General features: G+C 72.7%; 41 protein-coding genes and 1 pseudogene. 17 read left to right on the plus strand and 25 right to left on the minus strand.

The genetic code is table 11. The features are described 5' to 3' along the window. Positions 1 to 144 (plus strand): annotated as a pseudogene (locus ACFY7H_RS31880) (IS481 family transposase); the annotation flags it as partial. Here the strand turns inward: ACFY7H_RS31880 and ACFY7H_RS31885 are convergent. Continuing rightward, positions 141 to 1,235: an amidohydrolase family protein gene (locus ACFY7H_RS31885; protein ID WP_388945466.1), complete on the minus strand. Its 1,095-nt coding sequence runs from the start codon at positions 1,233 to 1,235 to the stop codon at positions 141 to 143. The pseudogene ACFY7H_RS31880 and the gene ACFY7H_RS31885 sit on opposite strands and share 4 nt — an antisense overlap. Before the next feature lie 67 nt (positions 1,236 to 1,302). Here ACFY7H_RS31885 and ACFY7H_RS31890 point away from each other — a divergent pair, with 67 nt between their 5' ends. After that, positions 1,303 to 2,376 (plus strand): aminotransferase class V-fold PLP-dependent enzyme, encoded by a 1,074-nt coding sequence (locus ACFY7H_RS31890; RefSeq protein WP_388945471.1) that lies wholly within the window; start codon positions 1,303 to 1,305, stop codon positions 2,374 to 2,376. A gap of 77 nt (positions 2,377 to 2,453) precedes the next feature. On the opposite strand, the gene ACFY7H_RS31895 is transcribed toward ACFY7H_RS31890, so the two are convergent. The 9 genes from ACFY7H_RS31895 to ACFY7H_RS31935 form a co-directional block, all read right to left on the minus strand. After that, positions 2,454 to 3,521: an aminotransferase class V-fold PLP-dependent enzyme gene (locus tag ACFY7H_RS31895; RefSeq protein WP_388945474.1), complete on the minus strand. Its 1,068-nt coding sequence runs from the start codon at positions 3,519 to 3,521 to the stop codon at positions 2,454 to 2,456. 95 nt (positions 3,522 to 3,616) lie between these two features. Continuing rightward, positions 3,617 to 5,512 carry a DNA/RNA non-specific endonuclease gene (locus ACFY7H_RS31900; RefSeq protein WP_388945476.1) on the minus strand — a complete coding sequence of 632 codons (1,896 nt, stop codon included), beginning with the start codon at positions 5,510 to 5,512 and terminating at the stop codon, positions 3,617 to 3,619. A gap of 228 nt (positions 5,513 to 5,740) precedes the next feature. Beyond that, positions 5,741 to 6,448 carry a DsbA family oxidoreductase gene (locus tag ACFY7H_RS31905; protein ID WP_388945479.1) on the minus strand — a complete coding sequence of 236 codons (708 nt, stop codon included), beginning with the start codon at positions 6,446 to 6,448 and terminating at the stop codon, positions 5,741 to 5,743. Between the two features lie 61 nt (positions 6,449 to 6,509). Then, positions 6,510 to 7,001, minus strand: coding sequence for a GNAT family N-acetyltransferase (locus ACFY7H_RS31910; RefSeq protein WP_388945483.1), 492 nt, complete (start codon positions 6,999 to 7,001; stop codon positions 6,510 to 6,512). 62 nt (positions 7,002 to 7,063) lie between these two features. Beyond that, complete coding sequence (locus ACFY7H_RS31915) at positions 7,064 to 8,512, minus strand: peptidoglycan D,D-transpeptidase FtsI family protein (RefSeq protein WP_388945485.1); 1,449 nt, start codon at positions 8,510 to 8,512, stop codon at positions 7,064 to 7,066. A 62-nt stretch (positions 8,513 to 8,574) separates the two neighbouring features. After that, on the minus strand, positions 8,575 to 9,240 hold the full coding sequence (locus tag ACFY7H_RS31920; protein WP_388945487.1) for a response regulator: 666 nt from the start codon (positions 9,238 to 9,240) through the stop codon (positions 8,575 to 8,577). Continuing rightward, positions 9,237 to 10,574, minus strand: coding sequence for a sensor histidine kinase (locus tag ACFY7H_RS31925; protein ID WP_388945490.1), 1,338 nt, complete (start codon positions 10,572 to 10,574; stop codon positions 9,237 to 9,239). The genes ACFY7H_RS31920 and ACFY7H_RS31925 overlap by 4 nt, the downstream gene beginning before the upstream one ends. Positions 10,575 to 10,681: 107 nt before the next feature. Continuing rightward, on the minus strand, positions 10,682 to 11,845 hold the full coding sequence (locus ACFY7H_RS31930) for a hypothetical protein (RefSeq protein ID WP_388945492.1): 1,164 nt from the start codon (positions 11,843 to 11,845) through the stop codon (positions 10,682 to 10,684). Between the two features lie 94 nt (positions 11,846 to 11,939). Continuing rightward, positions 11,940 to 12,740, minus strand: coding sequence for an IclR family transcriptional regulator (locus ACFY7H_RS31935; protein ID WP_388945494.1), 801 nt, complete (start codon positions 12,738 to 12,740; stop codon positions 11,940 to 11,942). 136 nt (positions 12,741 to 12,876) lie between these two features. Between ACFY7H_RS31935 and ACFY7H_RS31940 the strand changes: the two genes are divergently transcribed. From ACFY7H_RS31940 to ACFY7H_RS31955, 4 genes are all read left to right on the plus strand, one after another. Beyond that, positions 12,877 to 14,403, plus strand: coding sequence for an aldehyde dehydrogenase (NADP(+)) (locus ACFY7H_RS31940; RefSeq protein ID WP_388945496.1), 1,527 nt, complete (start codon positions 12,877 to 12,879; stop codon positions 14,401 to 14,403). 41 nt (positions 14,404 to 14,444) lie between these two features. Next, positions 14,445 to 14,666 (plus strand): hypothetical protein, encoded by a 222-nt coding sequence (locus tag ACFY7H_RS31945; RefSeq protein WP_388945499.1) that lies wholly within the window; start codon positions 14,445 to 14,447, stop codon positions 14,664 to 14,666. Positions 14,667 to 14,719: 53 nt separating this feature from the next. After that, positions 14,720 to 15,925, plus strand: coding sequence for a TerD family protein (locus tag ACFY7H_RS31950; RefSeq protein ID WP_388945502.1), 1,206 nt, complete (start codon positions 14,720 to 14,722; stop codon positions 15,923 to 15,925). A gap of 113 nt (positions 15,926 to 16,038) precedes the next feature. Beyond that, positions 16,039 to 16,215, plus strand: a complete 177-nt coding sequence (locus ACFY7H_RS31955) for a hypothetical protein (RefSeq protein ID WP_388945505.1) — start codon at positions 16,039 to 16,041, stop codon at positions 16,213 to 16,215. Between the two features lie 91 nt (positions 16,216 to 16,306). Here the strand turns inward: ACFY7H_RS31955 and ACFY7H_RS31960 are convergent, their stop codons facing one another. Both ACFY7H_RS31960 and ACFY7H_RS31965 read right to left on the minus strand, forming a co-directional pair. Beyond that, positions 16,307 to 17,764 carry an alkaline phosphatase PhoX gene (locus ACFY7H_RS31960; RefSeq protein ID WP_388945506.1) on the minus strand — a complete coding sequence of 486 codons (1,458 nt, stop codon included), beginning with the start codon at positions 17,762 to 17,764 and terminating at the stop codon, positions 16,307 to 16,309. 264 nt (positions 17,765 to 18,028) lie between these two features. Next, positions 18,029 to 19,522, minus strand: coding sequence for a hypothetical protein (locus tag ACFY7H_RS31965; protein ID WP_388945509.1), 1,494 nt, complete (start codon positions 19,520 to 19,522; stop codon positions 18,029 to 18,031). A gap of 342 nt (positions 19,523 to 19,864) precedes the next feature. Between ACFY7H_RS31965 and ACFY7H_RS31970 the strand changes: the two genes are divergently transcribed. Further along, positions 19,865 to 21,706: an endonuclease/exonuclease/phosphatase family protein gene (locus ACFY7H_RS31970; protein WP_388945512.1), complete on the plus strand. Its 1,842-nt coding sequence runs from the start codon at positions 19,865 to 19,867 to the stop codon at positions 21,704 to 21,706. A gap of 237 nt (positions 21,707 to 21,943) precedes the next feature. Then, positions 21,944 to 22,198 carry a hypothetical protein gene (locus tag ACFY7H_RS31975; RefSeq protein ID WP_388945515.1) on the plus strand — a complete coding sequence of 85 codons (255 nt, stop codon included), beginning with the start codon at positions 21,944 to 21,946 and terminating at the stop codon, positions 22,196 to 22,198. A gap of 188 nt (positions 22,199 to 22,386) precedes the next feature. On the opposite strand, the gene dapD is transcribed toward ACFY7H_RS31975, so the two are convergent. Further along, the gene (gene dapD / locus ACFY7H_RS31980) at positions 22,387 to 23,367 is read right to left on the minus strand and encodes a 2,3,4,5-tetrahydropyridine-2,6-dicarboxylate N-succinyltransferase (RefSeq protein WP_388945519.1); all 981 of its coding nucleotides are present in this window, start codon (positions 23,365 to 23,367) and stop codon (positions 22,387 to 22,389) included. 9 nt (positions 23,368 to 23,376) lie between these two features. Next, on the minus strand, positions 23,377 to 24,645 hold the full coding sequence (locus tag ACFY7H_RS31985) for an MFS transporter (protein WP_388945575.1): 1,269 nt from the start codon (positions 24,643 to 24,645) through the stop codon (positions 23,377 to 23,379). Between the two features lie 92 nt (positions 24,646 to 24,737). On the opposite strand from ACFY7H_RS31985, the gene ACFY7H_RS31990 reads away from it, so the two are divergent. Further along, a complete protein-coding gene (locus ACFY7H_RS31990) occupies positions 24,738 to 25,613 on the plus strand; it encodes a winged helix-turn-helix transcriptional regulator (RefSeq protein ID WP_388945522.1) in 876 nt (291 codons plus the stop codon). Positions 25,614 to 25,881: 268 nt separating this feature from the next. Here ACFY7H_RS31990 and ACFY7H_RS31995 read toward each other — a convergent pair whose 3' ends face one another. The 8 genes from ACFY7H_RS31995 to ACFY7H_RS32030 form a co-directional block, all read right to left on the minus strand. Then, positions 25,882 to 26,226 carry a metal-sulfur cluster assembly factor gene (locus tag ACFY7H_RS31995; RefSeq protein WP_007263433.1) on the minus strand — a complete coding sequence of 115 codons (345 nt, stop codon included), beginning with the start codon at positions 26,224 to 26,226 and terminating at the stop codon, positions 25,882 to 25,884. Further along, positions 26,223 to 26,684, minus strand: coding sequence for a Fe-S cluster assembly sulfur transfer protein SufU (sufU, locus tag ACFY7H_RS32000; RefSeq protein ID WP_388945526.1), 462 nt, complete (start codon positions 26,682 to 26,684; stop codon positions 26,223 to 26,225). Before sufU ends, ACFY7H_RS31995 begins: the two co-directional genes overlap by 4 nt. A gap of 22 nt (positions 26,685 to 26,706) precedes the next feature. Next, positions 26,707 to 27,963: a cysteine desulfurase gene (locus tag ACFY7H_RS32005; RefSeq protein ID WP_388945530.1), complete on the minus strand. Its 1,257-nt coding sequence runs from the start codon at positions 27,961 to 27,963 to the stop codon at positions 26,707 to 26,709. Continuing rightward, on the minus strand, positions 27,960 to 28,727 hold the full coding sequence (sufC, locus tag ACFY7H_RS32010; RefSeq protein ID WP_007263436.1) for a Fe-S cluster assembly ATPase SufC: 768 nt from the start codon (positions 28,725 to 28,727) through the stop codon (positions 27,960 to 27,962). Before sufC ends, ACFY7H_RS32005 begins: the two co-directional genes overlap by 4 nt. Positions 28,728 to 28,734: 7 nt before the next feature. Continuing rightward, entirely contained in the window at positions 28,735 to 29,052 is a 318-nt protein-coding gene (locus ACFY7H_RS32015) for a bifunctional 3-phenylpropionate/cinnamic acid dioxygenase ferredoxin subunit (RefSeq protein WP_388945532.1), read from the minus strand. Beyond that, entirely contained in the window at positions 29,052 to 30,230 is a 1,179-nt protein-coding gene (gene sufD / locus ACFY7H_RS32020; protein WP_388945534.1) for a Fe-S cluster assembly protein SufD, read from the minus strand. The genes ACFY7H_RS32015 and sufD overlap by 1 nt, the downstream gene beginning before the upstream one ends. 85 nt (positions 30,231 to 30,315) lie before the next feature. Continuing rightward, entirely contained in the window at positions 30,316 to 31,731 is a 1,416-nt protein-coding gene (gene sufB, locus ACFY7H_RS32025) for a Fe-S cluster assembly protein SufB (RefSeq protein WP_388945539.1), read from the minus strand. Beyond that, positions 31,728 to 32,465 carry a helix-turn-helix transcriptional regulator gene (locus tag ACFY7H_RS32030; RefSeq protein ID WP_388945542.1) on the minus strand — a complete coding sequence of 246 codons (738 nt, stop codon included), beginning with the start codon at positions 32,463 to 32,465 and terminating at the stop codon, positions 31,728 to 31,730. Before ACFY7H_RS32030 ends, sufB begins: the two co-directional genes overlap by 4 nt. Before the next feature lie 374 nt (positions 32,466 to 32,839). On the opposite strand from ACFY7H_RS32030, the gene ACFY7H_RS32035 reads away from it, so the two are divergent. The 4 genes from ACFY7H_RS32035 to ACFY7H_RS32050 all read left to right on the plus strand — a co-directional run bounded on the left by ACFY7H_RS32035 (position 32,840) and on the right by ACFY7H_RS32050 (position 36,731). Then, positions 32,840 to 33,766, plus strand: coding sequence for an ABC transporter ATP-binding protein (locus tag ACFY7H_RS32035; protein ID WP_388945545.1), 927 nt, complete (start codon positions 32,840 to 32,842; stop codon positions 33,764 to 33,766). Continuing rightward, on the plus strand, positions 33,763 to 34,530 hold the full coding sequence (locus ACFY7H_RS32040; protein WP_388945548.1) for an ABC transporter permease: 768 nt from the start codon (positions 33,763 to 33,765) through the stop codon (positions 34,528 to 34,530). The genes ACFY7H_RS32035 and ACFY7H_RS32040 overlap by 4 nt, the downstream gene beginning before the upstream one ends. A gap of 73 nt (positions 34,531 to 34,603) precedes the next feature. Next, complete coding sequence (locus ACFY7H_RS32045; RefSeq protein ID WP_388945550.1) at positions 34,604 to 35,737, plus strand: hypothetical protein; 1,134 nt, start codon at positions 34,604 to 34,606, stop codon at positions 35,735 to 35,737. Positions 35,738 to 35,741: 4 nt separating this feature from the next. Continuing rightward, positions 35,742 to 36,731, plus strand: coding sequence for a heme A synthase (locus ACFY7H_RS32050; RefSeq protein WP_388945554.1), 990 nt, complete (start codon positions 35,742 to 35,744; stop codon positions 36,729 to 36,731). Between the two features lie 68 nt (positions 36,732 to 36,799). Here the strand turns inward: ACFY7H_RS32050 and ACFY7H_RS32055 are convergent, their stop codons facing one another. From ACFY7H_RS32055 to ACFY7H_RS32065, 3 genes are all read right to left on the minus strand, one after another. Beyond that, positions 36,800 to 37,894, minus strand: a complete 1,095-nt coding sequence (locus tag ACFY7H_RS32055) for an amidohydrolase family protein (RefSeq protein WP_388945557.1) — start codon at positions 37,892 to 37,894, stop codon at positions 36,800 to 36,802. Between the two features lie 105 nt (positions 37,895 to 37,999). After that, positions 38,000 to 38,368 (minus strand): hypothetical protein, encoded by a 369-nt coding sequence (locus tag ACFY7H_RS32060; protein ID WP_388945559.1) that lies wholly within the window; start codon positions 38,366 to 38,368, stop codon positions 38,000 to 38,002. A 24-nt stretch (positions 38,369 to 38,392) separates the two neighbouring features. Beyond that, on the minus strand, positions 38,393 to 39,340 hold the full coding sequence (locus tag ACFY7H_RS32065) for a heme o synthase (protein ID WP_388945562.1): 948 nt from the start codon (positions 39,338 to 39,340) through the stop codon (positions 38,393 to 38,395). 315 nt (positions 39,341 to 39,655) lie between these two features. Here ACFY7H_RS32065 and tkt point away from each other — a divergent pair, with 315 nt between their 5' ends. From tkt to opcA, 4 genes are read left to right on the plus strand one after another with little or no spacing between them, the layout of a single operon-like run. Then, entirely contained in the window at positions 39,656 to 41,743 is a 2,088-nt protein-coding gene (tkt, locus tag ACFY7H_RS32070; protein WP_388945566.1) for a transketolase, read from the plus strand. Between the two features lie 35 nt (positions 41,744 to 41,778). Further along, complete coding sequence (gene tal, locus ACFY7H_RS32075) at positions 41,779 to 42,900, plus strand: transaldolase (protein ID WP_388945569.1); 1,122 nt, start codon at positions 41,779 to 41,781, stop codon at positions 42,898 to 42,900. 2 nt (positions 42,901 to 42,902) lie between these two features. Further along, positions 42,903 to 44,432: a glucose-6-phosphate dehydrogenase gene (gene zwf / locus ACFY7H_RS32080; RefSeq protein WP_388945578.1), complete on the plus strand. Its 1,530-nt coding sequence runs from the start codon at positions 42,903 to 42,905 to the stop codon at positions 44,430 to 44,432. Beyond that, positions 44,429 to 45,475 (plus strand): glucose-6-phosphate dehydrogenase assembly protein OpcA, encoded by a 1,047-nt coding sequence (gene opcA, locus ACFY7H_RS32085; RefSeq protein ID WP_388945572.1) that lies wholly within the window; start codon positions 44,429 to 44,431, stop codon positions 45,473 to 45,475. The genes zwf and opcA overlap by 4 nt, the downstream gene beginning before the upstream one ends. Positions 45,476 to 45,653: the final 178 nt, after the last annotated feature.

Consider the following 45,653-nt stretch of genomic DNA (forward strand, 5'->3'; position numbering starts at 1 on the left):
CTACGGCCCTACACCTCCAACGACGAACGGACAGCGGCCCTGGCAGACTTCCTCCACACCTACAACCACCACCGCAGCCACACCGCACTGGGCGGACACCCACCCATCAGCCGCGTGAACAACCCTGCGGGTCAATACACCTAGGCCCGGACCACCCCGTTCACGACGACCCGCTCCGGCTGCGCCAGGGCCCGTACGTCGGCCCGCGGGTCGGTGGCGTAGACCACGAGGTCGGCGGGGGCGCCCTCGGTCAGGCCGGGCCGGCCGAGCCAGTCGCGTGCGGCCCAGGCCGTCGCCGAGAGGGCGTCCAGCGGCGGGATCCCGGCCTTCACCAGCTCCGCGACCTCGGCGGCGACCAGGCCGTGCGGCAGGGAACCCCCCGCGTCCGTGCCGACGTACACCTGGATGCCCGCGTCCCAGGCCGCCCGGACCGTGTCGTAGCGCCGCTCGTGCAGCCGCCGCATGTGCGCCGACCAGCGGGGGAACTTCGCCTCGCCGCCCGCCGCCAGCTTCGGGAACGTCGAGATGTTCACGAGGGTCGGCACGATCGCCACGCCGCGTTCCGCGAACAGCGGGATGGTGTCCTCGGTGAGCCCCGTGGCGTGCTCGACGCAGTCGATGCCCGCCTCGGCCAGGTCCCGCAGCGAGTCCTCCGCGAAGCAGTGGGCGGTGACCCGGGCCCCGAGCCGGTGTGCCTCCGCGATGGCGGCCTCGACCTCGGCGCGGGGCCAGCAGGCCGTCAGGTCACCGGCGTCGCGGTCGATCCAGTCCCCCACCAGCTTCACCCAGCCGTCGCCGCGGCGGGCTTCCCGGGCGACGTACTCCACGAGCTCGGGCGGCTCGATCTCGTGGGCGTAATTGCGGATGTAGCGGCGGGTGCGGGCGATGTGGCGGCCCGCCCGGATGATCTTCGGGAGGTCCTCGCGGTCGTCGATCCAGCGGGTGTCGGAGGGGGATCCGGCATCGCGGATGAGGAGGGTGCCGGCGTCCCGGTCGGTGAGGGCCTGCCGTTCGGCGGTGGGGGCGTCGACCGGGCCGTGGGCGTCGAGGCCCACGTGGCAGTGGGCGTCGACCAGGCCGGGCAGGGCCCAGCCGGTGACCGTGGTGACCTCGCGGGCGGCGGCCGGCCGCTCGAAGGAGACCCGTCCGCCGACGACCCACAGCTCGTCGCGCACCTCGTGGGGCCCGACCAGTACCCGCCCCTTCACATGGAGCACACCGTTGTGATCACTCATGCCCGCACTGTACGTGCGGGCTGGGTAGGCTCGGCCGGTAACCCCGGATGACGAAGAGAGCACCGACGTGACCCACCCCCTGCTGGACCTGCCGCCGCTGACCGCCGAGCACTTCGCGTCGATCGAGCGGGGGGTCGCGCGGCTGCTGGACACCCGGAACGACGTGGTGGTCACCCAGGGCGAGGCGCTGCTCCCGCTGGAGGGGTGCATCCGCTCGGGGGCACGGCCGGGTTCGACGGCGCTGAACATCGTCACCGGGCCGTACGGGACCACGTTCGGCAACTGGCTGCGCGACGCCGGGGCGAAGGTGGTGGACCTGGCGGTGCCCTTCGACACGGCCGTCACCGGTGAACAGGTCGCCGGGGCGCTGGCCGCTCACCCGGAGATCGATTTCGTCTCGCTGGTGCACGCCGAGGCGGCCACCGGCAACACCAATCCGGTCGCGGAGATCGGCGAGGCGGTACGGGCCCACGGGGCGCTGTTCATGCTGGACGCGGTGGCGTCGGTGGGAGCCGAGCCGCTGCTGCCGGACGCGTGGGGCGTGGACCTGTGCGTGATCGGCGCGCAGAAGGCCATGGGCGGCCCGGCGGGGGTGTCGGCGGTGTCGGTGAGCGGGCGCGCCTGGGAGCGGTTCGCGGCCAACCCGGCCGCCCCGCGCCGTTCGTACCTCTCGCTGCTCGACTGGAAGGAGCGCTGGATCGACGGCGGCCGCAAGGCGCTGCTCCACGCGCCCGCGCAGCTGGAGATGCTGGCACTGGAGGCCTGCCTGAACCGGATCGCGGCCGAGGGGCCCGCGGGCGTGCTGGGGCGGCACGCGGCGGCGGCCCGGGCCACCCGGGCGGGCGCGGCGGCGCTGGGCGTCGCCCCGTGGGTCGGGGACCCGGCTCAGGCGGCGCCGGTGGCGACCACGCTGCGGGTCGCGGACGCCTCGCCGGTGGTGGCGAAGGCCCTGGCGGCGGACCCCTCGGCCCCGCTCGCGGCGGGCGGCGGGGCGCTGGCCCGGGAGATGGTGCGGGTCAACCACTACGGCCCGGCGGCCTCGCCGGAAGCGGTCGGGGCCGCGCTGGGGGCGCTTGCCCGGGCCCTCGGCGCGGATCCGGCGCCGGCCCTGGCCGCGGCTTCGGCGGCCTGGGCGGCGTAGCGGACCGGATCCGGCGCCGGTTCGGTCCGGCGCCGGATCGGTCCGGGTCCGGCGCCGCAGTCCGGGTCCGGCGCCGGTCAGCCGGACAGCACGTCCAGCAGCCGGTCGACGTCCGCCTCGGTGTTGTAGAGGTGGAAGGAGGCCCGCAGGGCGTCCTCCCGGGCGGAGGTGTGGATCCCGGCGGCCGCCAGGGCGGGCTGGCGGTGGGCCAGGCCCGGTACGGAGACGATCGCGGCGGCGCCGGGGACGGGCTGGTGCCCGAGGCGGGCGAGCCCGGCCCGGTAGCGGGCGGCGAGTGCGGTGTCGTGGGCGTGGACGGCCTCGACGCCGATGCGCTCCAGCAGTGCCAGGGAGGGCTCGGCCGCGTAGTAGGGGAGGAAGGCCGCCGACTCGTCGAAGCGGCGGGCGTCGGCGGCGAGTTGCCGCATGGGGCCGTAGACGGCCTCCCACTTGGACTCGGCCGCCACCCAGCCCGCGTGCAGCGGGGTCAGTCCGGTCTGGGCCTCCGCGGAGACCGTCAGGTACGAGGCGCCGCGGCCGCCGAGCAGCCATTTGTAGCCGCCGGTGACGGTGTACTCGTACGGCGAGGCGTCGAAGGGCAGCCAGCCCGCGGCCTGGGTGGCGTCCACGAGCATCCGGGCGCCGTGCGCGGCGGTCGCGGCGCGGACGGCGGCGAGGTCCGCCGTACGGCCGTCGGCGGACTGCACGGCGCTCAGCGCGACCAGGGCGGTGTCCGGGCGGACGGCTTCGGCGAGGGATTCCAGCGGGGCGAAGCGGACCTTGAGGTCGCCGCGCAGCACGAACGGGTTCATGACGGAGGCGAAGTCCCGCTCCGGCACGAGGACTTCGGCGCCGACGGGCAGGGAGGCCGCGATCAGGCCCACGTGGGTGGCGACGGACGACCCGACGGCGACGCGCCGCGGGTCGACCGTGACGAGCCGGGCGAAGGCGGCCCGCACCCGCTCGACGCGGTCGAAATCGCCGGCTCCGGCCGGGAGGCCGGCGCCGGCCGCCTCGGCGAGCCCACGTACGGCGGCGACGGCGGACCGGGGCAGGACGCCCGCGCCGGCGGTGTTGAGGTAGGTGGTGGAGTGCGCGAACTCGGCGGCGCACGCCCGGGTCACGTCGGAGAGCGGAAGATCCATGCCGTCCACTCTGCGGCGACGCCACCTAAAAGTCCATTGCGGAGTTTTGCATATTTGCCCAAAGGTAGGCTTATGGGAGCCGAGGCCCGCTGCGCTCAGCTCCAGTCGATGTCCGCCTGGCTTTCCAGCGGGGCCCGTTCCTCCAGGGATTCCGGTACCACCAGGGTGTCCGCGTCCGTCATCACGGCGGGGAAGCGGATGTGGGCCGCCTTCTGGACCTCCGCGACCTTGACCTGGAACACCCGGAACTCGTCCAGTTCGAGGGCTTCCGGCAGGACGATGTTCTGCGCCAGCAGGAAGGCCTTGGCCTTGAACGTGCCGTGTTCGGAGTAGGCGATGACCTTCCAGAACGCGCGCGGGATCCGCACGCCGCGGAACTCCCGGTCGTCCTCCTGGAAGACCGGCCCGCCGAACACGCTGACCTTGAGGTCGTCGACGTCGACGTCCTCGAACACCGCGTCCTCCAGCCTTCCCCAGATGCCGCCGCGCTTGCTCTGGTTGAAGTCGTCCATCTGCGGGGCGATGTTGGTGTAGAAGAACGAGTCCTTGTTGGCCCGCTGCGCCTCGGGAAGCGGGCCCCAGCAGAGGTCGGCGCGGCGCGCTATGTGACCCCGGTCGAGGCGGTTGACCTTGCCGCCCTTGTCCTTGTACAGCTCGTTGTCGACCTGGACCCCGGACGGCAGGCGCGGGTCCTTGAAGAAGTCCCTCGGGCGTTTGAGCGCCTTGAGCGCGCCGCCGTCTATGTTCCAGGCCACCCAGATGGCGAAGCGCCGCGGCTTGCTCAGCGCCAGCGAGAAGTGGGTGTACGCAATCACCTCGGAGCCGTCGAGCCGTACCGCGGTGTCCTTGACCGACGGGTTGAGCGACGGCGTGCCGACCGGTACGGCGAGGAAACCGGGGTCGTACCCGGTCAGGGATTCCAGCGAGGCGGTGGACGGCGCCTCCAGGGTGACCTTCAGCTGCTCGAACACCGCGCGCGGGAAGCAGGCGAGCGCCCGGTCCACGGGATCGGATTCGTCCTCACCGCCGAAGTGCAGGCCGGCCAGTACGTCCGAGGGCCTGCCCGAACGCGTCTTGAACATCCAGGCCGAACCGGAGTCGCCGAACGTGCTGATCTCACCGCCGTCCGCGGGGTGCCGCGGATCGGGGCCGATCTCGAAGCACTCGATCTCCTTCACCCCCGTCGGCGGCCCGTAGGGGACACGGACCTTGACGAAGGGGCGGGTCACGATCCCGTGCGTGACGCCCGTGGTCCGCCCGGACTTCACGACCTTGTCGTCGATCTGCGGCTCGCCCAGCTGCTTCGGGGTGACCCCGAGGCCGAGGATGGCGGTGTCGATCCCGCGCCCGGTGACGGTGGACACGGCGCAGTCCCCGAGGGTGCCCAGGTGGCCGCGACGAAGTGCGCCGATCCGGTTGGCGGCGAAGCGGCTGTCGTCGTCCGTCCCCGGCTGGACGACCTCGTCGCCCGCCTTGCCCTTGCGGCCGTTCAGCACGTGCCAGTTGCTCAGCAGGCAGGGGGCGCCGTCGTTCTTGTCGTAGACGATGCAGCCGAGGGTGCCCGCGTGCAGCCGGACGTTCCCGACGCTCACACCGGGCCGGACCGGGTCGACGCGCTTCTGCCGCTCCGGCGTCCGCGCCTCGGGGACGACGAGGAAGTGCGGCCGGTAGCTGCGCTCGATCACATCGGTGGGCAGCACGATGCCGCCGCCGATGTCGACGACCGGGGGTATCTCGGTGGTGCCCAGGGCCCGCATCCCCTCCGGCCGCACCTTCGTGTCGACCGTGAACTGGAGGGTCAGCTCCTTCCTCCGCTTGCCCTTCGTCTCCTTGTAGCCGATGCCGACCGAGGAGATGTTGGGGTCCTTGAGGTAATTGGACCCGTGGGTACGGATGTACTGCTTGGCCGAGCTGATGAGCCTGTCCTGCCCGTCCGCCGGGGTGGCGGCCCCGGACCCGGCCTTGGCGGACGCACGCTTCCTGGCGGTCATCGGGGTCTCCTTCCGCAAAGGAGTCGAGGTCCCCGAGCTGGTTGAAGCCGAAGCCGACCGGCGCACCGGGAGCAGGCCGGAACCCGCGCCGTGCGCGCACGTCCAGCCTACGGCGGAGCCCCCGGGCGGGCGCGCCGGGCGGCCGGCCGGGCACGGGCGGTGCGGGCCACGGCGGTGGGGCGCCCGGTACGGGAGGTACGCGGGCGCCCCCGATCGGGAGGCGGCGGTTCAGGCCCCGGGGACGGCGCAGGCGCCGTCGGGCTCGCAGGCACCGGCGTCCGCGGCCGTCTCCACCGTCTCGCGCCCGGCCCAGGCCTGCTCCAGCGCGCGGGTGAACACCTCGGCGGGCTGCCCGCCGGAGATGCCGTAGCGCCGGTCCAGGACGAAGAACGGCACGGCGTTGGCTCCCAGTTCGGCCGCCTCGCGCTCGTCGGCCCGTACCCGGTCCGCGTAGGCGGAGCCGTCGGCGAGGACCGTACGGGCCTCCGCCTCGTCGAGCCCGGCCTCCACGGCCAGCGCGAGCAGCACCTCGGAGTCGAAGACGGACCGTTCCTCGGCGAAGTGGGCGCGGAACACCAGGTCGAGGAGCTCCTCCTGCCGTCCCCGGGCGGCGGCCAGGTGCAGCAGGCGGTGGATGTCGAAGGTGTTGCCGTGGTCGCGGCCCTCGGTCCGGTACTCCAGCCCCTCGGCGCGGGCGCCGGCGGCGACGTGCTCCTCCATGCCGCGCGCCTCCTCGAGGGTGCGGCCGTACTTGCGGGCGAGCATCTCCAGGACGGGGGCGGTGACGCCCTTGGCGCCGTTCGGGTCCAGCTCGAAGGACCGGAAGACGACCTCCACCTCGTCGCGGTGAGCGAACTCGGCCAGCCCCTTCGTGAACCGGGCCTTGCCGATGTAGCACCACGGGCAGGCGATGTCGCTCCAGATCTCGACGCGCATGTTCCTTCTTCTCTCCAGGGAGGACCAATCGGTTTGCGGTTCAACCAACTGGTGTTCCGTCTCATTCCCCGGACGCCGGGCCCACCTCCAGCCAGAGCGTGCGGTGGGAGCCGGCGGGCCCGCCGTCGGGCTCCGGCCGCCAGCCGCGGGAGGCGTAGAAGGCCTGGGCGCGCAGGTTGTGCTCGTAGACCTCCAGGCGGACCCGCTCGATCCCGGCCCGCCGCCACCCGGCGAGGCAGGCGGCGTGCAGGGCGGCTCCGGTGCCGCGGCGCCAGTGGCCGGGGTCGACGTGGAGCTGGGTCAGGGTGGTCACTCCGTCGGCCGTGAGGTAGGCCGCCACCCCGATGACCTCGCCCTCCCGCTCCGCGCACAGGACCCGCCCCTGGGCGGCGGGCCGGGCCACCGCCCGCGACCAGCCCTCGCGGGTGCGGGCGAGCTCGGTCTCGCCCGCGTAGGCCTGTTCGGGGACGCGGCCCCGGTAGTAGGTGGCCCGGGCCCGGGTGTGCAGGGCCGCGATGGCGTCGAGGTCGGAGGCGCGTGCGGTCCGGATCATGAGAAGGGGAACGCGCCGGGAACCGTGTCGGTTCCCGGCGCGCGGACCCGTGGGCGGGGCGGTTACTTCTTCAGCCAGGCCGCCATCATCTTCTGGGCGATCGGCGCGGCCAGCTTGCCGCCGCCGATCTCGGAACGGTCGGTGTCCGAGTTCTCGATCATCACGGCCACCGCGATCTGCTTGCCGCCCGCCTTGCCGTACGAGGTGAACCAGGCCAGCGGCGGGATGTTGTTGTTGACGCCGCGCTGGGCGGTACCCGTCTTGCCGCCGACCTCGGCGCCCGCGACCTGCGCGGGCTTGCCGCCGCCCTCGGTGGCGACCGTACGCATGGCGTCCTGGAGCATGGAGGCCGTCTTCGGGCTCATCACCTGCTCCGTCTTCCGGTCCTTGAAGTCCTCCAGCACGTTGCCGTCGGCGTCGGTGACCTCGGAGACCATGTGCGGGGCGACCAGCTTGCCGCCGTTCTGGATCGCGGCGGTCACCATGGCCATCTGCAGGGGGGTGGCCTGCACGTCGAACTGGCCGATTCCCGTCTGCGCGACCTGGTCGACCGACAGCTTCTTCGTGGGGTACTTGCTCGGCGGGTTGGTGCGGACGGGGGTGTCGATCTGCGTGTTGAAGCCGAGCTTCTCCGCCGTCGCCCGCATCTTGTCCTGGCCGAGCTTGGAGGCGAGCTCGGCGAAGACGTTGTTGCAGGACAGCTTGAGGGCGGTGCGGGCAGAGACGTTGTTGCAGGCCTCGTCGCCCGCCTCGCTGGGCAGCTTGGTGCGGGTACCGGGGATCGTGTACGCGCCCGGAACGCCCGTCGGCGTGTCGATGCTGGTCACCAGGCCGTTCTCGATCGCCGAGGCGAGGGTGACCAGCTTGAAGGTGGAGCCGGGCGCCTGGGGCTTGCGCAGCGCCACGTTCTCCATGGCCTTGCCCTTGTCGGCGGCCAGCTCCTCCCAGGCGGCGGAGTCGTTGGCGCCCGTGATCCGGCCCGGGTCGTAGGAGGGGTTGTTGACCACGGCGAGGATCCGGCCGGTCGCCGGGTCGATGGCCACGGCCGCCCCCTGCTTGCCGCCGAGGGCGTCGTAGGCGGTCTTCTGCACACCCTTGTCGATGGTGGTCAGGACGTTGCCCGGATCCGCCCGCTTGTTGGTGAGCATGTCCATCATCGTCTTCAGCCGGGTGTCCGAGCCGTTGAGGATGTTCTTGTAGACGCCCTCCAGCATGGTCGTGCCGAAGGCCTGGGAGCTGTGTCCGGTGATCGGGGCGTAGAGCGGACCGTCCACATAGGTCCGCTTGTACGCGAAGTCCTTGCCGCCCGTCTGCGTGGAACCGGTGATCGCCTCACCGCCCACGATGATGTTCCCCAACGGGTTCTCGTACTGCCCGATGAGGTTGCGCCTGTTGTTCTTGTCGTCTGCGAGGGCCTGGCCTTGGTACGCCTGCACCCAGGTGACCCGCACCATGAGGGCCAGCACCAGAAGCAGACAGAAGACCGACGCACGCCTGATCGTTTTGTTCATCCCCCAGAAGGACGTACGAGCGGCCGTGGGCGTTCCGCCGCGCCCCGATTGTGGCCGGGTTCTCAGCCTTTCCTCATGATGAAGCCCCCCTCGTAGGCGGCTATGACGGCCTGGGTGCGGTCGCGGGAGCCCGTTTTGGCGAGGACCGCGGCCACATGGGTCTTGACCGTCTGCGGGCCGACGCCGAGGTGCTCGCTCATCTCGTGGTTGGACAGTCCGGTGGCCATCAGCCGCAGGACGTCCGCCTCCCGGTCGGTGAGGCGGGCCGCCCAGGCCGGGGCCGCGGGCGGGGCGGACGGCGTGTGGGCGGCGGCCAGGGAGCGCACGGCCGCCGGGAAGAGCAGCGAGTCCCCCCGGGCGACGAGGCGGACCGCGCCGATCAGCTCGTCGGGGTCGGCGCGCTTGAGGAGGAACCCGGAGGCGCCGGCGCGCAGCGCGTCGTAGACGTAGGAGTCGTTCTCGAAGGTGGTGACGACCACGATCCGGGGCGGGTCGGTCATGGACCGCAGGATCTGCCCGGTGGCGCGGATGCCGTCGATCTCCGGCATGCGGACGTCCATCAGCACCACGTCCGGGGACAGGGAGCGGACCAGCGGGACGGCCTCCGCGCCCGTGGCCGCCTCGCCGACGACCTCCATGTCGGGCTCCGCTTCGAGGATGACCCGCAGGGCGGTACGGACCATCCGCTCGTCGTCGGCGACGACGATGCGCAGCGGCGGCCGGCTCATCGCCCGGCTCCGGTGGCGGCGCCGAGCGGCAGCACCGCGCGCAGGCGCCACCGGCCCTCGTGCGGACCGGCCTCGACGCTGCCGCCGAGCAGGGCGGCGCGCTCGGCGGCGCCGCGCAGTCCGCGGCCCCCGGTGGTGCGCCGCCGTTCGCCCTCGGGGGCGGCCGGGGCCTGGGCCGGCGGGTTGGTCATGGTGATCTCCAGTTCGCGGTGGCGGTCGGGGGTGTGGACGCGGATCAGCAGGGCGACGGGGCCCCGGCCGTGACGCAGGGCGTTGCTCAGGCCCTCCTGGACGATCCGGTAGGCCTCGCGGGAGGCGATGGCGGGGAGCTGCTCCCAGTCCCCGGCGGGCCCGGGGTCCTGCTGGACGGTGACGGTGGTACCGCCGGCCCTCGTGCGGGACAGCAGCCCCTCGAGGTCGGCGGCGAGGGTCGGCGCGGGTGCGGCGTCGGCCCGGGCGGGGTCGCCGTCCCGCAGCAGGCCGAGCACCGTGTCGAGCTCGCCGACGGTGCGCCGGGTGGTCTCCTCGATCGCGGCGAGCGCCTCCCGTACGAACTCCGGATCGCGGTCGAGCACCCGCCGGGCCGCGCCCGCCTGGAGGGTGACGGCGCTCAGGGCGTGCCCCACGGCGTCGTGCAGCTCCCGGGCCAGCCGGTTGCGTACGGCGAGGTCCGCGGCCCGCTCCTCGGCGGCGGCCAGCCGGTCCGCCGCGGTCGGCCCGAGGAGTACGGGCGCGAGCCGGGCGAGCAGCGCCCCCGCCGCCGCGGAGCTCAGGACGACCAGGGTCAGCAGCCCCACCCCGAGCAGCGGGGAGACGTAGCGGTACGCCCCGGTGACGAGCCAGCCCGCCCCGACGGACGCCCGGCGCAGGGAGCCGGAGAACGGCAGCAGGATCAGCACCAGCGCGGCGGGCGTCGCCGCGAGGGTCATCCCGCTGATCACCGCCCCGACCCCCAGGTGCAGGGTCCACCAGGCGGAGGCCCGCCACCGCGCCCCCCACGACCGGGCGGGCCCGTCGGCCGGCGGCTCCCCCGGCACCTCGCACAGGGTCCGCACCGCCGACGCCGACAGCGGCCGGACGAGCCCGTACAGCCCGGTGACGGCGACCAGCGGCAGCGCGGCGGCGTACGCGACCAGGGTCAGGGGGAAGGAGGACAGAGCATTGACCCCGCCGGCGGCGATGCCGACCACCACCTCGCTGAGCAGGAAGTACGGCATCAGCAGGGCCCCGCCGAGTACCAGGTGCACCCAGCGCAGCCGGGCCCGCGCCCCCAGCACGATCCCGCACCACCGGCGCACCGCCCCCGTCCCGCGCACCGCCCCGGTCCCGCTCATGCCCTCCCCCCTTTCCCCCTGCGGGCCGCTCGTCCCGGCCCGCCCGTCCCCCGCCGCAATGCCGCCCCCGGGCCCCCGCCCCGCGCCCGAGGGCCGCCCGCACCGCCTCAGCGCGCTCGGCGGGAGGGGAGGTGGCGGACGAGGACCGCTGCGGCGAGCAGCCCGGTGATCATCTGGCCAGCGTAGGTCAGGTAGGTGACGGCGGTGGCCTGTTCGCCGGTCCCGAAGTCCACCCCGAGAGCGGCGCTCAGCAGCCACGCCCCCCAGCTCAGCGTCGCCGCCGAGCCGATCCAGGTGAGGGCCAGCGGCCACCGCGCCGGGCGCCCGCCCCGGGCCAGCAGCACCGCCCCCACCGCCGCGGCGAGCGCGCACACCGCGTGCGCCGCCGACACCACGCCGGTCTCCGCCGAGTAGAGCGCCACCTGCTGGGCGGGCAGCCCGGCGCTCCCGCCGAAGGCCCAGTAGAGGAACGCCGCGCCCACCGCGCCGCCCGCCAGCGCGGCGGTTCCCGCCCCCACCCCCGTGGGAGACGGGAGCCGCCGCTCCGGCGCGCCCTGCCGGCCGTCGCCCCAGCGCTCCCGCGCATAGGAGACGAAGAGACCGGCGAGGGCGATCCCCTGGAGGATGAAACCGCTGTAGACGACGGTGAACACCCAGGGGTCGAGGAAGGGTTCCCGGGCCGCCTCCACGGCTTCCCCGGCCCCCATGCCCAGGGCCTTGACGAGGACTTGGGCCGGGAACCCCAGGGCTATCGGGGTGAGCAGCCCGGAGGCGACGTACGCCGGAACGGCCAGCAGCCATCCCGGCAACCGTCTGCCCCAGGGCATGGTGAGCGCCAGCACGAGCACGATGAGGGTCGCGTCCATGGCCAGCGTCACCGCGTTGGCCACGGTGACCGGCAGGCCGCCCTTCAGCAGTACGCTGCCCGCCGGTATGCCGATGTCGCTCCCGCTCAGCCAGGCCGTCTTGAGCGTCAGGTACGGCAGGGTGGCGGCCAGCGCCACGGCCCGCAGGATCCGCCGCCCGGTCCGCCCGGCCGTCGTGCCCGTCGCGGTGGTCGCGTTCCCCGCGGCCGTCGCCGTGGTCGCGTTCCCCGCGGCCGTCGCCGTGGTCGCGTTCCCCGCGGCCGTCGCCGTGGTCGCGTTCCCCGCGGCCGTCGCCGTGGTCGCGTTCCGCGCGGTCGCCGGGTTCGAGGCGTCGGTGGCGTGGATGGGGTCGATGAGGTCGATGGGGCCGGTCGGCTGCTCCGCGTGGACTGCTCCTGTGGTCATGTCCCCACGGTCGCCCGTACCCGCCCCCCGCCGCCTCCCCCACGAAGGTGAACCGTCTCCCCCGCACGGGGGAGGCGGTGTCCGGCGCGGCTCCTCACATGCGCCGCGTCACGACCGACAGCCGGTCCCGCGCCTCGAAAAGGGCCGCCTTGATGAGCCGTTCGTGCCCGTCCGTCAGCCGCGCCACCGGCACCGAACAGCTCACCGCGTCTCGCGCCGGCGTCCGGTAGGGGATGGCCACGCCGAAGCACCGCAGGCCCAGCGTGTTCTCCTCCCGGTCCACCGCGTACCCCTGCTCCCGCACCAGCGCCAGCTCCTCCACCAGCTGCTCCCGGTCGGTGATGGTGTGCTCCGTGACCGCCTCCAGCCGCTTCGGCAGCAGCGCGCGCACCTCGGCGTCGGTGTGCGTGGCCAGCAGAGCCTTGCCGAGCGCGGTCGAATGGACGGGCAGCCGCCGCCCCACCCGGGTGAAGGGCCGCAGGTAGTGCTGGGACTGCCGGGTGGCCAGGTAGACCACGCTCGTCCCGTCCAGCCGCGCCAGGTGGATGGTCTCGGTGGTGTCGTCGGAGAGCCGGTCCAGGGTGGGCCGGGCCGCCGCCACCACCTCGTCCCCGTCGATGTACGAGCTCCCGACCAGCAGGGCCCGTACGCCGATGCCGTACCGCGTACCGGTGGCGTCGGTCTCCACCCAGCCCAGGTTCACCAGCGTGCGCAGCAGCATGTAGAGGCTCGACTTGGGCAGCGAGAGGTCGCTCTGGATGTCGGCGAGGCTGTGCAGGCCGGGCCGGGCCGCGAAGTGCTCCAGGAGCATGACCGTGCGCACCGCCGACTTCACCGGCGCCGCCGTCGCGGGCACCCCCGGCTCGGCCGGCCCGGCCGTCTCGGCTGTCGTCATACGCCTCTTCCCCTCTGGTCGGCTCTGATCGCCTCTTGTCACCCGGTGGGCGCGGAAATAGAGTCCGCAAGAGAAGTGATCATTCATCCACCGGAACGCCGTTCAGAATACTGAACGGTCCAGGAGGTAGCGGGCCATGGCAGCGACACCAGTCTGGAGTGTGGACCCCCGCACCGGGAAGCAGCGCGAACCGGTTGCGGTGGAAGCCACACCCGAGGACGTGGACCGGGCCGTACGCGCGGCCCACGCCGCCCGCGGCTCCCTGGCCGACGCCGCCGTCCGGGCCCGCTTCCTGCGCACGGCCGCCGGGCTGCTCGACGAGGCCGGCCCGCTCGTGGTGGAGACGGCCGACGCGGAGACGGCGCTGGGCCCCGGCCGCCTCAGCGGCGAACTGGCGCGCACCACCGGCCAGCTGCGCGCCTTCGCCGACGCCGTCGAGGAGGGCTCCTACCTCGACGTCCGGATCGACCGCGCCGACCCCACCCTCAGCCCGCCGCGCCCCGAGCTGCGCCGCTACAAGGTGCCGCTCGGCGTCGTCGCCGTGTACGCCGCCTCCAACTTCCCGCTGGCCTTCTCCGTGCCCGGCGGGGACACCGCGAGCGCGCTGGCCGCGGGCTGCCCGGTGGTGGTCAAGGCCCACCCCGACCATCCGGCCGCCTCGGAGCTGTGCGCCTCACTGCTGCGCCGGGCGGCGGTGGCGTGCGGGCTGCCGGCGGAACTGGTCGCCCTGGTCCACGGCTTCGACGCCGGGCTGGAGCTGGTCCGCCACCCGCTGGTGGCCGCCGCCGGGTTCACCGGTTCCCTCCGCGGCGGGCGGGCACTGTTCGACGCGGCCGCCGCGCGGCCGGTGCCGATCCCCTTCCACGGCGAGCTCGGCTCCCTCAACCCCGTCGTGGTCACCCCGGCGGCCGCCGCCGAGCGCGCCGAGGAGATCGGTGCCGGACTCGCGGGCTCGGTCACCCTGGGCGTCGGCCAGTTCTGCGTCAAGCCCGGCCTGGTCCTGGTCCCCGACGGCCCCGACGGCGACCGGCTCACCGGCGCGCTCGCCAAGTCCCTCGCCGAGACCGGCCCCGGGGTCCTGCTCGACCACCGGATGCGGGACGGCTTCCTCGCCGGCGTCCGGGAGCGGGCCGCCCTCCCCGGTGTGACCGCGCCCGTCACCCCGGGCCCGCACGGCGAGCACGCCGTCGGCGCCGGTTTCCTGAGCGTGCCCGCGGCCGCCCTGCTGGCGGACGGCGCCCACGAGGTGCTGCTGGAGGAGTGCTTCGGCCCGGTGACCGTCGTCGTCCGGTACGCCGATCCGCGGGAGGCCGCCGGGGTACTGGGCCGGCTCGGCGGGAACCTCAGCGCCACCCTCCAGCTCTCGCACGCCGAGACCGAGGGCGCACCGGGGCCAGCTGCCGCGCTGATCGCGCAGGTCACGGGGCTTGCGGGGCGGATCGTGGTGAACGGCTGGCCGACCGGCGTCGCCGTGGCCCCGGCCCAGCACCACGGCGGCCCGTACCCGGCGGCCACCGCGCACTCCACCTCCGTCGGCGGCACCGCGATCGAGCGGTGGCTGCGCCCCGTGGCCTACCAGTCGGTGCCGGACGCGCTGCTTCCGCCCGAGCTGCGCGAGGCCAACCCGCTGGGCGTGCCGCGCCGCGTGACCGGCGCCGGGTAATCGGGTTGCCGCCCCGCTCCCGGCGGGGCAGGCTGCGCTCCATGCCAAAGCCGCAGGGGTTCACGTACGAGGTGCACGGCGACCGCACCGTCCGCATCACGCACCGGGGCCGCGCCGCGGGCACCCTTCGGGGCGCCCGGGCCGACAGGTTCCTGGCCGAGGTCGAGTCCGGTGACGCGCAGCTGGTGATGGCCCGCTGGACCGGCGCCTACAAGTTCGGCAACGAGCGCACCGCCCGGAACCACCCCCGCAACCGGCGCTGAAATCCGGGCCGAGGGTAAGGGAACGGCAAAGGGCCTCCGGTCGTTCTCCGGTCATGACCGCTATGACCCCTGGTTCCAACCTGCCGCTCGACACCGCCCGTGTGACGGTGGACGTGGCTGCCCCGGTGCGTCTCGACGTGTCGGGTCTGCTGCTCACGGCCGACGGCAAGGTGCGCTCCGACGCCGATTTCATCTTCTACAACCAGCCCTCCGGGCCCGGTGTCGAGTACCGGTCCGGCGGCGGTTCGGCGCCTGACTCGATCACCGTGGACACCGGCGCGCTGCCGCCCGGCATCGAGCGGATCGTGGTCACCGCCAGTCCCGACGCGGCCGGGCAGACGTTCCAGGGCGTCGAGCCCACCGCCACCGTGCGGGACGCGGCCGGCGGTGCGGTGATCGCCACGTTCACCCCGCCGCGGCTGGGGTCGGAGACCGCCCTCGTGGTCGTCGAGATCTACCAGCGCGGCGGTGTCTGGAAGGTGCGCGCGGTCGGCCAGGGGTACGCCAACGGCCTCGCGGGCATCGCCACCGACTTCGGGGTGTCCGTGGAGGAGGAGCCGGCCCCGCCCGCGGCCGCCGCCCCGGCCGCCCCCGCGCCCGTGACCCCGGCCGCGCCCGTGATCCCGACCGCCCCGCCGGTGCCGGCGGCGCCCCCCGCCTCGCCCGCCCCCCTGGGCGCCGGGAAGATCAACCTCGACAAGGGCCGGGTCAACCTCCAGAAGAACCAGACCGTCTCGCTGGTCAAGGGCGGCCGCCCGCTGCTGTCCCAGGTGAAGATGGGGCTGGGCTGGGAGCCGGCCTTCCGCGGCCGCGACATCGACCTCGACGCGTCCGTCATCGCCTACGGCCCGCAGCGCAACCACATCGACAGCTGCTACTTCGGCAAGCTGTCGATCCTGAACGGCGCCATCAAGCACTCCGGGGACAACCTCACGGGTGAGGGCGCCGGGGACGACGAGGTCATCGTCGTGGACCTCGGCCGGCTGCCCGCCGACGCCACCGGGCTGGTCTTCACGGTGAACTCCTTCTCCGGCCAGAAGTTCACCGAGGTCGCCAAGGCCTACTGCCGGCTGATGGACGCGGCGAGCGGGGAGGAGCTGGTCCGCTTCGACCTGACCACGGCCGAGCCGCAGACCGGGGTCATGATGGCCAAGCTCATCAAGCAGTTCTCCGGTGAATGGGAGATGACGGCCATGGGCGAGTTTGTGAAGTCCCGCACAGTGCGCGGCATGGTCAAACCCGCCTCGCAGGCACTCTGAGCAGGTAGGCGGGCATATGCCGGTGCCGGTGAGCCGGGCGGCGGTGATCCGGGTGATGGATGCCACGCGTAATCCGGAGGTGGCTGTCAGTGCCCGCCCGTAGCCTTGGAGCCATGCAGAACACACTCCGGCCCGCGGGTCCCGCGCGTCCGTCCGCCGCCGAGGCGAACGAGGCGATACGGCACCTGGTCGAGACCTGGGACGGTGAGTGGCCCTCGGAAGCGTACGAGTTCCTGCTCGAGGAGTGGGCAGCGGCCTCGCGCGCCGAGGAGCTGGCCACCGTCCGGTGAAGCGTTCCCGGGGCACAGGGGTGCCCCGGGACGCCGTCCTGCCCTTACGGGAGCGCCACTTCGGCCGGGGCGCGGCCGCCAGGCGTCCGCGTCAGCGCGGGGAGCGCCGCCAGGGGCCGGTGATGGCCACCATGATGCCCGGGTCCTGGATGCAGGCGTACAGGGTGCGCCCGTCCGGGGAGAAGCAGACCCCGGCGAATTCCGAGTACTCCGGCTCCTCGGCCGTCCCGATGTTGAGCTCGTTGCGCGCCAGCGGGTAGACGCGGCCCGACTCCGTGGCGCCGAGCAGGTGTTGGCGGCCCTCGCCGTCCTCGGCGATGACCAGACCCCCGTACGGCGACACGGTGATGTTGTCGGGGCCGTCGTGGCCCCCCTCGGCGGACGGGTCCCGGTTGACGCCGATCAGGACGACGAGGCGGACCGTGCGCCGCTTGGGGTCGTAGAACCACACCTGGCCGTCGTGCGCGGCGCCCGGGCTCTCCTCCCTCGCGTAGGAGGAGACGAAGTAGGCGCCCCCGTCGGCCCACCACATCCCCTCCAGCTTGCGCCCCCTGGTGACGGCGCCGGCCGCGAACTGCTTGCGCACCGGAAGGCCGCGCGCGTCGCGGTCGCTCACCTCCACCCAGTCCACCCCGTACACGGTGCCCGTCCTCGTGGCGCGCGAGAGGTCGTCCACGAACCGGCCGTGGCTGTCGAAGCACTTGGCGGCCGCGAGCACTCCGGCGTCGTCGGCGAGGGTACGCAGCCTGCCGCGCCCGTGCCGGAAGCCGTGCGGCGGGGTCCAGCGGTAGAGGAGCCCGTTGGGGCCCGAGGCGTCCTCGGTCAGGTAGGCGTGGCCCTGGCGCGGGTCGATGACGACGGCCTCGTGCGCGTACCGGCCGAACGCCTTGACGGGCCGCGGGTCGCGGTTGGCCCGGCGGTCGTGCGGGTCGACCTCGAAGACGTAGCCGTGGTCCTTGGTCATGCCGTTCTTCCCGGCCAGGTCCTCGGTCTCCTCGCAGGTCAGCCAGGTGCCCCAGGGGGTGGCGCCGCCGGCGCAGTTGGTCGACGTACCGGCGATGCCCACCCATTCGGCGACCTCGCCGCCGCGCCGGACCTCCACGACGGTGCAGCCGCCGGACGCGGCCGGGTCGTAGACGAGGCCCTCGGCGAGCGGTACGGGGTGCGCCCAGCGGCTGCGCGGGCCCTTCAGTTCGTGGTTGTTGACGAGCAGGGTGACTCCGTGGTGCCCCTCGAAGGCGGCGGTCCCGTCGTGGTTGGACGGGGTGCTCTCGCCGGAGTCGAGGGTGGTGACGCCGGTGCGGGTGATCACGCGGTAGCCGAAACCGGCGGGCAGGGCCAGCAGTCCGTCGGGGTCCGCGACGAGCGGTCCGTAGCCGGGGGCGTGCGGGCGGCCGTGTGCGTCGGGGGTGTCGGTCCCGTCGGTCCGGGGGTCGTCGGCGGCCAGGGCCCCGGGGGCGGTGGCGAGGGCGCCGACCGTCCCGGTGAGCGCGACGCCCGCACCGGCGAGTGCGGTGCGGGCGGTGAAGTCTCTGCGGCTGAGGGGCATCGGGTCTCCAGGGGTGGGGAGGTGGTGCGCCTGACGTACGGTCGCAGGCGCACACGCTCCCGCCCGTACGTGAACGGCGGCTGAACTACCCGCGAATGCGGACCGAGCCCTTGCCGGTCGGCGGAATGGCGAGCTCCGGCCCCGGATTCGGCCTGTTGTCCACCACCGGCGGACCCCGACGGACACCCGGGGCCGCCCGGTCCCACGGCGCGACGCGCACCTGATCCCCCGTCCGGCCGGCAGCCCCCACCGCACCCCGCCGGGTCAGGGCTGCCGGGAGCGGGCCTTGAAGGCGGCCTTGCGCGCCTCCTTCGCGGCCTTCTTGTCCGGGTGCAGCCGTCCCATCGCCTCCAGGACGTACGCGGTGGCGGGGTGCTCCACCCGCCACACCTGCTCGAAGAAGCCGGTGTGGTGCTCCGTCAGGCTCCGCATCAGCAGCGGCAGCTCCTCGGTCTCCCCGTCCGCGGCGAGCTGCGCCGCGATCGTGTCCACCGTCAGCCAGAACACCATCTCCCCGTCCGGCGCCGGTACGCCGGTCACCCCGTGCTCGGCGAGCCAGACCCGGGCGAGCCCGCCCAGCTCCCGGTCGTCCAGGACGGCGCGGACCGCCGGCTCGGCCTCCGGCCCGGCCGGGGCGAGTGCCTGCTGGCAGCGCAGCCGGCGCAGCGGGGCGCCCTCGTCGTCACCGCGGGCGGCGGCCAGCAGTTCGGCGACGGCGTCCGGCAGTTCGCGCCCGGCCAGCCACTGCTCGATCTCGGCCTGGGCGGCCTCCTCCGGGTAGAAGGAGACGGCGTCGAGCAGCGCGTCGGCGCCCTTGTCGGCCAGCTCGCCGACGGCGGGGGCCTCGACCCCGGCTTCGAGCATCCGGGCGCGGACGCCGTACAGGCCGAGCGGGGTCAGCCGTACCATCCCGTACCGGGACACGTCCTCGTCGTCCTCCTCCCCCGGCCGCCCGGCGGCGGTGTCGCCGGGCTCGTCCGCCTCGGCCAGCAGCGCCTCGTCCACGGGGCGGTACTCGACGAGCCCGATGGGCTCCAGCTGCCGGAACTGGTCGTCGAGGCGCATCATCGCGTCCGACACCTGTTCCAGCACGGCGTCGGTCGGGTCGCCCATCTCGTCCGGCACGATCATCGACGCGGCGAGCACCGGCAGCGGCACCGGGGCGTCGCCCGCCCCGCCTTCGGTGACGGTGAGCAGGTAGAGGTTGGCGAGCACTCCGTCGAGGAAGTCCGCTTCGCGCTGGGGGTTCCAGTCGAGGCGGTCGAAGTCGATCTCGCCGCCCGCGTCGAGGGCGTCGACGAGGTCGTCCAGGTCGGGTACGGCCGCGTCCGCGAGGACGGTGTCCAGGGCGGCCAGCCACAGGTCGAGCACGTCGCCGGGCGCGCCGCCGGCCAGCAGGGCGAGGTCCTCGCCGGGGGTGGCGGTGCCGTATTCGGGCTCGCCGGCCTCGGCTCCGTCGCCGCTGTCCTCCTCCGGCTCGGTCACGTCGACGAGGCCGGTGTCGACGGCCACCCGCCAGGCCTGGCTCGCGTGCACGGGGGAGTCCTCGTCGGCGGCGTCGAGGCCGAGGACCTCGGCGGCCTCGGGCAGCTGGTCGGGGGCGAGTTCGCCGCCGACGTCCACACGGGTGTCGGGTCCGGCCCAGCGGGCGAGGCGGACGGCGCGGGCGAACAGCGGGGCGACGAGGGCGTCGCGGGCCAGCTCCGCATCGGAGTGCAGCCGTACCGGCGGCAGCGTGGGGTGCGGCTCTGCGGACATGGGGTGGTTCTCCTCGGACGGGACGCGCGGGGCGGTGGGGCGGCTGAACGGTGGGCGAGCGGTGGGACGGACGGGGTGGCGGCGTCCGCCTGGCGGGATGCCATTCGGACGTGTGGCCGAAAACACACGCGGACGGGCCGTCAGGCCCGTTGCGGCGACCCAGCGTAGACGCAATCGGGGCAGGCCCGGCGGCCATCGCCTTTGGTTCATCCCACAGCCAGCCTCCGTATCCCCTGGAGGCCTTGACAACGTCCCTGGTCACCCAGGAAATTGACGCGCGTAGATGTACATGGGCCGTCAAGAGCCCGCACCCCCCTCCTCCACACACCGGAGTTCCCGCCCATGCGCTCCTCGCATCCCCGTTCCGCCGCCGTCGCCGCCCTCGTGGCCACCGCCCTGGCCACCGGCCTGCTCGTGGGCACGGCCGACGCGGCCGAAGGCGCCGTGTCCGCCGATCCGATACGCATCCACGACATCCAGGGCACGACCCGGATCTCCCCCTTCAACGGCAAGCAGGTCGCCGACGTCGAGGGCATCGTCACGGGCGTGCGCACCTACGGCTCGCGCGGCTTCTGGATCCAGGACCCGGACGCCGACGACAACCCGGCGACCAGTGAGGGCGTCTTCGTCTTCACCGGCTCCGCCCCGACCGTCTCCGTCGGCGACGCCGTCAAGGTCTCCGGCACGGTCGGCGAGTACGTCCCCGGCGGCGCGAACTCCGGCAACCAGTCCGTCACCCAGATCAGCAAGCCCGCGGTGACGGTCGTCTCCCCGGGCAACGCGCTGCCCGCCGCCACCGCGATCACCGAGTACACCGTCCCCGCGGAGTACGCCCCGGCCGGCGACCCGGCCGCCGGCGGCAGTGTCAACGGCCTGACCCTGGAGCCGTCCCGTTACGCCCTGGACCACTACGAGTCCCTCGAGGGCATGAACGTCCGCATCGGCACCTCGCGCGTGGTCGGCGCCACGTCCCCGCACGCCGAGCTGTGGGTGACGGTGAAGGGCTGGGAGAACGCCGCCAAGCGCGGCGGGACCGTCTACGGCTCGTACGAGTCCCAGAACACCGGCCGCCTCCAGATCCAGCAGCTCGCGCCGCTCGCGCAGCAGCCCTTCCCGGTGGCCAACGTCGGCGACCGGCTGACCGGCACCACCGAGGGCCCCCTCGACTTCAACCAGTTCGGCGGCTACACGCTGGCCGCGCGCACCCTCGGCACGGTGAAGGCCGGCACCCTGGCCCCCGAGAAGACCAAGCCCCAGTCGCCCGGCGAGCTCGCGGTGGCCACGTACAACGTGGAGAACCTCGACCCGACCGACCCGCAGGAGAAGTTCGACAACCTCGCCAAGGCGGTCGTGACCAACCTGGCCTCGCCCGACATCGTGACCCTGGAGGAGATCCAGGACGACAACGGCGCGAAGAACGACGGCACCGTCTCCGCCGAGCAGACGCTGACGAAGTTCACCGACGCGATCAAGGCGGCGGGCGGCCCGGCGTACCAGTGGCGCTCCGTCGCCCCGGAGAACAACAAGGACGGCGGCGAGCCCGGCGGCAACATCCGCCAGGTGTTCCTGTTCAACCCGGCGCGGGTCTCCTTCACCGACCGCGCCGCGGGCGACGCGGCGACGGCGACCGGTGTGACGACGGAGAGGGGCAAGGCCGCCCTGACCCACTCCCCCGGCCGGATCGACCCGGCGAACCCGGCGTGGGCCGACAGCCGCAAGCCGCTGGCCGGCGAGTTCGTCTTCCGCGGCCGCACGGTCTTCGTGATCGCCAACCACTTCGGCTCCAAGGGCGGCGACGAGGCCCTGACCTCGCACCACCAGCCGCCGGTGCGCAAGTCGGAGGCGAAGCGGCTCCTGCAGGCGCAGTCGGTGAACGGCTTCGTGAAGCAGCTGCTGGCCGTCGACAAGAACGCGTCCGTGCTCGCGCTCGGCGACATCAACGACTTCGAGTTCTCCGCGACGACGCAGGCGCTGGAGGACGGCGGCGCGCTCTACTCGGCGATCAAGTCGCTGCCGAAGACGGAACGCTACTCCTACGTCTTCCAGGGCAACGCGCAGGTGCTGGACCAGATCCTGACCAGCCCGTCGATCAAGAACTTCAGCTACGACAGCGTGCACATCAACGCCGAGTTCGCCGCGCAGAACAGCGACCACGACCCGCAGGTGCTGCGCTTCCGCCCGTAACCCGCACCCCAGGGGCCCGGCCGTCCTCCCGGCGGCCGGGCCCCGGTGGCGGCGGTACGGATCCGCGCGGAGCGGCGGGGCGGTGGCCCGCCGCGGCTTCGCGCGCGGGGGAGCCGGGGCTTTCGGCCCTGGCGTGACGCTGGACACACCGGGGCCAAAATCTTCCGGTTGTGGTGTTGAGTGTCCCCACGCCCGAACTTGCCCTCCTTGTACCCCCGCACTCCGGGAGGACCGCTCGTGTTCCCCTCCATCTCGCTCGTCCAGGAGATCGGCCTCGCCGTCCTCGCCGTGGCCGCCCTCGTCTGGGTCTTCGGCCTCGGCCACATGCTGTGGGACAGCCGCTTCCACCAGCCCGAGCCGGCCGTCCACGAGGGCCTGCCGGTGATCCCGGCCCAGCGCCGCGCGGACACGCACCCGATGGAGTCGGTACAGCTGACCGAGGCGGAGGAGCAGGCCTTCGCGGGCCTGATCCGCACGATCGCCCCGAGCTGACGGGGTCCCGCCCGAAGCCGTCCCGGAACGCCCCTCGCCCCTTTCGCGCGAGGGGCGTTCCGGCATGTGCACGCGGCGCCGGCCGCAGCCGGGCCGGGGGCGGCCCGCCGGACCAACGGCGAGTGCCCTCCCGCTTCCGGCGGGAGGGCACTCGGTGGTGACGGACGGCGGGCGCGGCCGGCCGGGCGTCAGTTGTGGCTGTGCAGGACCTCGTTGAGGCCGCCCCAGTTCGCCTTGTACGGGCGGGCCTCGACGGCGCCGGTGACCGAGTTGCGGCGGAAGAGGATGTTGTCGGCGCCGGAGAGCTCCAGGGCCTTGACGATCTGGCCGTCCGGCAGGGTCACGCGGGTGCCCGCGGTGACGTAGAGGCCGGCCTCGACGACGCACTCGTCGCCCAGCGCGATGCCGATGCCCGCCTCGGCGCCGACCAGGGTGCGCTCGCCGATCGAGATGATCTGCTTGCCGCCGCCCGAGAGGGTGCCCATGGTGGACGCGCCGCCGCCGATGTCGGAGCCGTCGCCGACCACGACGCCCGCCGAGATGCGGCCCTCGACCATGGAGGTGCCCAGGGTGCCGGCGTTGAAGTTGACGAAGCCCTCGTGCATGACGGTGGTGCCCTCGGCGAGGTGCGCGCCGAGGCGGACGCGGTCCGCGTCGGCGATGCGCACGCCCTTGGGGGCGACGTAGTCGGTCATGCGGGGGAACTTGTCGATGGAGGTGACCTGGAGGTGCAGGCCCTCGGCGCGCGCGTTCAGGCGGACGGTCTCGACCTGGTCGACGGCGACCGGACCCAGGGAGGTCCAGGCGACGTTGGCGAGCAGGCCGAAGACCCCGTCCAGGTTCTGGCCGTGCGGCTTGACCAGGCGGTGGCTCAGCAGGTGCAGGCGCAGGTACGCGTCGTGCGCGTCCAGCGGCTTGTCCTCCAGGGAGGCGATGACGGTGCGGACGGCTACGACCTCGACCCCGCGGACCGCGTCCGAGCGGATGGCCTTGGCCGCGGCCGCGCCGAGGAGCTCCACGGCCTGCTCGGCGGTGAGGCGCTCGGTGCCGGCCGGGCCGGGCTCGGCGGCCAGCTCGGGGGCGGGGAACCAGGTGTCGAGGACGGTGCCGTCGGCGGCGATGGTGGCAAGTCCGGCGGCGACGGCGCCGGTGGTACGCGTAGCAGTCATGCCCGAAACCTAACCGGCGACGGGCCGCGGTCGCGAACCGGTCTCAGGTGCCGGGCGCGCGGCGTGCGGCTGCGCGCCCTCCCCGGGGGCCCCGGCGGCCGGGCGCCGCTGCCGTGCCGACAGCCGGAGCAGCACCGCCCCGGCTCCCGCCGCCAGCGCGGCGCACAGCGGCCACAGCAGCCAGGGCGCCGCCGTGTAGAGGGCGCCGCCGGCCGGCGGGCCGAGGACGACCCCGCTGACGGAGACCCCGGCGTACAGGCTCTGGAACCGTCCGACGGCGTGCGCGGGCGCCTGGTCGGCGACGTACGCGGTGGCGGTGCTCTTGTAGAGGATCTCGCCGACGCTCAGCAGCACCATCATGGCGACGGCGGTCGCCACCCCCGCGCCCAGCAGCAGTGCCGCGTACCCGGCGCCGACCAGTACCAGCCCCGCCCCGACGACCGCCAGCGGCGGGCGGGACCGCAGGGCGACGGCGGCGGGCAGCTCCAGCAGCAGGACGACGGCCCCGTTGAGGGCGATGACCAGCCCGAAGGCACGGGCGTCGAGGCCGTGGTCGGCGAGGAACACCGGGAAGGTGTAGTAGTGCTGGCGGTAGACCACGTCCGCGACGAGGATGGCGCCGAGCAGCACCAGGACCGCGGGCCGCGCCCGCAGCTCCGCCCACACCCCGCCGCGGCCCAGACCCCCGTCCGGGGCCGCGGCGGGCGTGCGGGAGGCTCCGCGCGCGGGGACGACGCGGGCCGTCCAGAGGGCCAGCAGCAGGGTGCCGAGGCCTTCGCCGAGGAAGAGCCAGTCGTACGAGAGCCCGGCCGCGACCAGGGCGCCGAGCGGCGCGCCGAGGGTGAAGCCGCCGTTGGCCGCGCTCCGCACCAGAGCGAAGGCCTGGCGGCGCGCTCCCCCGGGGACGGCGACGGCCACCAGCGCGGAGTTCGCCGCCCGGACCGTGCCGGAGGCGTACTGGGCCAGCGGCAGGGCCGCGTACAGCAGCGCCGTCGGCAGCGCCGGGAGGACCGTGAGGGTGAGGCCGCCGAGGGCGGAGGCGGCGAGCAGCACCCGGCGGTGGCCGAAGCGGTCGCCGTACCAGCCGCCTGTGAAGTTGCCCGCGACCAGGCCGATGCCGCCGATGCCGGTGACCACGCCGGCCTGCACGGCGCCGAGGCCGCGCGGACCGGTCAGGTAGAGGAAGACGAAGACGAAGGTGCAGCTGACGACGGCGTTGACGAAGACCCCCGCAGCCAGCAGCCGCACAACCCTCGGTATGTCCTTGAACCCCTGCAGCACACCGTTCCCCCGCACCCTCGTAGTGAGTTCCTTTTGGGAACGGACTATGTCAGCATGACAGCCTTGGGTCAACGGACAAAGGAGTTCCCATGGCCCAGCGCACGCACCTCGGCGATGCGGACTGCTCCATCGCCCAGGCTTTGGACGTCGTGGGCGACTGGTGGACGCTGCTGATCGTGCGCGACACCGCGCGCGGCCTGTACCGCTTCGACGAGCTCCAGCGCGAGCTCGGCGTCTCCCGCAAGGTGCTCGCCGAGCGGCTGAAGCTGCTGGTCGAGGCCGGGGTGCTGACGCGCGAGCCGTACCAGGAGCGCCCGGTGCGGCACGAGTACCGGCTGACCCCGCGCGGGCGGGGGCTGCTGCCGGTCCTGGTGGCCCTCCAGGACTGGGGCGACACCTGGGTCCTGGGAGAGGGAGAGATGACGGCGACGACCGAGGAGGCCTCGAAGGAGGCCGTACGCGTCCACGCGCTGCGCGGCACCCGGCTGCCGGAGCTGCTGCTGCCGGACCGTTTCGGCGAGCTCCGCGACCCGGTGGCGGACACCCCGTCCACCGTCTTGTACTGCTTCCCCGGCGCGTACGCCCGGGCCGAGTCCTACCCGCCCGGCTGGGCCGGGATCCCGGGCGCGAAGGGCTGCACGCTCGAATCGTGCACGTTCCGCGACCAGCTCGCGGAGTTCACCTCCGCCGGCGCCACCGTCCACGGGGTCTCCACGCAGCGGCCGGACGAGCAGCGGGAGTTCGCCGAACAGGAGCGGCTGCGCTTCCCGCTCCTGTCGGACGCCGGACTGGACCTGGTGACGGCGCTGCGGCTGCCAACGTTCCGCGCGGCCGGGGTGAGCCGGATCAAGCGGCTGACGCTGGTCGTGGACCGGGACCGCACGGTGCGCGAGGTGATCTACCCGATCACGGACATCGGGGCGAGCGTGACGGCGGCCCTGGAAGCGGTCCGCGGCACCGCCTGACCCTTCCGGCCGCGCCCGCTGCACCGGGGCGCCGTACGGGCGCCGGACCGGTCCAAGCCCCGGACCGCGCGGAAGGACCTGTCGATCGGCCCGATCACCGGCGAGGCGAGGCCGCCCTCCGGCACCAACCGGAACTACTGGGCGGGCTACGCCGACAAGGGCGCCGAGGCGACGACGGTGCCCGTACCGCCCCGGGAACGGTGAGGGCCCCCGGCACGACCGTGCCGGGGGCCCTCACGCGTACGCGTACGCGTCCGCTCAGCGGTTCTCAGACGTTGAAGCCGAGCGCGCGCAGCTGCTCGCGGCCGTCGTCCGTGATCTTGTCCGGGCCCCACGGGGGCATCCAGACCCAGTTGATGCGGAGCTCGTTGACGATGCCCTCCGTCGCCGACTTCGCCTGGTCCTCGATGACGTCCGTCAGCGGGCAGGCCGCCGACGTCAGGGTCATGTCGAGGGTGGCGATGTTCGCGTCGTCGATGTGGATGCCGTAGATCAGGCCCAGGTTGACGACGTCGATGCCCAGCTCGGGGTCGACCACGTCGTAGAGGGCCTCGCGGACCTCCTCCTCGGTGGCCGGCTTGATCGACGCCTCGGGCGTCGCGTTCTCGGTCATGCCGTCTTCCTCTCCGCGTCGCCCAGCACCTGGGCGGTCGCGTCCTTCCACGCCATCCAGCTCAGCAGAGCACACTTCACGCGCGCCGGATACTTGGAGACACCGGCGAACGCGACCGCGTCCTCCAGCACCTCCTCCATCTCCTCGTCCGGCTCCAGCTTGCCCTTGGACTGCATGAGCTCCAGGAACACGCCCTGGATCTTCTGCGCCTCGGAGAGCTCCTTGCCGACCAGCAGTTCGTTGAGCACCGACGCGCTGGCCTGGCTGATGGAGCAGCCCTGACCCTCGTAGGAGACGTCGGTGAGCGTCTGCCCGTCGTACTTCACGCGCAGCGTGATCTCGTCGCCGCACGTCGGGTTGACGTGGTGCACTTCGGCGTCGCCTTCGCGAAGGCCGCGCCCGTGCGGGTGCTTGTAGTGGTCCAGGATCAGTTCCTGGTACATCGAATCCAGCTTCACAGCCTCGTCCTCGTCGCCTTCGTCAGCCGAAGAAGTTCCGTACGTGCTCCAGCCCGTCGATCAGCGCGTCGACCTCGGCGGGAGAGGAGTACAGGTAGAAAGACGCTCGCGTGGTCGCGGGAATTCCGTACCGCAGGCAGACGGGACGCGCGCAGTGGTGTCCCACGCGGACCGCGATGCCCTGCTCGTCCAGCACCTGGCCCACGTCGTGGGGGTGGATGTCACCGAGCGTGAACGAGATCGCGGCGCCGCGGTCCTCGGCCGTGGTCGGGCCGATGATCCGCAGGTCGGGCACCTCCAGGAGGCGCTTGACCGCGTACTCGGTGATCGCGTGCTCGTGCGCGGCGATGTTCTCCATGCCGATCGAGGTCAGGTAGTCCACGGCCGCGCCGAGGCCGACGGCCTGGGCGATCGGGGGCGTGCCGGCCTCGAACTTGTGGGGCGCCGGGGCGTACGTCGAGGCGTGCATCGACACGGTCTCGATCATCTCGCCGCCACCGAGGAACGGGGGCAGGTCCTCCAGGAGCTCCTGGCGGCCCCAGAGGACGCCGATGCCGGTCGGACCGCACATCTTGTGGCCGGTGAAGGCCACGAAGTCGGCGCCGAGCGCCTGCACGTCCAGCGGCATGTGCGGAGCGGCCTGGGAGGCGTCGATGAGGACCAGGGCGCCCACGTCCTGGGCGCGCCGGACGATCGCCTCGACCGGGTTGACGGTGCCCATGATGTTGGAGACCAGCGTGAAGGAGACGATCTTCGTCTTCTCCGTGATGACCTCTTCGATGTTGGACAGGTCGAGCCGGCCGTCGTCGGTGAGGCCGAACCACTTCAGCTTGGCGCCGGTGCGCTGCGCGAGCAGCTGCCACGGCACGATGTTGGAGTGGTGCTCCATCTCCGTGATGGCGATCTCGGTGTCGCTGTCGACCCGGTAGGGCTCGTCCGCCCAGCCGAGCATGTTCGCGACCAGGTTGAGCGACTCCGAGGCGTTCTTGGTGAAGATCACCTCGTCGCGGCTCGGCGCGTTGATGAAGGCGGCGACCTTGTCGCGGGCGCCCTCGTACAGCGCCGTGGCCTCCTCTGCGAGCACGTGCACGCCGCGGTGGACGTTCGCGTTGTGCTGCTCGTAGTACTCGTTCAGCGCGTCGAGCACCTGGCGCGGCTTCTGCGAAGTCGCCGCGTTGTCCAGGTAAACGATCTTCTTCCCGTCGTGGACCACACGATCCAGCAGGGGGAAGTCCTTGCGGATCGCCTCGATGTCGAGGAGGCCAGGCAGCTGTGTCACGCGGTCGCGCCACCCTTCGTGCTGTACGACTCGTAGCCTTCCGCCTCCAGCTTGTCGGCGAGCTCGGCGCCGCCGGACTCGACGATGCGGCCTTCCGAGAAGACGTGGACGAAGTCGGGCTTGATGTAGCGGAGGATCCGCGTGTAGTGCGTGATCAGCAGCGTGCCGACCTCACCGGTCGCGCGGACGCGGTTGACGCCCTCGGAGACCTGGCGCAGCGCGTCGACGTCCAGACCGGAGTCGGTCTCGTCGAGGATCGCGATCTTCGGCTTGAGGAGCTCCAGCTGGAGGATCTCGTGGCGCTTCTTCTCACCGCCGGAGAAGCCCTCGTTGACGTTGCGCTCGGCGAAGGCCGGGTCCATCTGGAGCTGCTCCATCGCGGACTTGACCTCCTTCACCCAGGTGCGCAGCTTGGGGGCCTCGCCGCGGATGGCGGTGGCGGAGGTGCGCAGGAAGTTGGAGACCGAGACGCCGGGGACCTCGACCGGGTACTGCATGGCGAGGAAGACGCCGGCGCGGGCGCGCTCGTCGACGGACATCTCCAGGACGTCCTCGCCGTCGAGGGTCACGGTGCCACCGGTGATGGTGTACTTCGGGTGACCGGCGAGCGAGTACGCCAGGGTGGACTTGCCGGAGCCGTTGGGGCCCATGATGGCGTGCGTCTCACCCTGCTTGACGGTGAGGTCGACACCCTTGAGGATCTCGCGGGCGCCGTTCTCGGCCTCGACGGAGACGTGCAGGTCGTGGATTTCAAGCGTTGCCATGGGTACCTCAGGACTCCTGGGCGAGGGAGACGAACACGTCGTCCCCTTCGATCTTGACGGGGTAAACGGGGACGGGGCGCGTCGCGGGCAGACCGGAGGGCTTGCCGGTGCGCAGGTCGAAGGCCGACCCGTGCAGCCAGCACTCGATCATGCAGTCCTCGACCTCACCCTCCGAGAGCGAGACGTTCGCGTGCGAACAGATGTCGTTGATCGCGAACACCTCCCCCTCGGTGGAGACGATGGACACCGGCGTGCCGTCGAGTTCCACCCGCTTGGGGGTGTTCTCCTCCAGCTCGCTCAGCGCACAGGCCTTGACGTACGTCATCAGACGGCCGCCGCCAGCTCGGCCTCGATCTTCGCGATCAGGCGCTCCTCGATGTCCGCGACACCGATCTGCTGGACGAGCTCGGCGAAGAAGCCGCGCACGACCAGGCGGCGGGCCTCGTCGGCCGGGATGCCGCGGGCCTGGAGGTAGAAGAGCTGCTCGTCGTCGAAACGGCCGGTCGCGGAGGCGTGGCCGGCGCCGACGATCTCGCCCGTCTCGATCTCCAGGTTCGGCACCGAGTCGACGCGGGCGCCGTCCGTCAGGACGAGGTTCCGGTTCATCTCGTAGGTGTCGGTGCCCTCGGCGGTCTTCTCGATGAGCACGTCACCGATCCAGACGGCGTGGGCGTCCTGGCCCTGGAGCGCGCCCTTGTAGACCACGTTCGACTTGCAGTGCGGGGCGTCGTGGGTGACCAGGAGACGGTGCTCCTGGTGCTGGCCGGCGTCCGTGAAGTACACGCCGAGCATCTCGGCCTCGCCGCCGGGGCCGGCGTAGCTGACGCGCGGGTGCAGGCGGACCAGGTCGCCGCCGAAGGTCACGACGACGGACTTGAAGCTGGCGTCGCGGCCGATGAGGGCGCTGTGCTGCGAGGTGTGCACGGCCGTGTCGTCCCAGTCCTGGACGGACACGAAGGTCACCTTGGCGCCGTCGCCGACGAGGATGTCGACGTTGGCGGCGCGCACGCCGTCGCCGGTGTGGTCGATCACGATGATCGCCTCGGCGAAGGGCTTGATGTCGAAGACGGTGTGCCCGAAGGTCGTGCCGCCCTCACCGTGGAGCGCGACCCGGATGGGCTCGGCGAGCACGGTCTCCTTGGGCACGGTGACGACCGTGGCCTTGGCGAACGAGGAGAAGGCCTGCGCGGAGACGCGGTCGACGGGGGCGCCGGCCTTGCCGATCCGCTCGTCGCCGCGCTCGACGGACTCGACCGTCACGCCCTCGGGGGCGTCGATCTGGGCCTTCATGGTGCCGTTGGCGACCGCGGTGCCGTCGTGCAGACCCTTGAGGCGGGCCAGCGGGGTGAACCGCCACTCCTCCTCGCGGCCGTGCGGAACGGGGAAGTCGGCCACGTCGAAGGACGGGGGCGCGCTCATCCGGGTGGCGACGGTGGACTCTGCGGCCACCGCGATCGCGCCGGCGGTGGTGGAGCCCGCCGGAATATTCTGAGCCTCAGCCATGGCTGTCGTCTTGCTCTCTTCCTACGTACGTCTAACGAATGGGCTGCGGGGCGGGGGCGGCCGGCGGGGGCCGGCCGCCGTCGGACTAGCCGACCGAGCCCTCCATCTGCAGCTCGATGAGCCGGTTCAGCTCCAGCGCGTACTCCATCGGCAGCTCCTTCGCGATCGGCTCCACGAAGCCGCGCACGATCATGGCCATGGCCTCGAACTCGGTGAGCCCGCGCTGCATCAGGTAGAAGAGCTGGTCGTCGGAGACCTTGGAGACGGTGGCCTCGTGGCCCATCGTCACGTCGTCCTCGCGGACGTCGACGTAGGGGTAGGTGTCCGAGCGGGAGATGGTGTCGACCAGGAGCGCGTCGCACAGCACGTTGGACTTGGAGCCCGCGGCGCCCTCGCCGATCTCGACCAGACCGCGGTAGGAGGTGCGGCCGCCGCCTCGCGCCACCGACTTGGAGACGATGTTGGAGGAGGTGTTCGGCGCCATGTGGACCATCTTGGAACCGGCGTCCTGGTGCTGGCCCTCGCCCGCGAAGGCGATGGAGAGGGTCTCGCCCTTGGCGTGCTCGCCCATCAGGTAGACGGCCGGGTACTTCATGGTGACCTTGGAACCGATGTTGCCGTCGATCCACTCCATGGTCGCGCCCTCGTACGCCACGGCGCGCTTGGTGACCAGGTTGTAGACGTTGTTCGACCAGTTCTGGATGGTCGTGTAGCGGCAGCGGCCGCCCTTCTTCACGATGATCTCGACCACGGCGCTGTGCAGCGAGTCCGAGGAGTAGATCGGGGCGGTGCAGCCCTCGACGTAGTGGACGTAGGCGTCCTCGTCGACGATGATCAGCGTCCGCTCGAACTGGCCCATGTTCTCCGTGTTGATGCGGAAGTAGGCCTGGAGCGGGATGTCCACGTGGACACCCTTGGGGACGTAGATGAAGGAGCCGCCCGACCACACGGCGGTGTTCAGCGAGGCGAACTTGTTGTCGCCGACCGGGATGACCGTGCCGAAGTACTCCTGGAAGAGCTCCGGGTGCTCCTTGAGCGCGGTGTCCGTGTCGAGGAAGATGACGCCCTGCTCCTCCAGGTCCTCACGGATCTGGTGGTAGACGACCTCGGACTCGTACTGGGCCGCGACACCGGCGACGAGGCGCTGCTTCTCCGCCTCCGGGATGCCGAGCTTGTCGTACGTGTTCTTGATGTCCTCGGGCAGCTCCTCCCAGGAAGCGGCCTGCTTCTCGGTGGAGCGCACGAAGTACTTGATGTTGTCGAAGTCGATGCCGGAGAGGTCGGAACCCCACATGGGCATGGGCTTCTTGCCGAAGAGCTTGAGGCCCTTGAGCCGGAGGTTCAACATCCACTCCGGCTCGGACTTCTTCGCCGAGATGTCGCGGACGACGTCCTCGGACAGACCCCGCTTGGCAGCGGCACCGGCCGCGTCGGAGTCGGCCCAGCCGTATTCGTAGGTGCCCAGGCCATCGAGCTCAGGGTGAGCAGTCTCCGTGGTCATGCGGGGTTCCTCCCGGCCGTACTTGCAGATGCTGATGTGTCGGTCTGTGTGGCGCTTCGCGGAATGAACGTGGTGCACACCCCGTCGCCGTGGGCGATCGTGGCGAGGCGCTGCACGTGCGTCCCGAGCAGGCGGGAGAAGACCTCGGTCTCCGCCTCGCAGAGCTGCGGGAACTGCTCGGCGACGTGTGCGACCGGGCAGTGGTGCTGACAGAGCTGTTCACCGCTGTGCGGACCGGGAGCGCTCTTCGCCGTAGCAGCGTACCCGTCCGCGGTCAACGCCTTGGCCAGGGCCTCGGTGCGGGCCGCGGGGGCGGCCGCCTCCACGGCTTCCCGGTAGGTCTGTGCCTGCGTCTCCATCCGCGCCCTCGCGAAGGCGGCGACGGCCGCCTCGCCCTTCTCGCCCCCGCCGACGGACTGCGCGATCCAGCGCAGGGCGTCGGCGGCGAGGGTGTCGTAGGACTGGTCGAAGGCGTCGCGGCCGCAGTCGGTCAGCGCGAAGACCTTGGCGGGCCGGCCCCGGGTGCGCGTTCCGTACACGCGCTGTTCCCGGGGTGCGACCACGTCGTCGGCGACGAGCGTGTCGAGGTGGCGGCGGACGGCGGCCTGGGTGAGGCCGAGACGCTGAGCGAGGTCGGCGACGGTGGAGGGGCCGTGGTCCAGGATGGACCGCGCGACCCGGTTGCGGGTGGACCGCTCCCCGGTCGCGAGCTCCCCCTGGGGGGCCTCGCTCATCCGTTCGCTGTATTTCACAACGCCATTGTTGCGTAATTAAGCGAGCCCCGACAAGCCGCGACGGAGGCCGCGTCCGGTGGCGTCCATCACTAAGGGTTACCTTATTTATCTACGGAGAGTTAATCGGTTGATGGAACTCGGTTTCCATTCCGAGCCCCTCCGGTGGGCCCCGCAGCGCCTCCCACCAGCGGACCTCCGCCCCGGGCCCGCGGACAGGCGCTGAACATCAGCTTCCGCGAAGGTCACCGAAAGCCGCCGGACCGCCCGGGGCCACACGGCTGAAAAGAACGTCTTTCGCGAGACGGATTTCGTGTGCGGCGCCCTCCCACCCCGGGGCGGAGGCCCCCTTCCCGGGCTCCGTAGACTCAGTCACCATGAGCAACGACCCCGCCGTGGAGATCCGCGGACTGGTGAAGCGGTACGGCCCCAAAACGGCGGTGGACGGCCTGGACCTCACCGTCCCGCGCGGCTCCGTCACCGCGGTCCTCGGCCCCAACGGCGCGGGCAAGACCACCACCGTCGAGACCTGCGAGGGCTACCACCGCCCCGACGCCGGTACCGTCCGCGTCCTCGGGCTCGACCCGGTCGCCGACGCCGAGCGGCTGCGCCCGCGCGTCGGTGTGATGCTCCAGTCCGGCGGGGTCTACTCCGGCGCCCGCGCCGTCGAGATGCTGCGCCACATGGCCAGGCTGTACGCCGACCCCCTCGACGTCGACGCCCTCGTGGAACGCCTCGGCCTCGGCGGCTGCGGCCGCACCGCCTACCGCCGGCTCTCCGGCGGCCAGCAGCAGCGGCTCGCCCTGGCCATGGCCGTCGTCGGCCGCCCCGAGCTGGTGTTCCTGGACGAGCCCACCGCCGGCCTCGACCCGCAGGCCCGCCGCGCGACCTGGGACCTCGTACGCGAACTGCGCGCCGACGGGGTCACCGTCGTCCTCACCACCCACCACATGGACGAGGCCGAGCAGCTCTGCGACGAGGTCGCCATCGTCGACGCCGGCCGGGTCATCGCCCACGGCAGTCCCGAGCGGCTGTGCCGGGGCGGCGCCGAGAACACCCTGCGCTTCACCGGCCGCCCCTCCCTCGACCTCGCCTCCCTGCTGAAGGCCCTGCCCGACGGCACGCAGGCCGCCGAGCTCACCCCCGGCGCCTACCGGGTCACCGGCGACGTGGACCCGCAGCTGCTGGCCACCGTCGCCTCCTGGTGCGCCCAGCACGGGGTGATGCCCGACAGCCTCTCCGTGGAGCGGCACACCCTCGAAGACGTCTTTCTGGAGCTCACGGGTAAGGAGCTGCGCGCATGAGCGCCGGTACGTTCACCCCCCGCCCGGGGGCCGCGCCCGTGTCCCGGATGATCTGGGCGCAGACCGCGCTGGAGACCCGGATGCTGCTGCGCAACGGGGAGCAGCTGCTGCTCACCGTGATCATCCCGGCGCTGCTGCTGACCCTCTTCTCCGCCGTCGACATCGTCGACACCGGCGAGGGCGAGGCCGTCGACTTCCTCGCCCCCGGCGTCCTCGCGCTCGCGGTCATGTCCACCGCCTTCACCGGCCAGGCCATCGCCACCGGCTTCGACCGCCGCTACGGCGTGCTCAAGCGGCTCGGGGCCTCCCCGCTGCCGCGCTGGGCGCTGATGGCCGCCAAGACCCTGTCGGTGCTGGTCACCGAGGTGCTCCAGGTGGCCCTGCTGACGGTGATCGCCCTCGCGCTGGGCTGGTCCCCGCAGGGGAACCCGCTGTCGGTCGCGGCGCTGCTCCTGCTCGGTACGGCGGCCTTCTCCGGGCTCGGGCTGCTGATGGCGGGCACCCTCCGGGCCGAGGCGACCCTGGCCGCGGCCAACCTGGTGTTCCTGCTGCTGCTGGTCGGCGGCGGGGTGATCGTGCCGCTGGAGAAGTTCCCCGGCGCCGTGCAGGACGTGCTCGGCCTGCTGCCGATCTCGGCGCTGTCGCACGGGCTGCGGGAGGTGCTCCAGCACGGGGCCGCGCTGCCGTGGGGCGACGCGGCCGTGCTGGGCGGCTGGGCGGTGCTGGGCCTGGGCGCCGCGGCGAGGCTGTTCCGCTGGGAGTGAATCGCCGCTCCTGATCGTTGCCCCGGCGGGAGGATGACCAGCCTCCACACATCGGAACGCCGGGGGGCGCGGCATGGCGCAGCGGGAGGCCGCTCTGCGGCTGGACGGGGAATGGGCGCGGATCCGTTCGGGGGCCGCGGCGGCCGGGCCCGCCGAGAGCGAGCGGCTGCTGCGGGAGCTGATCGGCGCGCTGCGCGGGCCCGCCCTGACCGATCCCGAGTGCGCCGCCCGGCTGGGGCTGCGCCTGGGCGACCTCGCCGCACGCCGGTTCGGGGGCGGGGACCGGGCCGGGGCGCTGGCCGCCGTCGAGGAGGGGCTCGGCCACGCGCGGCGGGCCGCACCGCACGCGCCGGAGTACGCCCGGTGGTACGCCCGGGGGCTCATCAACCAGGGGGTCTGGCTGGCCTGGCCGCTGAGCGACGGCGCCCGGCTGCCCCGGCACCCGCTGGGCGGCGCCGGGAGCGGCCCGGGCGCGATGGAGCGGGCCGCCGGCGAGCGCGCCCGTGACGTGACGCGGGCCGCCGTCGAGGTCTGGGCCGGCCTGGACCAGGAGGACCCGGTCAACCGGCGGGGGCTCGCGCAGGCCAAGGTGTTCCTCGCGGACCGGCTCGCGGAGCTGGGCTCCGCTTCGCAGGCGGTCGCCTGGGCGGTGGACGCCGAGTCCGGGTTCCGCCGGCTGCTCCTCGCGGACCCGGGGCCCGAGGTGGCGCGGGAGGCGGAGGAGGCCCTGGACCACATCGGCCGGCAGCTGGAGCTGCGGCTGCGCTTCCTGGGCCTGGACGCGCTGGCGGGGCTCCGGGCCGACGGGCTGCTGCCCGAGCGGCTGCTGCCGCAGGCGGTGGTGGCCGCCCGGATCCAGGGCGTGCCCGAGGCGGTGATCGCGGACCGGCTGGGGCTGGACGCCGAGCAGGTGGCCACGATGCTGGAGGTGACGCCGTGGCTCGCGGTGTGGCGGGTCGAGGTGCGGGGCGCCGACGGGCTGTGGACCGTACAGCCGGATCCGTGGCGGGGGTCGGCGCAGGTGCGGGGGCTGACCGCCGAGGATGTGGGGGACGGGCTGGTGCGGGGGTTCGCGCAGTCCCCGGCGCGTCCCGGCGGGGGCGGCCTGTGGCGGGTGCTGGTGTGGTGGCACGAGGAGGGGGATCCGGCCGGGGCCCGGTTCCGCCGGACCGTCGGACCCGGCGCTCCCGCCGGGACCCCCTCGTGAAACTTTGCACAAGGCGCCGCATACGATAGGCGCCGTGTTGAACCCATTCGCATACATCGCCGACCGCTGGACGCCGTCACCCCGGACCCTCCGGCGGGCCGCGTCCGCCGCGCTCCTGATGAGCGTGGCCATCATCGTCACGGGCGGCGCGGTGCGGCTGACCGGATCCGGTCTCGGCTGCGACACGTGGCCCAAGTGCACCGACGACAGCCTGGTCGTCACGCAGGCCCAGGGCTTCCACGGGGTCATCGAGTTCGGCAACCGGATGCTGACGTACGTGCTGAGCGCGGCCGTCGGCTGGTTCATCCTCGCGGCGCGCGCGTCGAAGCCGTGGCGGCACTCGCTGACGAAGCTCGGGTGGACCCAGTTCGCCCTCGTGATGGCCAACGCGGTCCTCGGCGGCATCACCGTGCTGACCGGACTCAACCCGTACAGCGTCGCCGGGCACTTCCTGCTCGCCACCGGCCTGATCGCGGTCACCACCGTCTCCTGGCAGCGCACCCGCGAGGGCGACGGCGCGCCCCGGCCGCGCGTGCCCGGGCCCGTGCGCAAGCTGGCCTGGGCGCTGATCGCCACCACCCTCGTACTGATCGCGGCGGGCACGGTCGTGACCGGCTCCGGTCCGCACGCCGGTGACAAGAGCGAGATCAAGCGGATGCCGTTCGACTGGGCGGCCACCGCCCACGTGCACGCGATCGCCGCCTGGCTGGTCTGCGCGCTCGCCGTCGCGATGTGGCTGGTGCTGCGCGTGGTGGACGCCCCCGGCGACACCCGGGCGCGCGCACGCGACCTGCTGGTCGTCCTGCTCGCCCAGGGCGCGATCGGCTACGTCCAGTTCTTCACCCAGCTGCCCGAGGTACTGGTCGCCGCGCACATGCTGGGCTCCTGCCTGGTGTGGATCGCGGTGCTCCGTCTGGCCCTCGCCCTGCGCGAGCGCTCCGGCGACCGGGCGGAAGCCCCGGCGCGGGACGAGGAGCGGCTCTCGGCGGTCTGACCCGCCGCACAGCGGTCCGGCCGGCGGCGTGCCCGGCCGGCCGGCCTCGCCCGCAGCGCACCCGGCCGTCAGCCGCGCTCGTCGAGCCGGTAGACGCGCCGGGCGTTGCCCGCCGCGAGCATCCCCGCGACGCGCTGCGCGTCCTGCCAGGACCAGGCCCCCTCGGCGACCCAGCCGCCCAGGACCCGGCCGAGCGCCTCGCGGAACACCAGTGCGCCGACCGCGTGCAGTTCGGGCAGGTTCCGGCCGCCGCTGGAGAACAGCAGCTTGCCGAAGGGCGCGAGCTCCAGCAGCTCCGCCAGTACGGCGGCGGCCCGCGCCCCCGTGCGGGCGAGGGCCGGGCCGACGTCGGCGTGGAGGTGCGGGTGCTCCGCCGCCAGCCGGGCCGCGTTCCGGTGGTACGGATACCCGCCGCTGAGCACCAGCTGCGCGCCCAGGCCCGCGGTGGCCCGTACGAACCCGGTCAGCGGCTCGGGGTCGGCCCCGCCGGTGTGCAGCTGGAGCGGCAGCCCGGAGCCCGCCGCGCTCCACATCAGGTGCCGCAGGAGCACGGGGTCCCGTAGCTCCCCTCCCCTGGTCCGTACGGCCAGCCACCGCCCGGCCGCCGCCCGTACCTCGCCCGGCGCGGGCGGCTCCGGGGCTCCGGCCAGGGCGGCCGCGCAGCCCGTGCGGGCCCCGCAGGTGAAGGCGACGGCCGAGGCGGCGGCGTGGTGGACGGCTCCGGCGAGGTTGGCGAGGAAGGCGACGACGGTCCCGGAGGTGTCGGCGGCCTGCTCGGCGAGCAGCTCCAGCCGGACCACCTCGAAGGTGTCGGCGTCCCCGGCCAGGGCCAGCTCCTTGACCCCGGTGAGGTCCCCGGGGGCTCCCGTGTCGACGAGGTACGCGCCCGTCCCCGAGCCCCTCAGCAGCCGTCGGGTGCTCTCCGCGGCGCCGAGCTCGCGGCGCCGGGCCAGGTACCTGGCGGGCGCGCAGTGCGGCTCCAGGCCCAGCAGGGGCGGGCACCAGCGGCGCACGGCGAAGCCGGTCTGGGTGTCGAAGAAGGTGGTCCCCGGGGCGGGCGGGCCGGCCGGGTGGATCAGCTGGGCCTCGAAGGTGGCGATCCCCAGCTCCGTACGGAGCACTCCCTGGCAGTGCTGGTCCACCAGGGGCGGCGTTTCGATCATCCGGTCATCCCGTTGCGGACGTGAGGAAGCGGCTTCCGCACGTCCTAACGGGTGAGCGGGGTGTGAAGTATTGCCCGCTCTGTTGACCGACCCGCGTTCGAGGCCTCAGGCGGCCGGGTTGGCGGGGCCGCCGACCTGGATGCCGGCCATCCGCGTCCACTCGTACGGGCCGGTCCTGACGCGGGCCGCGAACTCCCCGTCGAACTCCTCGTGGAGGGTCAGCCCGGCCTGCTCGGCGGCGAGCCGGGCCACGGCGTGGCTCGGTGCCACCAGGTCGCCCCAGCCGCCGTCGTTGCCGACGAGCACGATCCGGGTGCCGGCCTGGCCGATGTACGCGAGCTGGCCCTCGGCGCCGCCGTGCTGCTTGGCGAACGCGCCGATCTGCCGGGCCAGCTTCGCGGCCGTACGGCTCTGCTTCTTGTCCGCGGGCGCCGTGGCCCCGGAGGTGTCTGCGGTGTCTGCGGTCTCTGCCATGGACGGCATGCTACCGGCGAGTAATCAACGGAGGAAGGGATCCACGGCGACGGCGACGAAGAGGAGCGACACATAGGTGATCGACCAGTGGAACAGCCGCATCTCCTTGAGCTTCGCACCCGTCACCCCGGCCTTGGCCCGGGCGCTCAGCGCGTGTGCCTCCCACAGCCACCAGCCGCCGGCCAGCAGCGCCACCGAGGTGTAGAACCAGCCCGTGTACCCCAGCGGCGTGAGCAGCAGCGAGACCGCCACCATCACCCAGCTGTAGAGGACGATCTGGCGCGCGACGGCCTTGTTGCCCGCCACCACCGGCAGCATCGGCACGCCGACCCGCGCGTAGTCCTCCTTGACCTTCATGGACAGCGGCCAGTAGTGCGGCGGCGTCCAGAAGAAGATGACGAGGAAGAGGATGACGGCGGCCCAGGAGACCTCGTTCTTGACCGCGGACCAGCCGATGAGCACCGGCATGCAGCCGGCGATCCCGCCCCAGACGATGTTCTGCGCGGTGCGCCGCTTCAGCAGCATCGTGTAGACGACCACGTAGAAGAGGAGCGCGCCGAGCGCGAGCGCGGCCGACAGCCAGTTGATCAGCAGCCCGAAGAACAGGGTCGAGAGGACCCCGAGCGAGATGCCGAAGACCAGGCACTCGGCCGGGCTCACCATGCCGGTCACCAGCGGGCGCTGCGACGTGCGGTCCATCAGCGCGTCGATGTCGCGGTCGATGTACATGTTCAGCGCGTTGGCGCCGCCCGCGGAGAGGTAGCCGCCGAAGCAGGTGGCGAGCACCAGCCACAGCGACGGCACGCCCTGCTCGGCGAGGAACATCACCGGCACTGTGGTGATCAGCAGAAGTTCGATGATCCGCGGCTTGGTCAAAGCCACGAAAGCCATGGCCCGGGCCCCGAACGGCCGGTGACCGGGGCTCGTCCCGAGCACCCCCGCTGGACGGGATTCGACGGCCGTCACGCACACCCCTGAGAGAGAATCCAGCAAGCTCCGTCACGGCCCCTGCTCAGTGAATGAGGGGCCGGTAAAGGCTTGCGCGTACCACGCCACTGTAGACGTAGCCGTTACCTCGCCCTGCGCGGGGGTCACCTCGTGTTGGGCCGATCGGACCGACCTGCGCGTCCTCGGCGGCGGATCCCGGGTGAACGGCGGGCAGCGGGACGACGACGCACTGTCTGCACTCGAATAGCCGCACGCCCTGGCGGGGGTAGGCTCGGAATCGCGCCGGTGTCACCGTTCGTCACCGGCAATACAACATGTGGAGAGGAGCCCTGACCAACGGTGAGCACCAAGCCGACCACCCCAGAGCTCGAGTGGACCGAACTGGACCAGCGGGCCGTCGACACCGCCCGCATCCTGGCCGCCGACGCGGTCCAGAAGGTCGGGAACGGACACCCCGGTACGGCGATGAGCCTGGCCCCCGCCGCGTACACGCTTTTCCAGAAGGTCATGCGGCACGACCCCTCGGACCCGGAGTGGGTCGGGCGTGACCGTTTCGTGCTCTCCGCGGGGCACTCGTCCCTGACTCTTTACACCCAGCTCTACCTGGGCGGGTTCGGCCTGGAGCTGGACGACCTCAAGGCGTTCCGCACCTGGGGCTCCAAGACCCCCGGGCACCCGGAGTACGGCCACACGGCCGCCGTCGAGACCACCACCGGCCCGCTGGGCCAGGGCATCGCCAACGCGGTGGGCATGGCCATGGCCGCCCGTTACGAGCGCGGCCTGTTCGACCCGGAGGCCGCCGAGGGCACCTCCCCGTTCGACCACATGGTCTACGCGATCGCCGGCGACGGCTGCCTCCAGGAGGGCATCTCCCACGAGGCGTCCGCGCTGGCCGGCCACCAGAAGCTCGGCAACCTGGTGCTCCTGTGGGACGACAACCACATCTCCATCGAGGGTGACACGGAGACGGCCGTCTCCGAGGACACCATGAAGCGCTACGAGGCGTACGGCTGGCACGTCCAGCGCGTCGAGCAGCAGGAGAACGGCGACCTCGACCCGAAGGCCCTGTTCGCCGCCCTCCAGGCCGCCAAGGCCGAGACCGGGCGCCCGTCCTTCATCGCGGCCCGCTCGATCATCGCCTGGCCCGCCCCGCACGCCCAGGGCACCGAGGCCTCCCACGGCTCGGCCCTCGGCAACGACGAGGTCGCCGCGACCAAGCGCGTGCTCGGCTTCGACCCGGAGCGGACCTTCGAGGTCTCCGACGAGGTCCTCGGCCACACCCGGAGCCTGGTGGACCGCGGCCGTGACGCGCGCGCCGCCTGGGAGAAGGACTTCTCCGCCTGGCGCACCGCCAACCCGGAGCGCGCCGCCGCCTTCGACCGCATCGAGGCCAACGAGCTGCCCGAGGGCTGGGAGGACGAGCTCCCCGTCTTCGAGACCGGCAAGGGCGTCGCCACCCGCGCCGCCTCCGGCAAGGTCCTGGAGGCCCTCGGCGCGGTCATCCCCGAGCTGTGGGGCGGCTCGGCCGACCTGGCCGGCTCCAACAACACGACCATCGACAAGAACTCCTCGTTCCTGCCGGTGGGCAACCCGCTGCCGGAGGCCGACCCGTACGGCCGGACCATCCACTTCGGCATCCGCGAGCACGCGATGGCCGCCGTCATGAACGGCATCGCGCTGCACGGCCACACCCGCATCTACGGCGGCACCTTCCTGGTGTTCTCCGACTACATGCGCAACGCCGTCCGCCTCTCCGCGCTGATGCACCTGCCGGTGACGTACGTGTGGACGCACGACTCCATCGGCCTCGGCGAGGACGGCCCGACCCACCAGCCCGTCGAGCACGTCGCCTCGCTGCGCGCCATCCCGGGTCTGAACGTCGTCCGCCCGGCGGACGCGAACGAGACCGCCGTCGCCTGGCGCGAGATCCTCAAGCGCCACACCAAGGTGTACGGCAAGGGCGCCCCGCACGGTCTGGCGCTCACCCGCCAGGGCGTGCCCACCTACGAGCGCAACGAGGACGCCGCCAAGGGCGGGTACGTGCTCTTCGAGGCCGAGGGCGGTCCCGCCCAGGTCGTCCTCATCGGCACCGGCTCCGAGGTGCAGCTGGCCGTCGCCGCGCGCGAGGCCCTGCAGGCCGAGGGCGTCCCGGCGCGCGTCGTCTCGATGCCCTCCGTCGAGTGGTTCGAGGAGCAGGACCAGGAGTACAAGGACAGCGTCCTGCCGCCCTCCGTCAAGGCCCGAGTGGCGGTCGAGGCCGGGATCGGCCTGACCTGGCACCGTTACGTCGGGGACGCGGGCCGGATCGTCTCGCTGGAGCACTTCGGTGCCTCGGCCGACGGCGCCGTCCTGTTCCGCGAGTTCGGCCTGACCGCCGAAGCCGTGACCGCAGCCGCCAAGGCCTCCCTCACCGCCGCCGCGCGCTGAAGACCGGCACCGACCCAGTAGGAGATGTAATTCCCATGGCAGCAGACGCACTCAAGCGCCTCTCCGACGAGGGCGTGGCGATCTGGCTGGACGACCTGTCCCGCAAGCGCATCACGTCCGGCAACCTCGCCGAACTCATCGACCAGCAGCACGTGGTCGGCGTCACCACCAACCCGTCGATCTTCCAGAAGGCGATCAGCAGCGGCGACGGCTACGAGCAGCAGCTCGCGGACCTCGCCGCCCGCAAGGTCACCGTCGACGAGGCCATCCGCATGATCACGACGGCGGACGTCCGTGACGCCGCCGACATCCTGCGCCCGGTCTTCGACGCGACCGAGGGCCAGGACGGCCGCGTGTCGATCGAGGTCGACCCGCGCCTGGCGCACAACACCGCGGCGACCATCGCCGAGGCCAAGCAGCTCGCCTGGCTGGTGGACCGCCCGAACACCCTCATCAAGATCCCGGCGACCAAGGCCGGCCTGCCGGCGATCACCGAGGTCATCGGCAGGGGCATCAGCGTCAACGTCACGCTGATCTTCTCGCTGGAGCGCTACCGCGCGGTCATGGACGCGTACCTGGCGGGTCTGGAGAAGGCGAAGGCCGCCGGCCTGGACCTCTCCAAGATCCACTCGGTGGCCTCCTTCTTCGTGTCCCGCGTGGACAGCGAGATCGACAAGCGCCTCGACGGCATCGGCACCGACGAGGCCAAGGCCCTGAAGGGCAAGGCGGCCCTCGCCAACGCCCGTCTGGCCTACGAGGCGTACGAAGAGGTGTTCGGCGGCGAGCGCTGGGCGGCCCTGGACAAGGCGCAGGCCAACAAGCAGCGCCCGCTGTGGGCCTCGACCGGCGTCAAGGACCCGGCGTACAAGGACACCCTGTACGTGGTGGACCTGGTCGCCCCCGGCACCGTGAACACCATGCCCGAGGCCACCCTGGAGGCCACCGCCGACCACGGCGAGGTCTCCGGCGACACCATCCGCGGCACCTACGAGCAGTCGCGCGCCGAGCTGGACGCGGTCGCGAAGCTCGGCATCCCGTACGACGATGTGGTGCAGCTGCTCGAAGACGAAGGCGTCGAGAAGTTCGAGGCGTCGTGGAACGACCTGCTGAAGTCGACCGAGGCGGAGCTGACGCGCCTCGCCCCCGCGGAGGACTGAGTATTTTGTCGGTAAACGGAGCGAACCCGCTTCGTGACGCACAGGACCGGCGGCTCCCGCGGATCGCGGGGCCGTCCGGCCTGGTCATTTTCGGCGTTACGGGTGACCTGTCGCGCAAGAAGCTCATGCCCGCCGTCTACGACCTCGCCAACCGCGGCCTGCTGCCCCCGGGCTTCTCGCTGATCGGTTTCGCCCGCCGTGAATGGCAGGACGAGGACTTCGCCCAGGAGGTGTACGAGGCGGTCAAGGAGCACTCGCGCACCCCCTTCCGTGAGGAGGTCTGGCAGCAGCTGGTGCAGGGCTGCCGGTTCGTCCAGGGCGAGTTCGACGACGACGCGGCCTTCGAGACGCTCAAGTCGACCATCGAGGAACTCGACAAGGCCCAGGGCACGGGCGGCAACTTCGCCTTCTACCTCTCGGTGCCGCCGAAGTTCTTCCCCAAGGTGGTCCAGCAGCTCAAGAACCACGGACTGGCGCAGAAGGAGGGCTCCTGGCGGCGTGCCGTCATCGAGAAGCCCTTCGGGCACGACCTGAAGAGCGCGGAAGAGCTCAACCAGGTCGTCCACGAGGTCTTCCCCCGGGACGAGGTCTTCCGGATCGACCACTACCTGGGCAAGGAGACCGTCCAGAACATCCTGGCGCTCCGCTTCGCCAACACGATGTTCGAGCCGATCTGGAACCGGTCGTACGTCGACCACGTCCAGATCACCATGGCCGAGGACATCGGCATCGGCGGCCGGGCCGGCTACTACGACGGCATCGGCGCGGCCCGCGACGTCATTCAGAACCACCTGCTCCAGCTGCTGGCGCTCACCGCGATGGAGGAGCCCGGCTCCTTCCACCCGAAGGCCCTGGTGGCGGAGAAGCTGAAGGTGCTCAGCGCCGTCCAGATCCCCGAGGACCTCGGCAAGCACACCGTGCGCGGCCAGTACTCGGCGGCCTGGCAGGGCGGCGAGAAGGTCGTCGGGTACCTCGAAGAGGACGGCATCGACCCCAAGTCGAAGACCGACACCTACGCGGCCATCCGCCTGGAGATCAACAACCGCCGCTGGGCGGGCGTCCCCTTCTACCTGCGGACCGGCAAGCGCCTGGGCCGCAGGGTGACCGAGATCGCGGTGGTCTTCAAGCGGGCCCCGTACCTGCCGTTCGAATCGGGCGCGACCGAGGAACTGGGGCAGAACGCCCTGGTCATCCGGGTCCAGCCGGACGAGGGCGTGACGGTCCGCTTCGGCTCGAAGGTGCCGGGCACCTCCATGGAGGTCCGGGACGTCACGATGGACTTCGCCTACGGCGAGTCCTTCACGGAGTCCAGCCCCGAGGCCTACGAGCGGCTCATCCTCGACGTCCTCCTCGGTGACGCGAACCTCTTCCCGCGCCACCAGGAAGTCGAGCTGTCCTGGAACATCCTCGACCCGATCGAGGAGTACTGGGACAAGCACGGCAAGCCCGCGCAGTACGCGGCGGGCACCTGGGGGCCGGTCGAGGCGGACGAGATGCTCGCACGAGACGGACGGAGCTGGCGCCGGCCATGAAGATCGACCTCACGGAGACCACCTCCAGCAGGATCAACGCCGCGTTGGTGCAGGCGCGCCGGGACATCGGCACGCCGGCCATCGGCATGGTCCTCACGCTGGTGATCGTGACCGACGAAGAGAACGCGTACGACGCACTCAAGTCGGCGAACGACGCCTCCCACGAACACCCCTCGCGGATCGTCGTCGTGGTCAAGCGGGTCAGCCGCTCCCCCCGCAGCCGCCGCGACGCCCGCCTCGACGCGGAGATCCGCGTCGGCGCGGACTCCGGCACCGGGGAGACGGTCGTACTGCGCCTGCACGGGGAACTGGTCAACCACGCCCAGTCGGTCGTGCTCCCGCTGCTCCTGCCGGACGCCCCCGTGGTCGTCTGGTGGCCGGAGGGCGCTCCCGCGGACCTGGCGGGCGACCCGCTGGGCGCGCTGGGGCAGCGCCGGATCGCGGACACGTACTCCTCGGAGGACCCCCTCGGGGCCCTCGCCCTGCGGGCGGAGGCGTACGCGCCGGGCGACACGGACCTGTCCTGGACCCGGATCACCCCCTGGCGGTCGATGCTGGCCGCCGCGCTGGACCAGCAGACGGTGTCGGTCGTCTCCGCGACCGTCGAGGGCGAGGACGAGAACCCGAGCTGCGAGCTGCTGGCCATGTGGCTGGCGGACCGCCTCGGGGTCCCGGTCCACCGGGCCCTCTCCGACGGGCCGGGGCTGACCGCCGTACGCCTGGAGACCAAGGACGGCGTGATCGTCCTTGACCGCGCGGACGGTGCGCTGGCGACGCTGTGCATGCCGGGGCAGCCCGACCGTGCGGTGGCGCTCAAGCGCCGCGACACGGCGGAGCTGCTGGCGGAGGAGCTGCGCCGGCTGGACCCGGACAACACGTACGAGGCGTCGCTGAAGTTCGGCGTCGGCCGCCTGGCGGCCACCGCCGGTCCGGCGAAGCCCGCGGGCGGCGGCGCCAAGGCTGACGTCGCGGTCGCGGCCGAGGCCGGAGCCGAAGCCCCCTCCGCGAAGCCGAAGCCGGCCAAGCGGGCGGCGGCGAAGTAGCGGCGCGGCCCCTGCGCGGAACCACCGGCGAGGCTGGCGGCACGGTGGACCGGGATGGAACGGGGTGGAGCGGGGCGATGGAGCTGGACCCCCCCCCCCCCCCCCCCCCCCCCCCCCCCCCCCGGGCCCGGCCCCCCCCCCCGGGCCCCCCCCCGGGGCCCCGCCCCCCCCCCCCCGC

The organism is Streptomyces sp. NPDC012794 (assembly GCF_042901085.1).
GTDB lineage: Bacteria > Actinomycetota > Actinomycetes > Streptomycetales > Streptomycetaceae > Streptomyces.

What these genes read in the sequence shown, in the direction of transcription:
- ACFY7H_RS31900 (WP_388945476.1), bottom strand. Translation starts at nt 5,512, where the DNA reads ATGACCGCCAGGAAGCGTGCGTCCGCCAAGGCCGGGTCCGGGGCCGCC.
- dapD (WP_388945519.1), bottom strand. Translation starts at nt 23,367, where the DNA reads ATGACTGCTACGCGTACCACCGGCGCCGTCGCCGCCGGACTTGCCACC.
- ACFY7H_RS31995 (WP_007263433.1), bottom strand. Translation starts at nt 26,226, where the DNA reads ATGACCGAGAACGCGACGCCCGAGGCGTCGATCAAGCCGGCCACCGAG.
- ACFY7H_RS32015 (WP_388945532.1), bottom strand. Translation starts at nt 29,052, where the DNA reads ATGACGTACGTCAAGGCCTGTGCGCTGAGCGAGCTGGAGGAGAACACC.
- sufB (WP_388945539.1), bottom strand. Translation starts at nt 31,731, where the DNA reads ATGACCACGGAGACTGCTCACCCTGAGCTCGATGGCCTGGGCACCTAC.
- opcA (WP_388945572.1), top strand. Translation starts at nt 44,429, where the DNA reads ATGAAGATCGACCTCACGGAGACCACCTCCAGCAGGATCAACGCCGCG.
- ACFY7H_RS31925 (WP_388945490.1), bottom strand. Translation starts at nt 10,574, where the DNA reads ATGAGCGGGACCGGGGCGGTGCGCGGGACGGGGGCGGTGCGCCGGTGG.
- ACFY7H_RS31955 (WP_388945505.1), top strand. Translation starts at nt 16,039, where the DNA reads ATGCAGAACACACTCCGGCCCGCGGGTCCCGCGCGTCCGTCCGCCGCC.
- sufD (WP_388945534.1), bottom strand. Translation starts at nt 30,230, where the DNA reads ATGGCTGAGGCTCAGAATATTCCGGCGGGCTCCACCACCGCCGGCGCG.
- ACFY7H_RS31910 (WP_388945483.1), bottom strand. Translation starts at nt 7,001, where the DNA reads ATGATCCGGACCGCACGCGCCTCCGACCTCGACGCCATCGCGGCCCTG.
- ACFY7H_RS31930 (WP_388945492.1), bottom strand. Translation starts at nt 11,845, where the DNA reads ATGACCACAGGAGCAGTCCACGCGGAGCAGCCGACCGGCCCCATCGAC.
- sufC (WP_007263436.1), bottom strand. Translation starts at nt 28,727, where the DNA reads ATGGCAACGCTTGAAATCCACGACCTGCACGTCTCCGTCGAGGCCGAG.
- ACFY7H_RS31905 (WP_388945479.1), bottom strand. Translation starts at nt 6,448, where the DNA reads ATGCGCGTCGAGATCTGGAGCGACATCGCCTGCCCGTGGTGCTACATC.
- ACFY7H_RS31940 (WP_388945496.1), top strand. Translation starts at nt 12,877, where the DNA reads ATGGCAGCGACACCAGTCTGGAGTGTGGACCCCCGCACCGGGAAGCAG.
- ACFY7H_RS31915 (WP_388945485.1), bottom strand. Translation starts at nt 8,512, where the DNA reads ATGAACAAAACGATCAGGCGTGCGTCGGTCTTCTGTCTGCTTCTGGTG.
- ACFY7H_RS31970 (WP_388945512.1), top strand. Translation starts at nt 19,865, where the DNA reads ATGCGCTCCTCGCATCCCCGTTCCGCCGCCGTCGCCGCCCTCGTGGCC.
- ACFY7H_RS32055 (WP_388945557.1), bottom strand. Translation starts at nt 37,894, where the DNA reads ATGATCGAAACGCCGCCCCTGGTGGACCAGCACTGCCAGGGAGTGCTC.
- ACFY7H_RS31965 (WP_388945509.1), bottom strand. Translation starts at nt 19,522, where the DNA reads ATGTCCGCAGAGCCGCACCCCACGCTGCCGCCGGTACGGCTGCACTCC.
- ACFY7H_RS32035 (WP_388945545.1), top strand. Translation starts at nt 32,840, where the DNA reads ATGAGCAACGACCCCGCCGTGGAGATCCGCGGACTGGTGAAGCGGTAC.
- ACFY7H_RS31895 (WP_388945474.1), bottom strand. Translation starts at nt 3,521, where the DNA reads ATGGATCTTCCGCTCTCCGACGTGACCCGGGCGTGCGCCGCCGAGTTC.
- tal (WP_388945569.1), top strand. Translation starts at nt 41,779, where the DNA reads ATGGCAGCAGACGCACTCAAGCGCCTCTCCGACGAGGGCGTGGCGATC.
- ACFY7H_RS31920 (WP_388945487.1), bottom strand. Translation starts at nt 9,240, where the DNA reads ATGAGCCGGCCGCCGCTGCGCATCGTCGTCGCCGACGACGAGCGGATG.
- ACFY7H_RS31945 (WP_388945499.1), top strand. Translation starts at nt 14,445, where the DNA reads ATGCCAAAGCCGCAGGGGTTCACGTACGAGGTGCACGGCGACCGCACC.
- ACFY7H_RS32030 (WP_388945542.1), bottom strand. Translation starts at nt 32,465, where the DNA reads ATGAGCGAGGCCCCCCAGGGGGAGCTCGCGACCGGGGAGCGGTCCACC.
- ACFY7H_RS32045 (WP_388945550.1), top strand. Translation starts at nt 34,604, where the DNA reads ATGGCGCAGCGGGAGGCCGCTCTGCGGCTGGACGGGGAATGGGCGCGG.
- ACFY7H_RS31990 (WP_388945522.1), top strand. Translation starts at nt 24,738, where the DNA reads ATGGCCCAGCGCACGCACCTCGGCGATGCGGACTGCTCCATCGCCCAG.
- ACFY7H_RS32040 (WP_388945548.1), top strand. Translation starts at nt 33,763, where the DNA reads ATGAGCGCCGGTACGTTCACCCCCCGCCCGGGGGCCGCGCCCGTGTCC.
- ACFY7H_RS32060 (WP_388945559.1), bottom strand. Translation starts at nt 38,368, where the DNA reads ATGGCAGAGACCGCAGACACCGCAGACACCTCCGGGGCCACGGCGCCC.
- ACFY7H_RS31950 (WP_388945502.1), top strand. Translation starts at nt 14,720, where the DNA reads ATGACCGCTATGACCCCTGGTTCCAACCTGCCGCTCGACACCGCCCGT.
- ACFY7H_RS31935 (WP_388945494.1), bottom strand. Translation starts at nt 12,740, where the DNA reads ATGACGACAGCCGAGACGGCCGGGCCGGCCGAGCCGGGGGTGCCCGCG.
- ACFY7H_RS31885 (WP_388945466.1), bottom strand. Translation starts at nt 1,235, where the DNA reads ATGAGTGATCACAACGGTGTGCTCCATGTGAAGGGGCGGGTACTGGTC.
- ACFY7H_RS31960 (WP_388945506.1), bottom strand. Translation starts at nt 17,764, where the DNA reads ATGCCCCTCAGCCGCAGAGACTTCACCGCCCGCACCGCACTCGCCGGT.